Origin of the sequence: Xanthomarina sp. F1114, from assembly GCF_026410255.1 — a bacterium.
In the GTDB taxonomy this organism is placed as follows: domain Bacteria; phylum Bacteroidota; class Bacteroidia; order Flavobacteriales; family Flavobacteriaceae; genus Xanthomarina.
In genome coordinates this window covers 1-57,671 of record NZ_JAPMLL010000017.1, presented here as the reverse complement: position 1 = coordinate 57,671, position 57,671 = coordinate 1, and the positions used below count along the sequence as shown (strand labels likewise).

Annotated in this window: 57 protein-coding genes and 1 pseudogene (1 of these 58 running past the window's edge); 13 read left to right on the top strand and 45 right to left on the bottom strand. The window is 33.1% G+C overall.

All coding sequences use genetic code 11. The annotated features are described in order from the left end of the window. The 24 genes and pseudogenes from OS188_RS13450 to OS188_RS13335 all read right to left on the bottom strand — a co-directional run. Nucleotides 1-164 carry the 5' portion of a phosphoribosylpyrophosphate synthetase gene (locus tag OS188_RS13450; protein ID WP_267149369.1) on the bottom strand. 151 nt of this gene lie to the left of the window's left edge, so the window shows 164 of its 315 coding nt (coding positions 1-164); it begins with the start codon at nucleotides 162-164; the stop codon falls past the left edge of the window. Between the two features lie 76 nt (nucleotides 165-240). Further along, nucleotides 241-546 (bottom strand): HPF/RaiA family ribosome-associated protein, encoded by a 306-nt coding sequence (locus OS188_RS13445; protein WP_267149368.1) that lies wholly within the window; start codon nucleotides 544-546, stop codon nucleotides 241-243. A 171-nt stretch (nucleotides 547-717) separates the two neighbouring features. Further along, entirely contained in the window at nucleotides 718-1,191 is a 474-nt protein-coding gene (locus OS188_RS13440) for a Dps family protein (RefSeq protein ID WP_267149367.1), read from the bottom strand. A gap of 52 nt (nucleotides 1,192-1,243) precedes the next feature. Continuing rightward, entirely contained in the window at nucleotides 1,244-2,308 is a 1,065-nt protein-coding gene (locus OS188_RS13435; protein WP_267149366.1) for a 2,3-butanediol dehydrogenase, read from the bottom strand. 74 nt (nucleotides 2,309-2,382) lie between these two features. After that, nucleotides 2,383-3,285 carry a DUF5996 family protein gene (locus OS188_RS13430; protein ID WP_267149365.1) on the bottom strand — a complete coding sequence of 301 codons (903 nt, stop codon included), beginning with the start codon at nucleotides 3,283-3,285 and terminating at the stop codon, nucleotides 2,383-2,385. 40 nt (nucleotides 3,286-3,325) lie between these two features. Then, nucleotides 3,326-3,637, bottom strand: a complete 312-nt coding sequence (locus OS188_RS13425; RefSeq protein ID WP_267149374.1) for a GNAT family N-acetyltransferase — start codon at nucleotides 3,635-3,637, stop codon at nucleotides 3,326-3,328. A 287-nt stretch (nucleotides 3,638-3,924) separates the two neighbouring features. Further along, a complete protein-coding gene (locus OS188_RS14790; RefSeq protein ID WP_323370469.1) occupies nucleotides 3,925-4,008 on the bottom strand; it encodes a (4Fe-4S)-binding protein in 84 nt (27 codons plus the stop codon). Nucleotides 4,009-4,083: 75 nt separating this feature from the next. Beyond that, nucleotides 4,084-5,016 (bottom strand): DsbA family protein, encoded by a 933-nt coding sequence (locus tag OS188_RS13415; RefSeq protein WP_267149364.1) that lies wholly within the window; start codon nucleotides 5,014-5,016, stop codon nucleotides 4,084-4,086. A gap of 181 nt (nucleotides 5,017-5,197) precedes the next feature. Continuing rightward, nucleotides 5,198-5,581 carry a nuclear transport factor 2 family protein gene (locus OS188_RS13410; protein WP_267149363.1) on the bottom strand — a complete coding sequence of 128 codons (384 nt, stop codon included), beginning with the start codon at nucleotides 5,579-5,581 and terminating at the stop codon, nucleotides 5,198-5,200. A gap of 10 nt (nucleotides 5,582-5,591) precedes the next feature. Beyond that, nucleotides 5,592-6,161: a YceI family protein gene (locus OS188_RS13405; RefSeq protein WP_267149362.1), complete on the bottom strand. Its 570-nt coding sequence runs from the start codon at nucleotides 6,159-6,161 to the stop codon at nucleotides 5,592-5,594. Nucleotides 6,162-6,243: 82 nt separating this feature from the next. Next, the gene (locus tag OS188_RS13400; protein WP_267149361.1) at nucleotides 6,244-7,404 is read right to left on the bottom strand and encodes a baeRF7 domain-containing protein; all 1,161 of its coding nucleotides are present in this window, start codon (nucleotides 7,402-7,404) and stop codon (nucleotides 6,244-6,246) included. A 168-nt stretch (nucleotides 7,405-7,572) separates the two neighbouring features. Further along, a complete protein-coding gene (locus tag OS188_RS13395) occupies nucleotides 7,573-8,745 on the bottom strand; it encodes an MFS transporter (RefSeq protein ID WP_267149360.1) in 1,173 nt (390 codons plus the stop codon). Nucleotides 8,746-8,803: 58 nt separating this feature from the next. Next, nucleotides 8,804-9,535 (bottom strand): MgtC/SapB family protein, encoded by a 732-nt coding sequence (locus tag OS188_RS13390; protein WP_267149359.1) that lies wholly within the window; start codon nucleotides 9,533-9,535, stop codon nucleotides 8,804-8,806. A gap of 128 nt (nucleotides 9,536-9,663) precedes the next feature. Next, on the bottom strand, nucleotides 9,664-10,884 hold the full coding sequence (locus OS188_RS13385; protein ID WP_267149358.1) for an NADH:flavin oxidoreductase: 1,221 nt from the start codon (nucleotides 10,882-10,884) through the stop codon (nucleotides 9,664-9,666). Nucleotides 10,885-10,939: 55 nt separating this feature from the next. Beyond that, nucleotides 10,940-12,187, bottom strand: coding sequence for an amidohydrolase family protein (locus tag OS188_RS13380; RefSeq protein ID WP_267149357.1), 1,248 nt, complete (start codon nucleotides 12,185-12,187; stop codon nucleotides 10,940-10,942). Between the two features lie 239 nt (nucleotides 12,188-12,426). Then, a complete protein-coding gene (ilvA, locus tag OS188_RS13375) occupies nucleotides 12,427-13,671 on the bottom strand; it encodes a threonine ammonia-lyase IlvA (RefSeq protein ID WP_267149356.1) in 1,245 nt (414 codons plus the stop codon). 279 nt (nucleotides 13,672-13,950) lie between these two features. Next, entirely contained in the window at nucleotides 13,951-14,508 is a 558-nt protein-coding gene (locus OS188_RS13370; protein WP_267149355.1) for an NADPH-dependent FMN reductase, read from the bottom strand. A 244-nt stretch (nucleotides 14,509-14,752) separates the two neighbouring features. Then, nucleotides 14,753-15,220, bottom strand: coding sequence for a DIP1984 family protein (locus OS188_RS13365; RefSeq protein WP_267149354.1), 468 nt, complete (start codon nucleotides 15,218-15,220; stop codon nucleotides 14,753-14,755). Between the two features lie 25 nt (nucleotides 15,221-15,245). Then, entirely contained in the window at nucleotides 15,246-16,784 is a 1,539-nt protein-coding gene (locus OS188_RS13360; RefSeq protein ID WP_267149353.1) for a catalase, read from the bottom strand. 287 nt (nucleotides 16,785-17,071) lie between these two features. Then, the gene (locus OS188_RS13355) at nucleotides 17,072-17,590 is read right to left on the bottom strand and encodes a YceI family protein (protein ID WP_267149352.1); all 519 of its coding nucleotides are present in this window, start codon (nucleotides 17,588-17,590) and stop codon (nucleotides 17,072-17,074) included. A gap of 33 nt (nucleotides 17,591-17,623) precedes the next feature. After that, nucleotides 17,624-17,908, bottom strand: a complete 285-nt coding sequence (locus OS188_RS13350; RefSeq protein WP_267149351.1) for a GNAT family N-acetyltransferase — start codon at nucleotides 17,906-17,908, stop codon at nucleotides 17,624-17,626. A 20-nt stretch (nucleotides 17,909-17,928) separates the two neighbouring features. Further along, nucleotides 17,929-18,640 (bottom strand): annotated as a pseudogene (locus OS188_RS13345) (pirin family protein). Between the two features lie 274 nt (nucleotides 18,641-18,914). Continuing rightward, nucleotides 18,915-19,790, bottom strand: a complete 876-nt coding sequence (locus OS188_RS13340; RefSeq protein WP_267149350.1) for an AraC family transcriptional regulator — start codon at nucleotides 19,788-19,790, stop codon at nucleotides 18,915-18,917. Between the two features lie 34 nt (nucleotides 19,791-19,824). Beyond that, complete coding sequence (locus OS188_RS13335) at nucleotides 19,825-20,397, bottom strand: TMEM175 family protein (protein ID WP_267149349.1); 573 nt, start codon at nucleotides 20,395-20,397, stop codon at nucleotides 19,825-19,827. 287 nt (nucleotides 20,398-20,684) lie between these two features. On the opposite strand from OS188_RS13335, the gene OS188_RS13330 reads away from it, so the two are divergent. Further along, the gene (locus tag OS188_RS13330) at nucleotides 20,685-21,125 is read left to right on the top strand and encodes a DsrE family protein (RefSeq protein ID WP_267149348.1); all 441 of its coding nucleotides are present in this window, start codon (nucleotides 20,685-20,687) and stop codon (nucleotides 21,123-21,125) included. Nucleotides 21,126-21,189: 64 nt separating this feature from the next. On the opposite strand, the gene fabG is transcribed toward OS188_RS13330, so the two are convergent. Continuing rightward, nucleotides 21,190-21,933, bottom strand: a complete 744-nt coding sequence (fabG, locus tag OS188_RS13325) for a 3-oxoacyl-[acyl-carrier-protein] reductase (RefSeq protein WP_267149347.1) — start codon at nucleotides 21,931-21,933, stop codon at nucleotides 21,190-21,192. 148 nt (nucleotides 21,934-22,081) lie between these two features. Between fabG and OS188_RS13320 the strand changes: the two genes are divergently transcribed. The 10 genes from OS188_RS13320 to OS188_RS13275 all read left to right on the top strand — a co-directional run bounded on the left by OS188_RS13320 (nucleotide 22,082) and on the right by OS188_RS13275 (nucleotide 31,830). Next, nucleotides 22,082-23,575, top strand: coding sequence for a sodium:solute symporter family transporter (locus tag OS188_RS13320; protein ID WP_267149346.1), 1,494 nt, complete (start codon nucleotides 22,082-22,084; stop codon nucleotides 23,573-23,575). Beyond that, the gene (locus OS188_RS13315; protein ID WP_267149345.1) at nucleotides 23,565-24,563 is read left to right on the top strand and encodes a 3-oxoacyl-ACP synthase III family protein; all 999 of its coding nucleotides are present in this window, start codon (nucleotides 23,565-23,567) and stop codon (nucleotides 24,561-24,563) included. The genes OS188_RS13320 and OS188_RS13315 overlap by 11 nt, the downstream gene beginning before the upstream one ends. Before the next feature lie 5 nt (nucleotides 24,564-24,568). Then, nucleotides 24,569-26,083: an AMP-binding protein gene (locus tag OS188_RS13310; protein WP_267149344.1), complete on the top strand. Its 1,515-nt coding sequence runs from the start codon at nucleotides 24,569-24,571 to the stop codon at nucleotides 26,081-26,083. Nucleotides 26,084-26,102: 19 nt separating this feature from the next. Then, nucleotides 26,103-26,600, top strand: a complete 498-nt coding sequence (locus OS188_RS13305; RefSeq protein ID WP_267149343.1) for a hypothetical protein — start codon at nucleotides 26,103-26,105, stop codon at nucleotides 26,598-26,600. A gap of 101 nt (nucleotides 26,601-26,701) precedes the next feature. Beyond that, nucleotides 26,702-28,327 carry a hypothetical protein gene (locus OS188_RS13300; RefSeq protein ID WP_267149342.1) on the top strand — a complete coding sequence of 542 codons (1,626 nt, stop codon included), beginning with the start codon at nucleotides 26,702-26,704 and terminating at the stop codon, nucleotides 28,325-28,327. A 25-nt stretch (nucleotides 28,328-28,352) separates the two neighbouring features. Next, nucleotides 28,353-29,288, top strand: a complete 936-nt coding sequence (locus OS188_RS13295) for an alpha/beta fold hydrolase (protein WP_267149341.1) — start codon at nucleotides 28,353-28,355, stop codon at nucleotides 29,286-29,288. 106 nt (nucleotides 29,289-29,394) lie between these two features. Next, nucleotides 29,395-29,820: a helix-turn-helix domain-containing protein gene (locus OS188_RS13290; protein ID WP_267149340.1), complete on the top strand. Its 426-nt coding sequence runs from the start codon at nucleotides 29,395-29,397 to the stop codon at nucleotides 29,818-29,820. Nucleotides 29,821-30,102: 282 nt separating this feature from the next. After that, entirely contained in the window at nucleotides 30,103-30,468 is a 366-nt protein-coding gene (locus OS188_RS13285; protein ID WP_267149339.1) for an arsenate reductase family protein, read from the top strand. A 55-nt stretch (nucleotides 30,469-30,523) separates the two neighbouring features. Next, nucleotides 30,524-30,922, top strand: coding sequence for an STAS/SEC14 domain-containing protein (locus OS188_RS13280; RefSeq protein WP_267149338.1), 399 nt, complete (start codon nucleotides 30,524-30,526; stop codon nucleotides 30,920-30,922). 140 nt (nucleotides 30,923-31,062) lie between these two features. After that, the gene (locus OS188_RS13275) at nucleotides 31,063-31,830 is read left to right on the top strand and encodes a M90 family metallopeptidase (RefSeq protein WP_267149337.1); all 768 of its coding nucleotides are present in this window, start codon (nucleotides 31,063-31,065) and stop codon (nucleotides 31,828-31,830) included. Between the two features lie 181 nt (nucleotides 31,831-32,011). Here the strand turns inward: OS188_RS13275 and OS188_RS13270 are convergent, their stop codons facing one another. Both OS188_RS13270 and rlmF read right to left on the bottom strand, forming a co-directional pair. Continuing rightward, complete coding sequence (locus tag OS188_RS13270; RefSeq protein WP_267149336.1) at nucleotides 32,012-33,304, bottom strand: DUF2254 domain-containing protein; 1,293 nt, start codon at nucleotides 33,302-33,304, stop codon at nucleotides 32,012-32,014. A gap of 87 nt (nucleotides 33,305-33,391) precedes the next feature. After that, entirely contained in the window at nucleotides 33,392-34,342 is a 951-nt protein-coding gene (gene rlmF / locus OS188_RS13265; RefSeq protein WP_267149335.1) for a 23S rRNA (adenine(1618)-N(6))-methyltransferase RlmF, read from the bottom strand. A 346-nt stretch (nucleotides 34,343-34,688) separates the two neighbouring features. On the opposite strand from rlmF, the gene OS188_RS13260 reads away from it, so the two are divergent. Together OS188_RS13260 and OS188_RS13255 are read left to right on the top strand one after the other, a co-directional pair. Continuing rightward, the gene (locus tag OS188_RS13260) at nucleotides 34,689-36,962 is read left to right on the top strand and encodes a T9SS type A sorting domain-containing protein (protein ID WP_267149334.1); all 2,274 of its coding nucleotides are present in this window, start codon (nucleotides 34,689-34,691) and stop codon (nucleotides 36,960-36,962) included. 178 nt (nucleotides 36,963-37,140) lie between these two features. Then, nucleotides 37,141-38,949, top strand: a complete 1,809-nt coding sequence (locus tag OS188_RS13255) for a hypothetical protein (RefSeq protein ID WP_267149333.1) — start codon at nucleotides 37,141-37,143, stop codon at nucleotides 38,947-38,949. A gap of 16 nt (nucleotides 38,950-38,965) precedes the next feature. Here OS188_RS13255 and flxY read toward each other — a convergent pair whose 3' ends face one another. The 18 genes from flxY to OS188_RS13165 all read right to left on the bottom strand — a co-directional run. Then, a complete protein-coding gene (gene flxY / locus OS188_RS13250; RefSeq protein ID WP_267149332.1) occupies nucleotides 38,966-40,264 on the bottom strand; it encodes a flexirubin biosynthesis putative acyl-CoA ligase FlxY in 1,299 nt (432 codons plus the stop codon). Nucleotides 40,265-40,300: 36 nt separating this feature from the next. Continuing rightward, nucleotides 40,301-41,968, bottom strand: a complete 1,668-nt coding sequence (locus tag OS188_RS13245) for a C45 family autoproteolytic acyltransferase/hydrolase (RefSeq protein WP_267149331.1) — start codon at nucleotides 41,966-41,968, stop codon at nucleotides 40,301-40,303. Next, complete coding sequence (locus OS188_RS13240) at nucleotides 41,965-43,506, bottom strand: phytoene desaturase family protein (RefSeq protein WP_267149330.1); 1,542 nt, start codon at nucleotides 43,504-43,506, stop codon at nucleotides 41,965-41,967. The genes OS188_RS13245 and OS188_RS13240 overlap by 4 nt, the downstream gene beginning before the upstream one ends. Beyond that, nucleotides 43,503-47,195, bottom strand: a complete 3,693-nt coding sequence (locus OS188_RS13235) for an MMPL family transporter (RefSeq protein ID WP_267149329.1) — start codon at nucleotides 47,193-47,195, stop codon at nucleotides 43,503-43,505. The genes OS188_RS13240 and OS188_RS13235 overlap by 4 nt, the downstream gene beginning before the upstream one ends. Beyond that, nucleotides 47,188-48,384, bottom strand: coding sequence for a DUF2062 domain-containing protein (locus OS188_RS13230; protein WP_267149328.1), 1,197 nt, complete (start codon nucleotides 48,382-48,384; stop codon nucleotides 47,188-47,190). Before OS188_RS13230 ends, OS188_RS13235 begins: the two co-directional genes overlap by 8 nt. Nucleotides 48,385-48,467: 83 nt before the next feature. Beyond that, complete coding sequence (locus OS188_RS13225) at nucleotides 48,468-49,124, bottom strand: hypothetical protein (protein ID WP_267149327.1); 657 nt, start codon at nucleotides 49,122-49,124, stop codon at nucleotides 48,468-48,470. A gap of 13 nt (nucleotides 49,125-49,137) precedes the next feature. After that, nucleotides 49,138-49,635: a hypothetical protein gene (locus tag OS188_RS13220; RefSeq protein ID WP_267149326.1), complete on the bottom strand. Its 498-nt coding sequence runs from the start codon at nucleotides 49,633-49,635 to the stop codon at nucleotides 49,138-49,140. Between the two features lie 12 nt (nucleotides 49,636-49,647). Continuing rightward, nucleotides 49,648-50,013, bottom strand: coding sequence for an ApeI family dehydratase (locus OS188_RS13215; RefSeq protein ID WP_267149325.1), 366 nt, complete (start codon nucleotides 50,011-50,013; stop codon nucleotides 49,648-49,650). 2 nt (nucleotides 50,014-50,015) lie between these two features. Continuing rightward, the gene (locus OS188_RS13210) at nucleotides 50,016-50,624 is read right to left on the bottom strand and encodes an outer membrane beta-barrel protein (protein ID WP_267149324.1); all 609 of its coding nucleotides are present in this window, start codon (nucleotides 50,622-50,624) and stop codon (nucleotides 50,016-50,018) included. Between the two features lie 37 nt (nucleotides 50,625-50,661). Continuing rightward, the gene (locus tag OS188_RS13205; RefSeq protein ID WP_267149323.1) at nucleotides 50,662-51,273 is read right to left on the bottom strand and encodes a porin family protein; all 612 of its coding nucleotides are present in this window, start codon (nucleotides 51,271-51,273) and stop codon (nucleotides 50,662-50,664) included. Continuing rightward, nucleotides 51,270-51,881 carry a flexirubin biosynthesis protein LolB2 gene (gene lolB2 / locus OS188_RS13200; protein WP_267149322.1) on the bottom strand — a complete coding sequence of 204 codons (612 nt, stop codon included), beginning with the start codon at nucleotides 51,879-51,881 and terminating at the stop codon, nucleotides 51,270-51,272. The genes OS188_RS13205 and lolB2 overlap by 4 nt, the downstream gene beginning before the upstream one ends. Next, nucleotides 51,862-52,479 (bottom strand): flexirubin biosynthesis/transport protein LolA2, encoded by a 618-nt coding sequence (gene lolA2 / locus OS188_RS13195; RefSeq protein ID WP_267149321.1) that lies wholly within the window; start codon nucleotides 52,477-52,479, stop codon nucleotides 51,862-51,864. Before lolA2 ends, lolB2 begins: the two co-directional genes overlap by 20 nt. Next, nucleotides 52,472-53,248 carry a polysaccharide deacetylase family protein gene (locus OS188_RS13190; RefSeq protein WP_267149320.1) on the bottom strand — a complete coding sequence of 259 codons (777 nt, stop codon included), beginning with the start codon at nucleotides 53,246-53,248 and terminating at the stop codon, nucleotides 52,472-52,474. Before OS188_RS13190 ends, lolA2 begins: the two co-directional genes overlap by 8 nt. Next, a complete protein-coding gene (locus OS188_RS13185; RefSeq protein ID WP_267149319.1) occupies nucleotides 53,242-54,306 on the bottom strand; it encodes a beta-ketoacyl synthase N-terminal-like domain-containing protein in 1,065 nt (354 codons plus the stop codon). The genes OS188_RS13190 and OS188_RS13185 overlap by 7 nt, the downstream gene beginning before the upstream one ends. Before the next feature lie 36 nt (nucleotides 54,307-54,342). Continuing rightward, nucleotides 54,343-55,548 (bottom strand): beta-ketoacyl-[acyl-carrier-protein] synthase family protein, encoded by a 1,206-nt coding sequence (locus OS188_RS13180; RefSeq protein WP_267149318.1) that lies wholly within the window; start codon nucleotides 55,546-55,548, stop codon nucleotides 54,343-54,345. A 163-nt stretch (nucleotides 55,549-55,711) separates the two neighbouring features. Next, on the bottom strand, nucleotides 55,712-55,969 hold the full coding sequence (gene apeE, locus OS188_RS13175) for an ApeE family acyl carrier protein (protein WP_267149317.1): 258 nt from the start codon (nucleotides 55,967-55,969) through the stop codon (nucleotides 55,712-55,714). Between the two features lies 1 nt (nucleotide 55,970). Further along, on the bottom strand, nucleotides 55,971-56,588 hold the full coding sequence (locus OS188_RS13170) for a 3-oxoacyl-ACP synthase (protein WP_267149316.1): 618 nt from the start codon (nucleotides 56,586-56,588) through the stop codon (nucleotides 55,971-55,973). A 6-nt stretch (nucleotides 56,589-56,594) separates the two neighbouring features. Then, a partial coding sequence (locus OS188_RS13165; protein ID WP_323370465.1) for a methyltransferase occupies nucleotides 56,595-57,671 on the bottom strand: 1,077 nt, incomplete at its 5' end.

Genomic DNA, 57,671 nt, shown 5'->3' with positions numbered 1-57,671 from the left:
TCTTGAAAACGATATTTTTGGTCAATCTCGAATTCTTCTGGCTGCAGTTGTCTGCAATTTTCAGCACATTCTATAAAATCTTCTTTCATGTTGAAATTATAGATATAACCTTTTTTAGTCAGGTCATTAATGGCTTTAGATAAGCTGGTATATGTATTTTTCATTTTATATATTTTTGATTTCCTTTTAAAAATAACTAAATTTAGTTTAAAATTGTACTAAATTACGGGGCAATACTATTTATCGTTTTTCCAACTGCTTTCGCAATTTGTCTTCTACATTGGCTATTAAGATATGAAAATCATCGCCATATTCTGACGCAAAGGGATCATTGCCCGGAATACCCAAGCGGATACTGACCTGTTTCTGTTGGGTGCTTTTTTCTTTTTTATTCTCTAAATATATATCTGCCCATTCTATTCTGTCATAAGACAGACTAAGGCGTGAAACACTTTTCAGAATGGTTTCTTGTACATCATTATGTAAGTTGATATCTACTGCTTGAACATTAATTTTTATTCCTGTAATATTTTCTGTGTATTCCATAAATATATTTTTTCTGTTATAACAATTGTTTTGATGGAGCGATTATTTCTATTGTGAGGTATGATTTATAAATAAAAAAGTAAAAATCTTCATTCCTTCTTTTTGGACCAAAAGAAAAGAATGAAGATTTTAGTTTTTAATAAAATTTTATTTCTAAAAGCATAGTCTGTGTTACTTTAAATAGGCAGAATACATCCAGACTAACTTTTCCTGTTCGCGAATGTAATCACTCATTAGAGCATTTGTTCCTTCATCTTCGGCATCATCAGACAGATGTAGCAACTCTCTTTGGAGCGTGATAATGATTTTTAGTGAATCAAGGGTGTCTTTTACATCCTGTACACCGTCTGCCACCTCAGTACTTTCTTTAACGTCCGCATCTTTTAGATACTTAGAGAATTTATGGTGTGGAGTGTGGCCTAGTGTACGGATTCGTTCTGCTACTTCATCAATTTTCACAAATAAATCTTCGTATAGCTCCTGAAATTTATCGTGAAGCTCAAAGAATTTATCTCCTTTAATGTTCCAATGATATCCTCTTACATTTTGATAAAATACAGAGTAATCTGCCAAGAGTGCATTGAGTTTTTCCGCTAATACTTTGGATTTTTCTAGGTCTAAACCGATTGGATTTAATTTTGTCATTTTTCTTAATTTTTATGATTATTAATTTTGTTTTAATTTTTTTTGAGCTTGTCTATTCACGATTGATATCAACCAATATCTTTACTTCTGATGGATCTTTGATAAGAGCTTTAAAACCTTTTTCCACTATATCATCTAAGGGTATTGTGCTGGTAATCAATTTTTCCACTGGCAACCTTCCGCTATTGATCAATGCAATAACCTCTGGGAAAATATTGCGATAGCCAATAATTCCTTTTATAGTTAATTCACGCATTGCTTGGTCTAAGGCGTCGTGTTCAATTTTATTCATAAAGAGAGCGACCAAAACGGCTGTTCCTCCATTTCTTAGACTGCTAATACCTGTATCAAAAGAGGCTTGAACTCCGGCTGCATCAATAAAAACATCGACACCATGTCCGGTGATTTCCTTGATTTTATTAGCAATATCTTTGTCCCTAGCATCAAACGTGTGGGTTGCGCCAATTTCTTTTGCCTTTTTTAATCTGTTCTCAGAAAGGTCTGTAATAAAAATTTGAGATGCTCCAGAAGCTAGTGCTATTTGAGCGGTAAGTAACCCAATAGGTCCAGCACCACCAATTAATACAGTATCTCCCATTTTCATTCCACTTTGCTGTATGCCATAAGCCGCAACAGCTGCAGGTTCTACAATAGCTCCTTGTTCAAAAGTCATTGAGTCAGGCATTTTATGTACCATATAATCTTCAACTATGGTATATTTTGCAAAGCCTCCGTTGGATGTCAACCCAACAAACCCTAATGGTTCCGATAGATTGTATTCTCCAGATGAAATAAACGGACTTTCAGGGTTTCTAAAAATAGGTTCTACGGTTACACGATCACCTTTTTTGATGTTTTTTACATTTTTGCCTACCTCTTCAACCACACCCGAAAATTCGTGACCAAGGGTTGTAGTTCCTTGGTGCCCGTTGAGTACGTAGGGTTTGTCAACTGGAATTAGTTGTGGGCCATCCATATATTCATGTAAATCTGAGCCACAGATTCCTGTAAATTTTACCGCAATTTTTACTTGATTTTCATTTGGTGAAGGTATTGAAGTTTCCTCTACCCTAATATCTTTCGCTGCATGCCAGCGAGCTGCTTTCATTGTCTTCATAATCTACATTTTAAAAGTTTAAAATTTTTGTTCTAAATGTTAATCTACGACCTTACCTCATAAATCGTTTGATTCTAGGTCGTCTTAGCTGCTATATCCCAACCAGCCAATTTTGCACCAGCTTGATAGCTACTTTCCAAGAAGTCTAAAATCTGCTGTTTAGGATGGTCACTTTTAATTAAATCGTTGTAAAGTAATAAAGCCATTGGACTGCCATTGGAATCCTGCCATTTGGCGGTATTAGGTTGCAGCGGTTCTTGATCTATACCTTCTGGAGATGGATATGTATAAGAATAGAAGGCCGGTTCTTTAATGGTATCATCTCCAAACCAGAATCCAAAACTTATCATTTCATGTGAATAGGCTTCCAATTCTACTTGAGATGTGGTGTCCATTTTTGGACCTCTTTTGCCTGAAAATCGTGAAACCACCAAATCAAAGTGATGCCAATAAATATGTACAGGACAGGTTTTGCTATAAGACCTACCGCTAAATTCCTGAAAAATCATATCAATATTTAGCAAAATTTTCCAAGCTTTATGAACGGCTTCTTTATCGTATGTGTGATGCTCTATGCATATATCGAAAGGAATTTTATCAGAGAGGTCAAATGGTATTTCCAATATATCAAATGCGATATTGAGCTCCTTCAGAATAGCTTCTAACTTTTTATAGAATTCAGCTACTGAAAGTCCGTCTCGTAATTCAAACGAACGCTGTTCTCCCTTGCTTGTAAAAACATTCAAAGTATGGTTGATAAAATCAAACTGGATTTCAAACGAAATATCATTAAAAGGGATGGCGCGCGTGGTGACACCTCTCGTTGTGGAGTAAAGAGTCATATGCCACCAATGATTCTTTTTCGGATTCAAAGACAGCCGCAATTTGCCTACAATCTGAAAATAGCGATGTAATGTTTCCTTGGTGTCTAGCCATTCTGCTAATGGAAATGCTGGAAATATGGTTTGATTACTCATAGTTTTTGTTTTCTAAGTTTGATTTATTTGTGTGATAAGCTTAAAGCTCGTCATAGCCTTTAAAATCTGGACTTATGATACGTTTCCATTCCGGATGTTTTTTTATATATGCAAACACATAAGGACAAAAGGGGAGCAATGTAATATTGTTGTCATCAAGATAATGTAGTGTTTTTTCCACCACAGCGCTTGCTGCACCTTTTCCTGCTAGCTCCGGATCGGTTTCGGTATGTATCAACGCAATTTTATTGCGAGATTCTTTATAATCGATGAATGCATAGTGACCATCAACTTCAATTTCAAAGCGTTTTTTTTCTTCGTTTCTAACTAATGGGATGGTATTATATTCGATTTACATATTTTTAATTTTATCTTATTTAGATATAAAACCTGTTTTCATACGAGCAATTGATGACAACAATTCCTTCATCTAAGTTATGCTAGATTTTATTAGATCAATCGCATCAGCGACTTGGCCATCCAGCATCATTTTTCTCACTGGTGTGGCGAAGACTTCTAATTGGTTGAATTCAACTATTGAAGGCCTGGGAAAAGCATCAGAATCTGTAGAAATATGTGTAAGCCTCCCTCTTATTAAATACTCAATGCGCCTGAAGTACACTTTGAAATTTGGTTAAATCACGCTACAGTGGTTGCATTGTTAGGTTTTATCCAAGGTCTGCCTTTAGAGTTATAAACCTCTGGTAATGTTTTTACACATATTCCCGAATGAATTCATTTTTCAGATTTCCATAAAATGGTTGACTTTCCAGTTGAATATTCGTGTGTTTTCACAATTTAATGGTTATTCATTTTATTGACAAGGGTCCAAATAGCCCCATTTTTAGTTGAGAGTTTCTCCAAACTTCCTGTATTAGCAAGTTCATTTAATACCACCTCACTTTCCGACCTAGGTGTTCCAGAAAGTTCAGAATATTCTTTTGCCGTGAGTGAAGGGTAAATGGAGAAGAGTGATTCCCAATTTTTACTGTATTCGCTTTTTGTTGCATTCGGATTCAGCTTTAGAATTGCCATTTCATAAAAGGCATAAGGTCTGGTGCCATATACGGTTTCTTGATTGCCTGCATTATCAATGAAAAATATTGTTGGAAAGCCTCTTACTCCTAATTCTCTTCCTAATTTTAAATCGTCTTCAAACATTGCTTTTGCTTTGCCTTCAAAATCGCTTTTCAATTGCGTCACGTCTAAACCTACGTTTTCAGCTGCAATAGCCAAATTTTCCCATTTAGCCATGTTTTTCTTTTTCAAAAACATCATTTCTCTCATTTCGCGCATATATAAAACGGCCTTCTCACGATCTTGAAGTTGGGCAGCTTTAAATGCAATAGATGATGGGTAAGAAGAATCCATTGGGTCTTCTAGCCAAAGGTCTCCATCTATTGGCATATCATAATGTACACTAACTTCATCCCAATGACTTGCAACGTCTGCAGGACCACTTATACCACCACTATTATAATTCCAATCTGGTAATAAACCTCCCATTCTATAGTCGATTTCTATAGCCTTACCATATTCCAATTTCAACTTACGCAGTTGTGGTTCAATTCCCCAACAGGATGAACAAATAGGATCTGTATAATAAATGAGCTTGACAGATTTCTCTGTGGACTGCTGATTAGTTTTAGAAGCTGTGTTTGAGTTTTCATCTGTAGTTTCGCACATTCCTGTTTCTATATCGCATAAAAGCGGATTGTTCTTGTTTTCCATCGTCTTTATATTTAATAAGTGGATACTTCCACAGTTTATATCTTACGCTTAAGATACAAAATATTACCCCTAAACACATAGAAATTGTATCGATTAAATCGATTTACAAATGTGATAAAGCTATAGGCTAAAACCTTAGTTTTTGTAAGCTTTACAATTTTAAATTTGGTTGTAATATGGTTTATTTTTTAACTTCTTCAGAAGAAGCAAATTCTTCCATTTTTGCAATTAAACCATTTTCTACCGTATAGATCTGCACCCAGTCTTGTTTTAGCTCTCGTCCAGAACGTTTTACTTTTTGATGTTCTCTACCTATTACCACAACCATATTATCTTCAACAATATATTGTAGTGGCTCGAAGTTGATAATTTCGGTTCTTTCCATAATATTATTATAAAAAGCACGTACACCTTCCTTTTTTTCAAAACGTCCTTTAGGGATTATTTGAGTGCCGTGATAAATCCAAACCGTATCGTCTGAAACTGTTGCTACAAATTTATCTGCATCCCCACTGCTAAAAGCTGAAAACATTTTTTCTACTACTTTTTTTGCTGCGTTTTTCATATTGTTTTTATTATTGTTTAGCAAATTGCAAGTGAACTACAATGTTAATCTCTTTTCCTATACCAGCCGCAGTTGGATCATAGTCTATATTATAATCAAATCTATTGATAGTTGTTTCTGCTTTCATACCTAATTTTTCGCCTTGTTGACTTTTTGCTTTACCACCATAACTTACATCAAAAACCACCTCCTTTGTTACATCTTTAATGGTTAATTGCCCATGCAGTTTGTATTGATTTGGATTTTCGGTAGATGAAATATTTGTGCTTTTGAAGGTCATTTCCGGATATTTCTTTGCATCAAAAAAATCGGCACTTCGTAAATGATTGTCTCTATCTTCTACATTGGTATTAATACTTTCTATTTTAACGATAAAATCGAAATTGGCGTTATTGAGAGCCTCTCCATTTGTAGTTAAGCTACCAGAATAATCCAAAAATTTACCGTTAACCATACTAATTCCCGAATGGGATATGTTGAAATTTAAGGACGAGTGATAAGGATCGACCTTCCATTGGGTTTGTGAAAAAGTGCTTACTGAAAGAAACACTATTGGAATTAATGTGATTATTTTTTTCATTGTATTTATATTTTAAGTTTAATTTATAATTTGTTCTCATGCATAAACTGAATACATGTCTTGGTAAGATAGCCTTCAGAATTTAAAATCGAAACAATGCGTTTGCTCTTGAATTCTTATTTGGCATGTCTTCTTTATCTATTAAATATACATCGCCACCATTTAAAAATGTTTTTATAACAGCAACATTCAATAATGAAATGGTATTATTATTTTCTTCACTTTGGGTTACCGTAATAACACTGTTTTCTTTTGTGAAATCTCCAAAGATATCAGCTTTGTTCTCGCAGAATAAGGTGTCTATTTTTCCATTTATAGCTGCTGGTATTATTTTATCTATCCCGATAGCTGTTTTACCTGTGCCTTGTTCTGAAAGGAATTGCGCAATTTTATCTTTTCTTTTTTGATCGAATAATGGAGCTATTTTCTCCCAAGCTAACTCATGAATTTCAAAAATATCTGTATTGCTAAAATCGGTTGTAATGTTACCTTCCTTAAGACTGGCATAGGTGTTTACCTCTTTATAGATGTCAAATATAGGGTCTTGTGCTGCAACTAACATAGGCTTACTTTCATCTCTAAGAAGAGGTGCAATCCCATCGTTAATAGCTCTTAAATATTTTTTTATTTCGTTTTTTCTTGCTCCTGTAGCAGCCTCCTGACCATGATACATAGCCTGACCTGCTTGACCAGTACCACCTGATCTAAATTGCAAATTCTTTTCTTCAAAATCAAAACCTACGCGATCTCGCTTACTTTCTGGTATTAAATCATCAATAACTATTTCGGTGAAACTGTGTTGTGTACAATCGTAAAGTTTTACGTTTCGTCTTTCAAGTGATAGAAGATAAAAGTCTCCATCGCCAACAAACATTGGCATTAAAGGTTTTAAGTAAAATGAATTTGACACATAATTAAATTCCATGAAATATACAGGGATTGTATAAACTTTTAGATAACCATCTGCTAAGAAGATAGCAAGACCATCTGATTGCTCGCGCCAAAAAGAAGAATCATCAATTAAATCCTGTACAGGTTTTGTCAATTTATTAATTGCATCGCCATTAAGCCCTTTTTTATCTAACTTTAGTTTTACATCTTTCAATTGGTTTTTTAATGATAGTGTATCCTCTTCTTGTATGACTTTTTTTCCTCCTCTATGTGTTGGGATAAAAATTGAAATGCAATTATCCTGATTTATCTCGTGCAATTCTGCTATTTCTTTTTTAGTTATTAAGGGCATAGTTTTATGTTTTTTATGGTTATATAAATTATTATTTGTAATATAAAGCCACTTTAAAAGGTAGCTATTTTAATCCTAACTGGTTAATTCTAAAGATAATAAACGACTAACAATTAACCTACTACTTTAAGTAATATTTAGGCTTTTAACTACCGAAACACAAGTACTTTAACCTAAAGTCTTTTTCGAGAAAAGGGCAATGATCATCCCTGGAATGGACAACGCAATAGCAAAATAAACCAAACTCATAGGCGAATACATTCCAAGTAACATACCTGCCACCGAAGATGCAATCATTATGGATAAGTTAAATACCGAAGACTGAACAGATGTGGCCACATCTTTTGCAGTTTCTACCTGTCTGCTCACAGCAGCTTGCAGTAAGGTCACCAATGGACCAAATGAAACTCCCCATAAAAAGAAGGCTAAATGCCCAATCCCTTTTGTGCCACCATAAAGTAGAAAAATACCCATAGAAATAATGAGCAAGACAAACATCAATATTGTCAGCACTCTCAAATATTTATCTGTAAATTTTATGGCTAATAACACTGAAATTAAAGAACCTATTCCAAAAAACAATAAGGCACTTTCGACACCTCCAGCCAACTGAATTTCATCTACAAGACTTGTTATATATACATATACACCATAATGCGCAATTACGCCAAGTAATGTTAGCAGAAGGACAATTAAAACTGCCGGTATTTTTAACAGTGCAAATGGAGATGAGCTTTTTGTCAATTTTTCTCCCGGTGTGGATGGTAATGCAAAGAAACTGACTATACCTATTAGAATAATAAATCCTCCAAGCCCAATGAATTCTGTTCTCCAGCCGTAATCATTTCCAATAGAAGTCATTATTGGCATACCAATACTAATACCTAAAGTTGTCCCTGCCATAATTACAGCTATGGCTTTTCCGTGATCCTTTTCATCTACTAATCGCATGCCATAAGCTGCAATCATTGGCCACATGACACCAGCACAAATGCCACCAATTATTCTTAAAACAATAATAATCGTATAATCGTGTACAAGACCAGCAATAATATTTGAAATAGCGAAGCCACCAAGCAAGATAAGCAACAGATATTTCCGGTTATATTGCAGCGTCATTGAAATAAGCGGGATTGCAAAAATAGCTGAAGCTATGGCGTAGTAACCTACTAAATTTCCTGTTTGTACTTCGCTAATACTTAAATCTTCCATCATTAATGGTAGCACACCCGAAGGCATTAGCTCCGACAATATTCCAACAAAAGTCACGGACGACATTAAAATCATTATAAGCCATGGAAAAGCACTTTTGGTTTGACGCTTTAAATTTATTGTGCTCATAATTTTAATTTTTTGTGTGTTACACTCAATCATTTGATAATCTTACTAAAGCGAACATCTAAAACTCAGTCTCTTGACCTACCAACTTCCAACCTGCATGACTTACTTCCTGTTTTATTATCAGGTTAGTAACCAAGTTTTCTAACAAATCTTCCTGCTCACCTATGGTTGCAACTTCTACCTTAATTTCTACGTCTTTTAAATTTGATTCAAAAACGTTTCTAGTAATGGAACGTACTAATAGTTGATTGTTGGCATCAATGTGATTTAATAACCAAAGTCGAACATTAGATTCTATGTTTAAAGGGCATTTGATAGAAACCTGGTAAAAAGTTTCTTTAACTTCCTTTTTACTATATAATGATAGTTTTGATAATCTAATACTTACTGGTCTTAGAATTAAATGTGATATAACAACTGCTGTAGTAGTAATCAAAGCTTCAAGAAAAAAGCCCATACCCACTAAAGCACCAACTGCTGCAGAACACCAAATGGTCGCCGCTGTATTTAGTCCTCTGACTGCAAATCCGTCTTTCATTATAACTCCAGCACCAATAAAACCGATACCTGTAACTATTTGTGCCGTAATTCTACCTGGATCTCCACCAGAAATATTATAGAGGTCTATTGAAAGTAGTACAAATGATGCTGCACCAATTGCAACTAGAGTATTGGTTCGCAATCCGGCATCTTTTTGTCGCCACTGTCTCTCAAATCCAATTATGCCACCCAACAAAACGGCAGTGCCAATACGTAGAGCATATTCGGTAATATGTACAAATCCATCCATAGTATTTTTACTTATTATTAATAATTATTATCAAAAAGTATTAATAAAAGCTTCAGAGGAACATCATAGCCTTTTATTTTTTTGAATAACAATTAGTGAGACCTCGGCAACAATCTTCCATTTAGTTTTTATATCACAGATTTAGAGGAAGTTGCATATTCTTTTGTAAACACACAATTGGTGGTTGTGTAAACGGTAAACATGCATTTATTACAATGAATACATCTTCCCTCAATTTGTGATTTATCTTTTAGTTTATTTACTAAATCCGGCTCGCGTAAGAGTGCTCTTCCCAATGCCACAAAAGAAAAGTCATGTTCCATGGCTATTTGCAGATGTGAATAGTCATTAATCCCACCGAGTAAAATTATTTGTGCATTTTTCACAATCGGTTGAAATTGTCTGGCTGACTCTAACATGTATAAATCTTCGTAGGGATACTCACCCAGCATTTTTTTTCCGAATAGTTTTACGCCTAACTTGAATATACCTTTTTGCGTTGCTGCCATACCATCAATATCCGTATCTCCGCGGAAAAGGTACATTTGTTTATATACGGATGATCCCATGGTTAACTCAAAAGCATCAACAGCTTTTGTCTCATCAAGAATTTTTACAGTTTCTGTTGCTTCATCAAGCCAGATAGAACCCCTAATACCATCATCCATTGAGATTTTAACAATAATTGCAACTCGATCTTTAATGCGTTCTTTTACAGCAAGTAGGATTTCTTTTGCAAATCGGGTTCGGTTTTCAATAGATCCTCCATATTCATCTTTTCGTTTGTTAATCCATGGACTAAAAAATGCAGAGACAATATATAAGTGACCAAAGTGAAGTTCTATGGCATCAAATCCAGCATCGGCGGCCACCTCTGCAGCATCAGCAAATTGCGTAATAAGTTTCGAGATTTCTTCTTTAGTAACTTCCCGACAAAGTTGAAAACTTGTCGGATTTCTAAACCGGGAAGGTGCTATGGGCTGTACGCCGGTAATACTTTTGTGTGCAACCGGCCCCGCGTGACCAAGTTGTGCAGAAACCATACCACCTGCATCATGCATTGCCTGGGTAAATTTCTGAAGACCGGGAATGTTTTCACGAATCATTAAAATTTCTCCAGGCGCTGCAAAACCTTCAGAAGATATGGCACAATACGCTAAAGTAGTCATGCCAGTTCCACCTTCGATGAAACCACGGTGAAAATCAATGAGAGCTTGTGTTACTTTTCCTTCGGGGCTTCTACCTTCACTTGTTGCTGCTTTTATAATACCATTTGGTAATGTTATAGGTCCAAGCTTTGTGGGTTTAAAAATATCTAGGACTTTGTTTGATTCTGATAAGTTATTCATATAAAATTTTTAAATTAATTTCTGAGCATTGATAATCTTTTAGAAATAAAACACTTTAAAGACTCAATGCAACATCAAAAGTTTCTTCTTTTTTACGGAATAAAAACTCACCATTACGCACAGATGCCAATACATCTACTCTTTTACGAATAGCTTCGTAAACTGTACTTTCATTTAAAACAATAAAGTTTGCGGCTTTACCAACATCTAAACCGTAAGTATCTTGAATATTTAAACAACGTGCACCATTATAAGTGATTAGGTCGAAGTTTGTTTTTACATCATCTGCCGACATAATTTGAGCTAAATGAATTCCGTTATCTAAAATATTCATCATATTACCATTACCCATTGGATACCAAGGATCGTTAATAGAGTCTTGTGCAAATGCTACATTAATACCGTACTCGATAAACTCTTTCACCCTTGTTAAACCTCTACGTTTAGGGTATGTATCTTGGCGCCCTTGTAAATATGCGTTTTCTGTAGGACAGGCAATAAAGTTCATTTTAGTTTTTTGGAAAATGTCTAACATTCTAAACGCATAAGAATCGTCTGCCGAACCAAACGAACAAGTATGACTTGCCGTTGTTCTACTTCCATAATCTTGCATATACACTTCTGCATTTAACAATTCTACAAAACGAGAGTGTGGGTCATCGGTTTCATCACAATGTACGTCAATCATCTTGTCGTATTTTAACGCGAGTCTAACAATATCGTGTACAGATTTTTCCCCATATTCTCTTGCTGGCTCGTAATGCGGTATGCCACCTACTACGTCTGCACCCATTTTAAGGGCTTCTTCTACTAACTCTACACCACCTTTATACATATACATACCTTCTTGTGGGAATGCCACAATTTGTATATCAACCGTATCTTTTAGATCTTGTTTCATTTCCAGCATTGCTTTTAAAGCCGTAAAATTTGGATCTGTAACATCTACGTGCGTTCTAATGTGTTGTACACCTTGGGAAACTTCGTCTTTAATCCCTTTCATTGCTAATCTTTTTACACTTTCTACTGTTAGTGTTTTTTTAAATTGTGGCCATAACTCAATAGCTTCAAACAAGGTACCAGAACCAGCACCTTCCTGCCCTAGTTCAGACAAAGTATATACATAGTCTAAATGTAAATGTGGATCTACATAAGGTGCCATTATAAGCTTTCCGTTTAAGTCAATTTCGTCATCACACTTTGGTAAATTTTTACCAATGTGTGTAATTTTACCATTTTCAACAATCAATTCAGTTGCATCTTCGTTGCGATAAATTTTCGCGTTAAAAAACTTTTTTTTCATTTTGGTGTTATTTAGATGATTATTAAAATAGAATAAAATGAACTGCAAAATACTTTACCTCTGATGTTGGTTAACTGTGATTCCTAATCATTATGAAATTATACTTCTAACAATATTTATCTGTGGCAATTGAGCCTTTTAGATAAACCCTCATGCGAATATTATTCTCATTTATATCTATTTTTTAGTCAAAATATTTTTATTGAATTATTAGCATTTTTTTAAGCAAATAATTTAATTTATGAAGTTGGGATAACAAAGAAATCCGTACTATCGTTCAAATATTGATAAATGAATTTTCTTAGGGTTAGTTGCTGCTCAATTCTTAACAGATCTTTTGGATCCTTCAACTCAATCCCCACTATGGCTGGACCACTTTCTCGATTGTTTTTTTTAGTATATTGAAAATATACAATGTCATCATTTGGTCCTAAAATATCATTTACAAAATCTTTTATTGCCCCGGGACGTTGAGGGAATTGCACCAAAAAGTAATGTTTAAAACCTTCGTAGAGTAAGGATCTCTCCTTTATTTCTTGCATCCGGGTAATGTCGTTGTTGCTTCCGCTTACAACGCAGACCACATTTTTACCCTTAATTTGATCCTTGTAAAAATCAAGTGCAGAAATCGTTAAAGCCCCAGCTGGTTCCACAACAATAGCCTCTTCATTATACATTCGCAATATCGTGGTACATACTTTTCCCTCAGGAACAACAATAATATCTTCCAAACCGTTTTTACAAATTTCAAAAGTGTGTTCTCCCACACGGGCAACGGCAGCACCATCTACAAAGTTATCAATCTCCTCCAACGTAGTATTTTCTCCTTTTTCCAAAGAAGTTTTCATGGATGCCGCTCCAGCTGGTTCCACTCCGATAATTTTGGTCTCTGGACTCAATTTATTAAATACAGTAATTATTCCTGCTGCCACCCCTCCTCCTCCGATAGGTACAAATACATAGTCAATAGGAATAGAGCTGTCTTCTAAAAGTTCTAATCCTATGGTTCCTTGTCCGGCAATTACTTTTTCATCATCAAAAGGATGAATAAAAATAGCTCCAACTTCTTTGCAAAACTGATGAGCTTTTGCAGATGCTTCATCAAAGGTGTCACCTTTTAAAACAACCTCTACTTTATCCTTTCCAAAAAGATTTACTTGCTTTATTTTTTGTGTAGGAGTTGTAACAGGCATAAATATTGTCCCCTTGATGTTTAGTTTATTACAAGCGTATGCAACTCCTTGGGCATGATTACCTGCACTTGCACATACTATACCTTTTGATTTTTCTTTCTCTGAAAGTAATACTATTTTATTATAAGCTCCCCTTAATTTGTAGGAGCGAACAGGTTGTAAATCTTCGCGTTTCAAATAAATTTGAGCAGTAAATTCTTCGCTTAAGTTTTCATTTATCTTTAATGGAGTATGTACAGCAATGTTTTTTATCCGCTCACTGGCTTGGTATATTTTATCTAGTAATTTCATAATTTATTAATTTTAAATTTACAAATTCCCAATGTCGTTTTCAATTGCCGTTTAAATTTATCTAAGCTACAAAAATTAGTTTTTCAAAGTATATCTAAGGTTTTAGGTTATTTTATTTTACAATTAACTCAATTTTATATCCCTTACCTTCTTCCTAATTATTAGTTGCCAAAAGAGTTAATCATCTGCAACCCATTAAAGGCGATAAACTTTAGTTTTAAAAAACTTTTTTCACAGCTGATTAATTTAACCTTATTATATATTTTAACCCTACTTTCTCTATTTCTGTGCGTTAGTATCAACCCATTTTTCAAATGATTGCATAAAGCTCTTTAAGAAATCTTTAGTAGAATTATTAATTAGATTTCCATTGTCATCAAATAGATCAGCAGCACCTCCAATATATGCTTCCGGTTGCGCCATAGTAGGGACGTTAATAAAAGTTAAGGATTGTCTTAAATGGTGGTTAGCTCCAAAGCCGCTAATAGCTCCAATGGAAACACTTACAATTGCAGCAGGTTTTCCGTCCCATGAATTATCTCCATAAGGACGAGAAGCAACATCTATAGCATTTTTTAAAACTGCTGGTACGGAACGGTTGTATTCTGGTGTAAAGAATAAAAGTCCATCGACTGCACTAATTTTTTCTTTTAATGATACCCATTCTTTTGGTGGATTGGCTTCTAAGTCCTCATTGAACATTGGAAGACCTGAAATATCCAATAATTCCATTGATAATGATTCTGGTGCCATTGCCATCATGGCTTTGGCTGTTTTTAAGTTGAAAGATTCTTTACGAAGACTTCCTACGATGACTGCTATTTTATATTTTTTCATAATGATTTGTATTTAAGTTATTAAAATCAAATTCCAATTAATCAGTTTTAGATAAAAGAATGATTGGTCAGTATCTGGTAGTAAATTTTACACAGTACACTTGTAATCTGTAAGTGGTAATGGGTCCTATACAGTACAATTTTGCCGCAACCCAAGCAGCCTGCAGTTGGTAGTGTTTTCAGTTTACCCAGAAAACTACCAGGAAAAAGGGCTGATACTCGCTCCAATCATTCCGCCTTTCGGCTTAATCTTTTAACTCTGTAAGCCAATTGAGTTCTTGAATTTTACTATCAAGCTCTCTAAAAGCTCTTCCCGTTTGATCCATTTCTATTTGCAATTTTTTAATATCAATGGTTGTTTTAAGATTGGCATCGCCACTATTATTTATTTGAGCAGCATACCTAATATTTCTTAATTTTTCAGAAAGCATTTTTAATGAATCTCTTTTAGCCAAAGCTTCCATCAAAGAACCTTCGCCCTTAATTTGAGTTTCATTATTGGTTTTATTGATTCTAATAACCAAGGTTTCTAAATCTTGAATAGTAGTTCTCATTTGAGCCAATAACTTTGCTGGATCTTCTTGTGGTTTTTTATTGTCTGATACTATAAGAACAGGTCTAATTCTATTTTGTAAGTGTTCTATTTTCTTCATTAAATCAGCTCTTAATAAAAGCGCTTCGGCAAGTTTCATTTTTTTATTTTCATCTTCCATTTATGCGATTATATTTTTTTTAAAATTAATGTCTCGGACATTTAGATATTGGATTATTATCTGGTTTTGGTGCCCATTTATTATAAGGTGTCAAATCGAAATTATTTACTTCTTCCATAGTTAACCCCAAAGCTTTTGCAACACCTTGTCCATATTCGGGATCGGCTTTAAAGCAGTTTCTTATATGACGAATTTGAATAAATTTCTCTGCACCACCTACTTGTGCTGCTGTATTATCAAACAACAACTGCTCTTTGCCATCGGCTTTGATTATGCGGAACAAATCGCCTGGTTGTGTGAAATAATCTTCATCATCATCTCTAAAATTGTGTGCATAGGCATCTCCATTTAATTCTAAAGGCGGATCTTTAAAATCGGGTTGTTCTTGCCATTCGCCGTAACTGTTTGGCTCGTAATGCAATGTTCCTCCGTGGTTACCATCCACACGCATCGTTCCATCTCTATGATTGGAATGGTAAGGACAAGTTGGTTTGTTTACCGGAATTTGATAATGGTTTACTCCCAATCGATAACGTTGCGCATCACCATAAGAAAACAATCGACCTTGTAACATCTTGTCTGGCGAAAAGCCAATACCAGGAACAACATTCAACGGATTAAAAGCAGCTTGCTCTACATCTTGAAAATAGTTTTCTGGGTTTCTGTTTAACTCAAATTCGCCCACAGGAATTAACGGAAAATCTTTTTTAGACCATACTTTAGTTAAGTCGAAAGGGTGGAAGCGGTATGTTTTTGCTTCTTCTTCCGTCATGACCTGTACATACATCTTCCATTTTGGAAAATCCTTTTTGTCAATAGCATCAAATAAATCTCTTTGTGACGACTCTCTGTCCATCCCAACTATTTTCATAGCCTCTTCGTCAGATAAGTTTTCAATGCCTTGCTGACTCACAAAATGAAACTTTACCCAATGCCTAACATTGTCTTTATTGATAAAACTAAAGGTATGGCTTCCAAAACCGTGCATGTGCCTGTAACCTTTTGGAATACCTCGATCACTCATGGTTATGGTTACTTGGTGTAAAGATTCTGGTAATAAAGTCCAGAAGTCCCAATTGTTATTAGCACTTCTTAAATTGGTTTTGGGGTCGCGTTTAACCGCACGATTTAGATCTGGAAATTTCATTGGATCACGAAAGAAAAATACAGGTGTATTATTTCCAACTAAATCCCAAATGCCTTCATCTGTATAAAATTTAAGAGCAAAGCCTCTAATATCTCTTTCGGCATCTGCAGCTCCTCGTTCGCCTGCAACTGTAGAAAATCTGCTGAACATTTCTGTCTTTTTACCAACTTCGCTAAAAATATCAGCTTTGGTATATTTTGTAATGTCATGCGTTACTGTAAATGTTCCAAAAGCTCCAGAGCCTTTGGCGTGCATGCGTCTTTCGGGAATGACCTCACGATCAAAGTTTGCCATTTTTTCGAGAAACCAAGCATCTTGCATTAGCATTGGTCCTCGTGGACCTGCGGTTTGTACATTTTGGTTGTCTCCAACGGGAGCTCCAGTTTGCCTGGTGAGTTTAGGTTTTTTGTCTTTCATTTTAGGAGGGTTTAAAAAGATTTCTAAATGATTGAAAAATATATATATTATATGAAAAGTTCATAGGTAATTATCTTTCCCTATAAATATATAGGTTTTAATTCTGCAAAACTAAATGGATAGCACTTTTATTAATTACAATTTAAATTCGTAGTGATAATTTTCGGTTTTCCTTTTTTCACTCAAATAAGAATGGTACCCAATAGTATTAATGAACCATCGAAAATTTACTAGATTGTAAATTATTTGGCTAGTAATTTAGATTTTTTAATAGTGATATTTATTACTTACGATTGCTTCGTAAATTGCACGTCAATAACTAATTTAACTTTGTCTGAAACCACAATGCTTCCTGCCTCTGTAACAGCATTCCATGTTAAGTTAAAGTCTTTTCTGTTTACTTCTCCAGATATTTCAAAACCAGCTTTTGTTTGCCCATAAGGATCAACAGCCACACCGTTAAGTTCGGCATCTAAAGTAATTTCTTTTGTTACGTCTCTAATAGTTAAATCTCCAACTAATTTACTGCCAATAAAAGATTTTGAAACAAATTTCATTTCTGGATATTTCTCAGAATTAAAAAAGTCGTCCGATTTTAAATGTGCATCTCTATCGTCGTTTTTGGTATTTATGGATGCCGTTTTTGCACTAAATTCTAGGCTAGCATTGTTGAAATCATCGCCATTTGATTTTGCAGTTGCCTGAAAATCTTCGAAATGACCAGTCACGGTCGAAATCATCATGTGCTTTACTTTAAAAGCAATTTCAGAATGTGTGTTGTCGATTAACCAATTTGTGTTTTTCATTTGTATAATTTTTACTTGTTAATATTTAATTTATTATTTTCTTAATACATCTTGAATGTCTGTTAGCTTTTTAAATTGTGCATTTGCATACGGACATATAGGGGTAATTTTGATGTTTTTTTCTCTTGCCATTTCTACAATTTTGTAAAGCAATTGTTTTCCAATATTTCTACCTTTAAAGGCAGGGTCGACTTCTGTGTGATCTATAATAATATGATCTTTTCCAGCAATGGAATAAGTCATTAATCCAGCTCTTTTATTATCTTCTCTAGCTATTGCAAAACCTTTATTTTCTTGTTCTTTTATAGTGATTTCCATATTAAATTTTATAAAATAGGTTATATGGACATTGGTACTTCCATTAAAAGTATACGTGTATTTTCAGTAGCATTAACATGTATAGAATCGGTATCCCAAACTCCCATTCCGTCTCTTTCAGATAGTATTTCATTATTTATCTCTACTTCACCTTCTAAAATGAAAGCATAAACGCCATTGCCTTCTTTTTAGTTTATATGTATCCGAATTTCCTTTTTCAAATTTGCCTATATGGAACCAAGCCTCTTGATTAATCCATACGCCTTGATCGTCTTTATTTGGAGAAAGCACCTGATAAAACTCATTGTTTTTTGCAATATCTCTAATAGAAATTTGATCATAACGTGGTGTGACATTTTTTTCTTTTGGAAATATCCAAATCTGAAGAAATTTCACTTCTTTATTTTTGTTTTTGTTGTATTCGGAATGTGTTATTCCTGTCCCAGCACTTAATACTTGTAGGTCTCCTTCTTTAATTACCGCAACATTGCCCATGCTATCTTTATGCTCTAAATCTCCTTCTAATGGAATGGATACAATTTCCATATTATCGTGAGGATGTGTTCCAAAACCCATTCCGGCTGCTACGGTATCATCGTTTAATACACGTAGTAAGCCAAAATTCATTCGTTCAGGGTTGTAATAATTAGCAAAGCTAAATGTGTGATGTGATTTTAACCAACCGTGATTTGCGTTTCCTCTTGTTTCTGCTTTATGAATTACTGAATGCATAGTATTTTTTTATTAGGTATGCCTGTCTGTTCTTTAGGCACGAGATTAAATCCTGTTTGTTGCATGAATGTATTGTGAGTAAATATTGTGGGTTTATTGTCTGTAGCTTTTAGTATTTGTGAAGCAATACTGCCTACAATGCTTATTAAAAATACATTTTAAATAAACTTTATACGATTCATGTTCTTTGCTTTAAAAGGATACTACAAATATATAATTGATTAAAGGACTGTGGAATATGAAAAAAAGGGGTAAACGTATGAAAATCCGACATTTAAGACTGAAACTCAGTTTTTTTAAATAAAGAAGGAGATAATTTCGTGTGTTTTTTGAAGAATGCACTAAAGTTTGCAGGTTCATTAAAGCCTAAATCATAGGCAATTTCTTTATTGGTGATATCTGTAAAATAGAGTAGTCTTTTTGCTTCGGTTATTATTCTTGCCTGAATATAGTCTTTGGCCGTTTTCCCTATTTTGGATTTTACTGTTCGGTTTAAATGGTCAGGCGTAATATGAAGTTTATTTGCATAGAAGGTAGTGGAGTGTTCTTTTTTATAATATTTATCTACCTCCTTTTTAAACGCTCTTATCAAATTATCTCCAGTGGTATCGACATTAGATTCGATGGGATTGATGGAGCAAACATTGTTGCACTCTATAAGTAAAAGCTTTAAAAAAGATCCAATCGATAAGCTCTTCATCTGGGAATTGCTATGAAAGAGTTTGAAAATATTTTTGGTAAAACCTTCTATGGTCTCAAATTGTTCTTTATTGGGCGATAATGGAGGGCTTTGTCCATAATTTTGAAAGAGATTTAAACTTTCAATAAAGGAAAGTGGAATAGAGTTTTCTATTAAAAACTGGTTAGAAAAGGTCATTGCAAACCCAAAAGATTTATCGGTTTCTATAACTTGATGAACTTGACCTGGAGCAACAAAGAAAATTTGCCGATTTGATAAATCGTATGCATTAAAGTCTATTTTGTGCTTTCCTTGTGCTTTTTTAATAACTAATACAGTATAGTAGCTGTGTCTATGTGGTTCGTCCACCTGCCCGTTTCGTTTGGTAAATATATCTTCCATTCTAGAGATTCCAAAATTTATAGAATCCATTTCTGAATTTACTTTTTGATATGTTTTGACGAGACTCATTTTTAGCTATATCTTGTTAAACTATATTAATAATTTATGAAATATTATCCTCAATCTGTTTGTCTGGAATAAGCCACATAATGGCTACAATGGCATAGCAAATTATAGATAACCAGGTGTTTAAAAAAGAAAGTCCAATGCCAAGGGTGTAAAGGCCAATGGATATTTTACCTTTTCTATCAGAACCGACAACTTTCCTTAATGGGAACTCACTGTCGTGAGATTTAATGATTACCCATTGTAAAATAAAATAGGCAATTGCGCAAAACAATAATACAACTCCATAAGCAATTACTGGTAAATGTGCCTTGTAATTTTCGCCTATCCAGGCAGTTGTAAAGGGTATTAGTGATAGCCAAAATAGCAAGTGTAGGTTTGCCCATAGTATCTTTCCATTTACCTGTTGCGTAATTTGAAATAAATGGTGGTGATTATTCCAATAAATACCAACATAGATAAAGCTAAAAACATAGCTTATAAAAACTGGAGTTTTATCAAGAAGAGCATTTAAATCTGTTGAAAGTGGAGCCGAAAGAGCTAAAACCATTATCGTAATTATTATGGCTAAAACACCATCACTAAAAGCTTCTAATCTGCTTGTTTTCATTTTTTTATTGTTTCTAAACAAATAACTCAGGTGTTAAGGAAGCTATTTGTTCTTAAAGTGAGATATTCAAAAATATGAATTAATTTTTTACATGTTTAAAGCTTTTTACAAAAGAATATAGAATTTAACGTTATTAGAAGTAGAGGTGAATCTTGTAACAAAATGCATAATTTTATTGTTTTTTAATTCTAATGGGTAACAAAGGTTACAAACAGATAATTTTTATGCCTTACCTTTGTTTAAATAGGTTTTGAACCTAAATCTAAATAATAAAATTTTATAAAAATATGAGAAATCATCATCTATGGGTCCTTTTACTCTTTGTGGGATCTATATTCTATAGTCCTGTTGCAGCACAACAAAAAAGTATTTCAGCTGTTGAAAATTCTATAAAAAGGGATGGAAAATATGCCATTCTTGTTTCAAATGCTCGTTACTTTCAAGCGGCTATAAATACGGGTAAAAATCTTAGAACTGAAAACCCTAAAATCGTTTTTGAAGTTGTCTTAATTGGTCCTGTAGTTAAAGATTTAGCATCCAACAAAGATTTAGAATCTACTATTGAGTTAGGTGAAAAAGTTGGTATTCGCATAGTGGTTTGTAAAGCAGCTATGAAACATTTTGGTTTATCAGAAAAAGATTATCATAAATCTATTGCGTTTACACCAGACGGTTTTGTTTACCTTCTTGGTTTGCAAGAAAACAACTATAAAACCATTACTTTATAAAATAATTACAGAAAATAAAACACAAAAGCCGATTTAATCGTCTTTTTGTGTTTAAAGCTAAAAATTAGAGGGTAATTCCGCCATCTACGCTAATAGTGGTACCAGAAATATACCGTGCTTGATCCGAAGAAAGAAACGCATAAATATTAGCAATATCTTCTGGTGTTCCAAGTTCTTGCAACGGTACTTTTTTGGCCATTTTATCTAAGACTTCTTCTGGCATGGCTTTAACCATATCGGTTAAAATAAAACCAGGAGCTACTGCATTTACGCGAATACCTTTTCGTCCTAATTCTCTTGCCCACGTCTGCGTCATAGCAATAACACCTGCTTTGGTAGCTGCATAGTTTGTTTGTCCAAAATTACCATATAAACCTACGACTGATGAAGCATTTAAAATAACACCAAAGCCATTCTCTACCATGACCGGAGCTATATGTCTTGTACAATTATAGACGCCTGTTAAATTAACATCAATAACTTGCTGCCATTGTTCTTGAGTCATTTTTAATAATGTAGCATCACGTGTTATTCCTGCATTATTTATTAATATATCTATTCTTGTATGGGCTTCTAGTGTTTTTTGTGTGGCTTTCTCTACAGCTTCAGAACTAGAGGTATTCACTTCCATGAAATATACATTGTGTCCTTCTTTTTGGAGCTCTTTTTCTAGTTTTTCACCTTTCTCCTTAATAATATCCCAAATAATTACTTTGGCGCCTTCTGCTATGAACTTAAGTACGGTTGCTTTTCCTATTCCATTGGAACCACCCGTAATTACTGCTATTTTGTTGTTTAATAAACCCATAATCTACTTAATTTATTTAAATATTTGTCTGGTAAAAGTAGGGTTTTAATGAATATTCATTTATCTATATTTGTAATATTGATATAGATATAGTTGTTCATGTTATTCTTTTTGTTTTAAATTAGTCGATAAGAAAATACAATTCTAAATGAGTATATCTCTAGTCACTTCTATCCTGCTTGTTTTATACATGGCGCTAATCTTATTCTTTGTAATAAGAGGAGCTCTTCGTACAAAATCTTTAGAAGATTATGCTGTAGGAACAGGTTCGTCTCCTATTGTGGTAGGACTTTCATTAGCAGCAAGCGTGACTAGCGCAGCTACTTTTATTATCAATCCGGGATTTGTAGCAATGTATGGTTGGAGTGCGTTTTTTGCGTTGTCTGTAGTTATGCCTGTTGGATTATTTCTTTCATTAATTATTATGACCAAAAGTTTTCAGAAAATAGGTCATACTACCAAAGCTTTAACACTTGCACAGTGGATTGGCAATAGGTTTAATAATAAGTTACACAGTCGCATTATAGCATTTCTGTCCTTGCTTTTAATCACATTTATTGTATTAATCTGTGTGGGAATAGTAAAAGTACTTACAAGTGCTCTTGGAATATCAGAATTATATGTTCTCCTAGGATTGGTTTTATTTGTTTTTGGTTATACCATGTTTGGTGGAGCTAACTCCATGATTAAAAATAATGCGATACAAGCTGTAATGATATCTATAGTGGCTGTTATTCTTTTGTTTTCAGGCTATCAGTATTTTGATGTGGGTTTGTCAGGGTTTTGGGAAAAAATAAATGCCATCGATCCAATGTTAACTCAAAAATACAATCCGGAAAGTCCTCTGTTTAGAGACTTTTTTGAAGTGGTTGTCTGTAATTTTATTATTGGAATTGCTATCGTTTGTCAGCCACATATTATTACTCGTTCGCTTATGTTAAGAAGTGAGAAAGACACAAATAAATACCTTATTACTTCTATTCTAGTGCTTATTTTATTCTTTTCAGTCTTAATTGTTGGGCTTTATGCGCGTTTACAAATGCCAGACTTAATGCAGGATGGCGTGGCTGTGCCTTTAGACTCTATTGTTAGTGTTTATGTAGTAAATAGATTCACCCCATATTTAGGCGTTATTGTAATTTTTGGATTACTTGCTGCCGGACTTTCTACCCTAGAAGGACTAGTACAGTCCCTGAGTACTACAATTACTAATGATATTATTCTTCCACTTACTAAAAAGGATTATTCTGAAAATAAAAAGAAAAAAATTAATCGTTGGGTTATTGTTGCTCTTGCAATTGTTACAATTTTAATGAGTTACGACCAATTAGTAGACCCAAATTTAAGTGTTGGAATATTTGCCCAAAATGGTGTTTACATGTTTTTTTCAGCTGCTTTTGTTCCAGTTTTATTTGGCATATTTTTAAAACATGTTCCTAGTCAAGCACCATTATTTGCTACTCTCACCTCGATAGTTGTTTATGTAGCGGTTTATTATGGCGGACTTACAGAATACACTTCCGGGCCAGTTAGAAACCCTGCAGTAGCCGGAGCATTAGCTATTCTTGCATCTTTATTTGTGGGAGGTATTAGTTATTTATTATTAAAAAAGAAAATAAAATTAAGTGAAAATGTTGCATAAAAGAAACGCAAAAATTATTTCATCGGGGATGGCTGTCCCTAAAAAAGTAGTCCCTAATCAATATTTTAATGAATTATTAGGAGAGGATGTGGATACTTGGCTTCAAAACAATGTTCAAATCTATAATCGTAGATGGGCTGAAGAAGGTGACGCAATTTCAGATTTAATAGTTGATGCGTGTCAGGAAGCATTAAATCATGCAAGATTAAAACCGGAAGCCATTGATTTATTAATTATAGCAACAGATACTCCGGAATTTGTTTCGCCATCTACAGCTTCTGTTGTACAAGATAAAATGCAATTAATTAATGCAGGAACCTTCGATATAAACACAGCTTGTGCCGGATTTGTTACAGCTTTAGATACTGCTAGTAAATTTATTCAAGCCGATGCTCAATACAAGCACGTTCTTGTGGTAGGTGCTTATATGATGAGTAAATATCTAAATCTTGAAGATAAAAAAACAGTGACCCTTTTTGCCGATGGAGCTGGTGCAGTGGTATTAAAAGCAACTGAGGATGGATCTGGAATGCTTCAAAGTCTGTTAAAAACCAGAGGCGAATTCAATTCCTGGATGGGAATTTATGCTGGAGGAAGCAAAACACCGCTTTCACAGAAAGTCCTAGACGAAAAACAAGAGAAGCTCCAGTTTGTTCAGAAAATTCCAACGGAAATAAACCCAGAAATATGGACTTCAATGATAAATGAATTGTGTAAAAAAGAAGGCGTATCCGTATCAGAAGTGGATCATTTCTTTTTTACACAAATAAATATTAACACCATTTTTCAAACCTTAAATAAGCTTGGGGTAGATAGAGAAAAGGCCATTACTATTATGCACGAATACGGATATACCGGTTCTGCATGTATTCCAATGGCTTATTCGGTGGCAGACAATGAAGAGAAACGTATTAAAGATGGCGATTTAATAATGTTTATGGGCTCTGGCGGAGGTTTGGCTTTTGCTTGTAATTTATTTAGAAAATAGTTTAAATGGAAGAAATCAATCAACAAGATTGGATAGGAAAATGGGCAGTTTATAGCCCTAATAAAATTGCCGTAAAAGAGCATGAGACTCGGCGATCGTTTACGTATGCCCAATTAAATAATGCAGGGGGTAATTTGGCAAGTTATTTAACTACTGAGCTAAATCTTTCAAAAGGAGATAGAGTAGCTGTTCTGGCAGAACACTGTTTAGAATATGTTAGTTTGTTCTCTGCAGCACAAAAATCTGGAATTGTTATTGTCCCGTTAAATTACAGATTGTCTTCTGTGGAACTTGAGTATATAATAAAAGACGCAGATCCATCAGTTATTTTTTACGAAAATCAATTTGCAGAACTCATTCCTGAGAAATCAGAAGGATTTACTTTGGCTATTGAAAAGTTGACAGAAAATTGGAATAAAAATGAAGTTTCTCATTTTGAAAACCTTCCACTTTTTGATGATGATTGTATTTTTCTATTATACACTTCTGGAACAACAGGGTTTCCAAAAGGTGTAAAGTATACCCACAAAATGCTGTTTTGGAATAGTATAAATACTTCTATTTCTTTAATAATAAATACGGAAACCAATACGGTAAATGTTATGCCTCCTTTTCATACTGGTGGTTGGAATGTATTGGTAAACCCTGTCTTGCACCATGGAGGTTATGTGTGTTTATGCAGAAAATTCGATGCAAAAACTGTAAACAATTTAATTTTAAGCGAAAAAGTTTCTGTTTTTATGGGAGTTCCTACTATGCTTCATATGATGTCTCATGAGAAAAATTTCGGAATACAAAACTTTGAAAGTCTCAAGTATATTATAGTTGGTGGCGAGGCTATGCCTATTCCTTTAATTGAAACTTATGCCAATATTGATGTTGCCATTCGTCAAGGATATGGAATGACGGAGGTTGGACCCAACTTAACGTCTCTTCATCAGGATGATGCCATTAGCTATAAAGGCTCTATTGGTAGAAGCAACTTCTATATTCACACTAAAATTATGACTGAAAATAATGAAGAAGCAGAGCCTAATGAACCGGGAGAATTATGGATAAAAGCACCCGTTGTAACGCCGGGATATTGGAAGAATGATGAGGAAACCGAAAAAGCTTTCGATAAGACTGGAAAATGGTTTAAAACTGGAGATGTTGTAATTAAGAACGAAGAAAACTATCTGTATGTTGTAGATAGAATTAAGAATATGTTTATCAGTGGCGGAGAGAATATTTACCCTTCTGAAATTGAGAAGGTAATTTTACTTTTAGAAGATGTAGAAATGTGTGTGGTTGTTGCGGTTCCAGACAAAAAATGGGGCGAAGTGGGTAAGGCGTACATTCAATTAAATCAAGATGCTGCTGCCGTTACAGAAGAAGATATTATGGAATTTTGTAAAAGCCGATTAGCAAAATTTAAATGGCCAAAATATATTGAATTTATAAAAGAATTCCCGAAGAACGATGCGGGTAAAATAGATCGTAAAAAACTGAGTACTAATATTAATAGTTTAATTAAATAAATCTTTAAAACCAATGATTATGAAAACAAGAAAATATGTAGCAATGGCTGCCATTGCAGCGTTATTTGCATTTGGATGCAGCAGTGATGATGACAATAATACACCAGATCCAGAACCACCAGCAAATTATGATGTGATTGTAGGAAAATGGAGAGCTCCAGTTCCTGCACCTATTTTAGCAAGTTTTGTAGATTCTCTTCACGTAGAATTTAAAAACAACCAAACTTATTTGGTAAAAACATATAAGGATGGAGCAGAATCAGAATTAGCGGGAACCTATGCCACATCAAATGGAGCAGGTGATATCCGAAATATAGTTTTGGAACAATCGTCCCCAACTACATTAACTTCAGAAGGAATTTACAAGGTTAATGGTGCGGAGCTTACTTATGAGGTAGCACAAACTCAACCAGCACAATCAGGAGTAACAGCTCCAACTGCAGAAGCTGGTTTTGGAAGCACTTCAGATGGAGCTTTTGGAATGATGAATGTTCAAGATTATGTAAAAATGAACTAATTTTTTAATGATTAAGCCGAATTCAATTTCGGCTTAATCTTTTTTATCCTCTTGCCGTATTATATATAATATTTGATTTTAACACCTTAACTACACAAAAGATGAAAAGACATAACATGTTTTTTGTTTTAGGAGTTTTAATTCCATTCTTGGGGTTCGCTCAAGATTGGAATAAAAAACAAACCGATAGCTTATTTACAACCCAAAATGAAATTCACAAATCTTCCTTTATTAACGACACTCCTTTTGATAAGGTTATACCAGCAAGAGCTAATAAACAGCTTCAAGTATTTGTGTTTTCTTATACACAAGCAATGGTTCAAAACTTCGCACCTGAAAATGAGTTTTTAAAAGGACAAATTGTAGGTCGATTGTTTGGAGCCAATACAACTAAAACTTTTAGCAACCAAACAGCAAACTTTTACGAACAACGATTTCTACCTTTCTTTGTCTATTCTCCAGCTATTTTTGATGGAAAAGTAACATTGAGGTCTTCGTTTAAAATTGATTTTACATGGGGAGATTCTGCTTACGGAGTAGGCTCACACTCTGGAGGTGCACTTTCTGGAGGCCAAGTAAATTTAGAAACACAGAATATAGAAGTAGAATATAGACCAGCGCCAACATGGGCCATAAATATTGGTTTACAGAGATTATTCGACACCCCTCACGATACCTATCGTACAACCTTAGACAAAATGATAAATACGGGCTACCGTTTAAATTACTGGGGAAGTAATGGTGCAGGTATTTCGGTAAGGAAAGATGCCGATTTTTATAAAGTAAAAGGAGGTTTTTATAAACTTTATGAAAACAATGCCGAACTTGTTGACGATGTGTCACTTTATGAATTGAATGGTCAAATGCAAGTTGCTAAAAATTGGAATGTTGGAGCCTCTGCATATTATTTAAAAGACCGTTCTAACGGTAAAGGTGGAGTAAGTATTCTTGGACAAGGACCAAGAAGTTTATTAACAGAATATAACGGAGCCTATAAATTCCCTTTAGGTGCAGATCCATATAAAATGGATGTTGTTTGGCTTGGAGGGTATTTTAGCAGGAATGAAGATATGATGAACGATCGTTATTTCTTGTCTGGATATGTAAATTCTAATATAGGAAGTATTCGTCAGGATGCAGGCGAAGGTTATAATACAACCGTGGATATTGTAGGGGTAGCGGCCAATTTAAGAGCAGGATATAGGTACGGACAAACAATTAACGACTTTATTACAGTAGATGCTGTTTATACGTCTGCAAATAAAAATGGTATTTCAGATGGAAAATACACAGGTGTTATTACCGGTAATACCTGGGGAAGTCCGGTAGGTTTAATGATAGGTAAAGGAAGTTATATTCTTTTCCCTCATGGAAATGTAGTTAATCGCTATGTTGCTGCCGTAGCAGATTTATCCAATATGGGGTATGGAATGACGGGAGGTACTGTAAACGTAGGATATGATATTGTTCCTAATAAATTCCATTCAAAAATTGGAGGGGCATTTGCCATGTCAAATCAAGAACCAACTGGTGGAGGTGGCTTTATAGGTTGGGAAGTAAACGGAAAATTAGTTTACGACCTAGGTGCCTTCTTATCTATTGAAGCTTACGGAGCTTATATGGGCTTAGGAGATTTTTACAATTCTAAACTTGTAAACGGAAACCTAGATTCGAAACCTGTCGATCCTTGGACTACAGCTATTGGACTAAAATGGTTGATTTTTTAATTGAACTAAAGAAAAACTTATACAGATGAAAAATATAATAATTGTTTTTATGTCACTTATTTTATCTTCCTGCGCTTCCACTCAAATTGCTGGTTTGCAAACTATGGATGATTTGGAATACAATCTTCCTGTTGAAAAAATAGAGTTATCTAACAATACTACTTTGGCGTATGTGGAGCAAGGAACAGGAGATCAAACCCTTATTTTTATTCATGGATTAGGAAGCTATATTCCAGCTTGGAATAAGAATATGTCGGTACTTTCACACCATTATCGTTGTATTGCTATCGATCTTCCAGGGTATGGAAAGTCTTCTAAAGGAAATTACGAATTTTCTATGACCTATTATGCACAAGTAATAAAGGAGTTTGCAGAAAAGAAAGAAATTAAAAATGTAGTTCTAGTCGGACATTCTATGGGCGGGCAAATTGCACTTACAACTGCTTTACAATACCCAGATTTGGTAGAAAAACTTGTTTTAGTAGCTCCAGCTGGTTTTGAAACTTTTAATAAAGGTCAACGAAGCTGGCTTGCTAACGTAATGACTCCTGATGCCGTAAGATTGACACCGGTAGACCAAATTCAAACAAATTTAGCATACAATTTTTATAATATGCCAGATGATGCTGAATTTATGTATACAGATCGGGTTGCAATGCGAACTGCCGAAGGGTTTGATGAATATGTTTATGCTGTGTCACAATCTGTGAAAGGGATGGTAGAACAACCTATTTACCAATTTTTACCACAAATAAAACAACCTACTTTGGCAATTTTTGGAGCTCAAGATAACCTCATTCCAAATAGATACTTAAACCCAGGAAAAACTCAAAAAATAGCAGAAGATGGAATCTCTAAGATGCCAAATGGAAGTTTAATTATGCTTGAAAAAACTGGTCATTTCGCACAATTTGAAAACTCTGAAGCGGTTAATAGCCACATATTAGAATTTTTAAAGTAATTTAAACCTAAACAAATAAAATGCACCCTTGATTCTATTTGATTTAAGGGTGTTTTTATTTTCGTCCTCGTCATTCATGTATATTTGTAAAGATTAAAACTTGTTTATGGAAATAGCTATTTGTCCAAAATGCAACGACCAAGAAGGCATTGTAAAAAGTGGAATTGTCAATAATAAGCAACGTTACCTCTGTAAAAGATGCGCTTATCATTTTACAGTTAGGAAGGTTGGAAAAAAAATTGATAACTACTATATCGTTAAAGCCATTCAATTATATTTGGAAGGATTAAGTCTGCGTGAAATAGAACGAGTTTTAGGTGTTTCTCATTCAACCATAAGTAATTGGATAAAGAAATATAATATTCGAAAACCAGATCTTAATGTTTATGATCCAACCTATAAAATTGTGACTTTCGAAGAAATGCAAGCTTTTCTTTCAAACAGAGATGTATATACAGATAAAGGTGTAATAATTACAGAATTAGGCTCAAAATTTCTTGTAATTAGATGGAATAAGGCCGGTGGGAATTAGCATAATTCTTCCGGGCTTATATAAAAGAATGACGTTTTTTGTGGATTTATATCTAGTTATAATTCATCAATAATAGTATCAAAATTCAAATTTAAGAAATGGGCATTTAATGCAATACCTATAGAGTTGTTCAACACGCAAACTATTCTTATTGTTTTATAAAGTGTTTTTAGAAGTAATAAAATTACTTTAACTTTAAAGTTGAAATCTATATCTACCTACTGTCTTACTTGGGATTTAAGGTGTTATTTTGAAGTAACATTTTAATAAAACGTCATATATATGCCAGAATTAGCAAGTTCAGAAAGAGAAATTATACTTTATTATAATCTAGATAGACCTAACGCGTCGAAAACTTTGGGCTATGCAAAAGGCGAAGGCTTTGCACTAAGAAATATAAACATATTAACAAATAAGTTTACTGGTACCCATTTGGAAGAATTAGCGAGTAAATTAAAAGTTAGCATTGAAGGGTTAGTAAATAAGGAACATTCAGATTTTAATGAAGGTTTGTATAACTCTAATTTTTCTGATGAGGATTGGATTAAGGTTCTTCAAAATAACCCAAAATTCCTGAAAGAGCCTATAGCAATAAGAGGTCATAAGGCTATATTTGTAAAGACACCTAGCAATCTTTCCAGGTTGTAGTTAGCAAAAAATCACTTTATGTTTATTCAATGATTTTAATTTTAAAACCGTAAAAATGATAGAACAAATCAAAACATTTGACTCCAACACACTTGCATTTGAAGTGATTGATGGTTTTACAGAAACCGACGAGAAATTAGCACAAAAATTATTTAATAAAAAACTGGAAGAAGGATTTAATACAGTAAATGTGCTTGTAAAATTTGATGAATACAAAGTGACAAAAACTGAATTTAAAGCGTTTTTTGAAGATTTAGTTTTTATAAACAGGAAGTTTGACGAATTAGGACGTTTAGCTTATGTGGGAAACTCAAAATTAATGGAAGCACTTGTACCCGTTGATAATCTGTTTTTTAAAAATAAGAAAAAAGGTCGTGAAGAACGTTATTTTGACATTTCTGAAATGGAAAAAGCATTACAATTTGTAAGTGAAGAACCAAGAGGTAAAGAATAATTTATAGAAAGGAATTAGGTTTTTCTGAGGAATATAAATCTTCATAAACTTTTATGTTATCTCCTACTTTTTTTTGTGTACAAAAGCTCTGTTCAATTAATTTAATTTTGTTTTTCTCTATAACAACCTATCCGTTTATAATGTTATTTACTCTTATTGCTTTTTCTCTTCTTGTTATTTTTGCTGTCTACGCTTTTGTTTCTACCCGAAAAAAGAAAGTAAAATCCTTTCCATCAAAATGGCATAAATTATTGATGCAGCATGTTCATTTTTATAGGGATTTACCCACTGAGGAACAACAACGTTTTCAATATAGGATGATGGTGTTTTTAAGTGAAGTGTATTTGGATAGTGTAGGTGTAAAATTGAACGATCTTGATACAGTATTAATTGCTTCTAGTGCAGTAATACCTGTGTTTAACTTTCCAGAATGGCATTACAAAAACTTGAGTACGGTTCTGGTATATCCAGATCACTTTAATGAGGATCTAAGGTTTTCAAAAACCGATAAGAAAAGACAGATTGGAGGAATGGTTGGTACCGGGCAATTTGAACATCAAATGATTCTTTCGCGAAAAGCTTTGCATGAAGGGTTTAAACAAAAACCAGATGGCTATAACACCGGAATTCATGAGTTTGTTCATTTAATAGACAAACAAGATGGAATTACAGATGGAGTACCAGAAACTCTTTTACAACGGCCGTATGTTATTCCTTGGTTAAAAATTATCCATAAAGAAATGGAAGCCATTAATGATAATAAATCTGATATTAGAAATTATGGAGGCACAAATGAAGCTGAATTTTTTGCAGTAGCTTCAGAGTACTTTTTTGAAAAACCAGAACTAATGAAAAAGAATCACCCTGATTTATACCAAATGCTTAAAGCTTGTTTTTCCATAAAATAATTCAGAAATATAGAAGATTTTACCTCATTAATTTATAATAACATCAAGGCTTTAGGTTGTTATTTGTGGCGTTATTTTGGATGTAAATCTCCAATAAATAACATGTCTAAATCTTTAATAATCTAATGTTTATAATTATAGTGAATTTCAATTTACCTGTATAAGAATAATTCAAAAAAAACTAATTATAATCTGGTAGACCTTGATATAATTTTTCAATACGTCTTAAATCTGTTGGGTTTTGAATAGATTTCTGTGTGTCTTGGTATAATAATTTGGCTTCGGCCATTAAGGCGTCGTGATATTCTGGTAAATGAGCCTCTTGTAATAATAAATATCTAAACATGATAAATAACTTTTGGATACAGCTTAAATCTTGTTTGCAATAGGTTCTGTAAGAAACCATAACTTGATATAATAACTCTTTGAAATTTGTAGAAGCAACTGCAATTAAGGCTTTGTCGTTGGAAGTTATAATAGTCTTATCATTCTTTTTTAGTCGTAAAGAAAACAACTCTGTCAAATAATCTATGGTAGTAATAGCTGTTCCTGGGTCGTTTATTCCTGGAGACATGGCTTTCATGCCTATTTCTGTAATTTGTTTAAAAGCAAGAGCATAATTGTCTTCAACAAACTCTCCTTTTGCAAAGTTGAAATTAGATAGAATATCTTTTACAGTATCGTCTTCAATTTTCTTACTAACTTGAATAATGGGAATCCCTTCTAAAACAAAAATCCCTTGAATAACTAAAATTTTTATTTGAATGTCTTCCTCTTCACAAATATTGATGAGGTTTGAAATGGCTATATTCTGAAAATAACCTGTTTCAGAACTGTAATAGGTTTTCCAATTGGAGGTTTCTGGAAATGAAGCCACTTCCTCTGCTTCTTTTTCCAATAAATATTCCAAGCGCTTTTTAGCTTTTTTGTGAATACTATCTAAAATATTATTGACCTGAATGGATTGAGAGATGGAATGAATAAAATATAGAAAAGCCCCCAAGCAAATAACGGTAAGGATAATACCAATAAGAACAGAAAAGCCAGGCAGTTGGTATTTATCATTTTCTTGCGGATTAATACCTACCAAGGTAAAAGTGTTGTATAAAATTGTTGCTAAATAAATGCCTAAAACAAACTGGTGATTTCTATTTGAAATTAAACCAGGTAAAACACGTGGAGAGAAATTGCTTGATGCTTGATTAAGCAAAACCATAACCATAGAAAAACTAAAAACCATAATAGAAATAATACCCCCTGTTAAAAAACTAAGAAGTGTTTTAGCTGTGTCTGCATTGTTTATAACTAGTTGCGGAGCGTGCTCGATAACAAATGCTGAGATGCCAATTTTTTCCAAATACAGCATTAGCATGGCAAAACTAAAACCCACAATGCTAAATAGAGTAGGGAAAAAGGCAATCTTCCCACGAATGGTATTTATAAAGCTTATAAATCTATTGTAGAGCGATTTCATAAAAAGAGTTGAATCTACAAGTTAGCAAAATTTATATTTTCTAGATAAAATTTTAATCACATAATGTAAGAAATTTTATAAGTGTGCTTACCATCGAGTTTCTCTCCATTCTGTTTGCTCGGTTTTAGATAAGAATGTCCAGGCTACAATTCTGCTGAGTTTATTGGCTGTTCCCATAGGTATATTCCGTACTTCGCTAGCTTCAGAATTTTTTAATAATTGAAGAATTCCTTTTAGATTAGATTGCTTTGATACTAATGTTGTAAACCAATAACAGTCTTTAGAAAACAATTTACTTTCATTTATCATGTTCTCAATAAATTTATACTCTCCTCCATCATATACAAGCTCTTTGCTTATTCCTGAAAAATTGAGTTCAGGTGTTTTTACTTTTTTCCCAGATAGATTTTTTACTTTTCTTCTAGAACCTTTTTTAGCATCTTCAATAGATGAATGAAAAGGAGGGTTGCACAAGGTTATATCGATTTTGTCTTCTTTGTTAATAATGCCGTGAAAAATATGTTTTGGATCCTTTTGTAAACGGCATATAACCTTGCTTTTAAGCGAAGGATTAGAATCAACAATATGTTGTGCCGTATTAATCGATACTGCGTTAATATCAGATCCTATAAACCGCCAGTCGTATTCTGTAACTCCAAGGATAGGATATATACAACTAGCTCCCATCCCAATATCTAGGCATGTAACTCCATGGCCAATAGGAATAGCACCAAAATTATTTTCACCCAATAAATCAGCTATATAATGAATATAATCTGCTCTTCCTGGAATTGGAGGACATAGATTTTTATCGGGAAACTCCCAACTTTTTATTCCGTAATAATAATGAAGGATGGCCTTATTTAAAAGCTTAACAGCAGTTGGATTAAAAAAATCGATCGATTCTACCCCGTGTTTGTTAATTTGTATATAGTTTTTTAATTCGGGAGTACTTACTTTTAGAGCATTTAAATCATATCTCTTTCGGTTTTTGTTTCGAGAATGAAGCTCGAATTTCTCTTGTTTTTTTATAGACATGATTTATTTTAAATTTATAACTGTTTATTATTCTAATAATTGATTTCAAACAAAGAATACCCTTACAAATTTAACAGAATTATTATAGAAAACGCAACGTATTGTTCAGTTTGAATGTCTGCTTTTCTCTAATTTATGTCTTCTTTTTAATAATTGCTAGCACTATTATTGCTTATTTAAGACTCTTAAAATGAGTTGCTTATAATTAAATGAGTGCTTTTTTAGTAATGTTTTTTCTGTAATGAGTGGTTATAAATGGGGGTATTTTTTTTCTACATTAAGATGTTGCTTTATTTTTAATTTTTCAAACAAAACCTTAGTTATTAACTAAAATAAAAATAGAATTATGAAAAAAACTACCTTATGGATTTTTACCATTTGTCTTTTTGCCTTTTCTTGGCAAAGTCAAGCGCAATATGGTTGTGATACAGCTGTAACACTTACAGATGGATTTACTGAAACTGGAATTATTACAGATGGAACACAAGATTGGAACAATAACCCTCCAAATAGCTGTGTATACGGTGTGTATTTTAATGATGATGTATATATGTTCCAATACACTTCAGCGGGCTTCGAGGAAATTGCAATAACTTTTGTAAATAGAGCATCTAATAATGCAGCAGGAATATATGCTACTTGTTCAGGAATGGATTTTGATGACTGTTTAGCTGGTTCTGACTTATCTACAACGGCGCCTACAACAATTTCGGCTGTTTTATCTCCTGGTCAAACAGTTTATATTGCTGTTGGTGCTTATGCAGGAACTTTAGATTTTGACGTTACAGACTTTTCTGTAAGTGCAATAACCTGTCCTGCACCTTCAAATTTAGGAGTTTCAACAACTACAACTACAACAGCAACCCTTACATGGGATGTAGCAGCTTCTGAAACAGCTTGGGAATATGTTGTACAAGCTCCTGACACGGGAATGCCTTCAGGTGCTGGATTAGCAGCAGATTCTAATTCTTTTGTAGTTTCAGATTTAACAGCAGCAACAGCATACGAATATTATGTTAGAGCTAATTGTGGAGCCGACGATTTTAGTGATTGGGTTGGACCGTATAACTTCGCTACTAGTTGTGATGTTGTAACTGAATTTTTTGAAGATTTTGAAACTACCGAAGGAAATACACTTCCTATTTGTTTAAGTCAAGTTGGAACAACTGGAGTAGTAAAAACAGTTAATAATGGTTCAGTTTCATCAAATGGAAGTAGAGCTTTACATATTCAAAGTACTTCTGCAGCAGATAGAGGTATGGTTGCTTTGCAAACAGTTAGTAATGCCGGGGCTGGAACACATCAATTCAAATTAAATTATAAAGCCACGGTTGCTTCTCAAATTGGTCAAACCTTAGAATTTGGTTACTTAACCGATGCAACGGATGCTTCTACTTTTGTTTTAATTTCATCAATTGTTACGGAAAGTACAACTCCAAGTGAGTTTATGTCAACACCATCAGGATTGCCTTCTGGAGATCTTACATTTGCTTTAAGAACTGGAGAAGAAAATAAAAACTTACTTGTAGATGACCTTTCTTGGAGTCTTGCTCCAACTTGTCCTTATCCATCTAATTTAAATGTGGAGGACATTACTTCAAATTCTGTTAATCTTTCTTGGGAAGAAAATGGAACTGCTACAACTTGGGATATTGAATATGGTGAATCTGGATTTACACCAACAGAAACTCCTACAGTTGACAATACTACAGATAATCCATATATGCTAGCAGGTTTAGATGCTGCAACAGGATATGAGTTTTATGTACGTTCAGACTGTGGTGCTGGAGATACAAGTGATTGGATTGGACCTTTCGCATTTACAACAGCTTGCGACGTTTATTCATTACCTTATTTAGAAGACTTTACTGAGTTTTTACCAGCATGTTGGAGCGAAGGAGATAATACGGATGTAGCTACTGGTCCTAATGGAGCTAATGGAGGATGGTCTCAAGATGGCTTTTTAAATGATGGATATTCAGGTTCGGCTAGATTTAATTTTTACTTAGGTGGAGATCAAGATTGGTTAGTATCGCCAACTTTAGATTTATCTAGTGGAGATAATGGAATTTCTGTTAATGTTGGAGTTACAGCATTTTCTGGTACAGATGCTGAAACTATGGAAGCAAATGATGAGGTACAATTAGTAATTAGTGAAGATAATGGAGCTACATGGAGTGTTGTTTATACTTGGAATGAAGCAAATTCGCCTTCTAATACAGGAGATAACGTAATTATCGACCTATCAGCATATAACTCAGCAACTGCTAAATTAGCTTTTTGGGCAAATGAAGGTAATGACGGAACTAAAGACTACAATTTTTATGTAGATGATTTTTACTTAGATACTTACGCAACATTATCAGTTGAAAATGTTGAAATTCAAGAAATAAGTGGTCTTTCTTATTTCCCTAATCCAGTATCAGATGTGTTTACTATTAAGGCAAAGAAAAACATCGACAATATTACAGTTTATAACCTTTTAGGTCAGGAAATGTTAAGAGTTTCTCCTAATAGTAATAGCAGCCAATTAGATATGTCTCAATTTAAAGTTGGAATGTATATGGTTCAAGTAACTATGGAAGGAGTTTCAGAAAATATTAGAGTAATTAGAAAATAGTAAGCTATTGATTAATTGTTTTTTATGGAAAGGGTCTGCTTTTATAGCAGGCTCTTTTTTTTATATAATTATGAAGGGAAATTTTAAAAAAGACTAAAAGGTATGATATATATCATCTTTTATCTAAAATGAAATCTGCATTTTTGGGGCTTATTTAATTTTCATAAAAAATTAAAAGATGACTTTAGCTAAATCACTTCATAGTTTTCATATTCCAGTCATGGGATTAGCTTATACAATAGATAGTCCTATTCGCGTGGCTCAATTTGGTATTTCTTCCGTAATATCGATAATAGACGACGATCTCATGGAAAAAATGAACGCCTTTTATAGTAAGAAATTCGATATTCCTTATCAGGAAATATCACAAAAAGCACAAGATTATCGTGCGGAAAGAATTACTTCTTATTTAAATTTAGTTGACAGTATTGTCAAAGATAAATTCTCAAAATTTAAAACCGAATTATCAGAAAGTAAATTAGCTTTAGATAATTTCATGGCTACCTTGCCAAATAAATCTACAATTAAAGAAGGACTTTCTAATTTAATCGATGAAGGTTCAGCACTTAAAGAGAATATAAAAAACTACTTAGAAACACATTTGTTAGCCGGAGACATCGATGTAAACATCATGACTAAAGTGGATAAGGATAATTTTATTAAAGGCGAACAGTTACCAGTAGAGTTTAACGATGCGCATGCCTCGCTTCGTGGTTTTGCTAAGAGTAATCTAAATTCTTCAGTGGTGCTTTCTGCAGGAATGAATCCAAGATTATACAGCTATTTTGAAAATTTCACCGATTTTTTTCCCGATGAAGAAGGAAAATTGAAAAAGAAAATTATCCTGAAAGTTAGCGATTATCGTTCAGCAATTATTCAAGGAAAATTTCTTGCTAAAAAAGGACTTTGGGTTTCAGAATACAGAATTGAATCTGGTTTAAACTGTGGCGGACATGCCTTTGCTACGGAAGGGTTTTTATTAGGACCCATTTTAGAAGAATTTAAAAATAAAAGAGCTGAATTAATTCAAGACACTCACGATGTTTATGTAAAAGGACTAATTGCAAAGGGCTTAGTAGTTCCAAAACAAGCATTGGATTTAAAATTAACCGTACAAGGTGGCGTTGGAACAGCAGATGAACATGAGTTTCTACTTGAAAATTATCAGGTAGATTCTGTAGGTTGGGGAAGCCCATTTTTGTTAGTTCCGGAAGCCACATCTGTAGATAAAGAAACCAGAGATTTATTAGCAAATGCTCAAGAAAAAGATTTGTATTTAAGTGGAATTTCGCCCCTAGGAGTTCCTTTTAACACCATAAAAGGAACTACTAACGAGTTTTTTAAACAAAAACGAATTGACGAGAATAAAGCAGGAAGTTCTTGTCCGAAAAAATATCTGGCTTTAAGTAAAGAATTTGGGCCTGAAGGAATTTGTACAGCCTCAAAAAAATATCAAGATGTAAAACTCAAAGAATTAGAAGCTAAAAAATGTGAAGTCTCTTCAAGTATGTATGAAAATGCTAAAGCCAAAATAACCGAAAAAGCTTGTCTTTGTGTCGGGTTGGCCAATGCTTCTTATCTAGAAAACGATATAAAAATAAAAGGTCAGGCGCAAGGGGTTGTTATTTGTCCTGGACCAAATATGGCTTATTTTGATAAAGAAGTGTCACTTTCTAAAATGATGCAGCATATTTATGGAAATGCATCAGTACTTTCACAGAAAAACCGTCCAAACATGTTTGTAAAAGAATTGAAAATGTATGTGGACTATCTAAAAAATGAAATAAATACTATTTCTGAAGAACTGACAACCAAACAAATAAAAAAATGGAAAGCTTTTAAAAGCAATTTATTTGAAGGTATTAATTATTATGAGAATTTATTTTTAACCTCAATTTCTTCTGACAATACAAAGATTCAAAAGGATCTTCAGTTATACAAAGAAGAGTTAATAGCGGTTACTATTCCAGAATTGGAAATGGTTTAAATATTTAATTCTTGATTTAAGTGCCGTTATGGCGGTTATCAATAACCATCACAGGTTTTCTACTCATAATTGGAAATTGCAGTTTTTGAATGTCCTTTTTATCATGAATTTCTATTCGTGGAGACACACGTAATTTGGCTCTAAAATGATCTTTAATTCTTGTTAATAGAGTATCGGTTGATGAATTGGTTGCTATTTTAATACAGATTTCATCGGTTCCAATGCTGTTGCTTGAAATTTCTATGATGTAGCAGTCCACTTCGCTAAAATCGTTTAAAATATTGTCCATGGCTGGCGGATATAAAGTGGTGCCTTTATATTTTATCATTTGCTTTTTTCTGCCAACCACAGGACCTAGACGTAAAGTATTTCTGCCACAATCACAGGCTTTTGTATGGGCTTGAACCATGTCGCCAGTTTTAAAACGAAGCAAAGGCATGCCTTCAACTCCTAAAGTGGTAATGGTAAGTTCGCCAACTTCATGTGCTGAAACTGGTTGATTGTTTTCATCTAAAATTTCAACAATAATTAATTCCGGATGATGATGGCCGCCTTGTTGCTTTTCACATTCGTTGAAAGCCGTATTCATTTCCGTAGAAGCATAAGTTGAATACAAGTCTATTTGCCAATGAGAGGTTATTTTTTCAGCTAAGGTATTCAGCGAAAAATCCTGATTTCTTAAAGGTTCTCCAATACAAATAGCTCCTTTTACTCCAGATGCATTTAAATCGATATCATGCTGCTTGGCATGTTCAATTAGTTTTAATAAAAAAGATGGCACAGCAATTAAATAAGTGGGTTTAAATTTTAAAATAGAATCCCATTGTAATTCTGGAATTCCTGCTCCCACACGAATAATTCCAGCTCCTAATTTTCTGGCTCCTAAAAAGTACGCCAAACCAGCCATAAAACGTCTGTCTATGGTGGTCATTAGCTGCATAACATCATTTTCAGTAACTCCGGAGCAAGCAAAAGATAAGGCTTCGTTATAGGCCAAACGGTCTAAATCGTTGTCTGTTAATGCAAAAGTTACAGGATCTCCTAAAGTACCAGACGTAGTAACATAATCGATGATTTTGTTTTTAGGCACACATAGAAAATCGTTGTTATATTGTTGTAATTGATCTTTTGTGGTAGTTGGAATCTGTATTAAATCTTCAAGTGTGTGGATAGAAGTAATATCGATGTTTTGTTCTTTAAACACACGCCTGTAATATGGCGAATGTGTATTTAAATACCTCAGTAAATCCTTCAATTTTTCTTCTTGAAAGGCTTTTATGTCTTGTGCTGATGCTTGTTCTATTTCGGGAATCATTCGTTTCCTTTTTTTACTTTTATTTGAAGCTTTTATCTATTTTAATTTCCTTTTTATCTTTTTAAGATACAAATCTATCTGTTCTTGGTCAGGAACAGTTGTAATTTCTTTAGTTTTTGCTATTTCAAAAGCATTTAGTGCTGCTGTGTAATACTCTTTTTCGTAATGATACTTTCCTATTAAGTAATAGGTTTTCCAATACTCTGGATTACTATTTTGTAATTTGGTTAACATGTTTGGAACAATGTGCTCATCATTACTAATTGCTTTTTCCACTTGTCTGCTTAAAACACGATAGGTTTCGTAATCTAAATAAGCCTGAGTATATTGAAACGGATCTTTTTCAATAGTTAACTCTTTATTATTTAAAGGTAAAGCCTGATTATTTTCTGGACCTTCATTAAAAACCGTATTCAAATTATAGGCAACAAACTCGCCTAACTGATAGGGATTGGCTGATACCCAAACTAAAGCATCTTCAGGTTTAAAAACAACCCCATGATGTGCCAACAACTGATTTAACGCTTTTTCGTTACCATATCCAATATCTTTATTTTGTAAACCTTCTTTGTTTCGTAAAATATCGACAGCAATTTCTGGAGTGAGTTTTGGAGTTGCGTCTAAAAGCTCTTCCATACGTTTGTAACGGTATTGCGAATGACTTTCAGCTTTGTGTTTCATGTTTTTTTCATCATGGGCATAAGCTTCACTTTGAAAGTGATTGGAGCAAATTAACTGATTGGAATTTTCAACCTCGTAAACCCCAAAATTATTAGGAGATACTTCAATAGTAATGGCTTTATTGTCTTTGGCGCTTCCTACTAAAATAGATTCTGAAACAAAAACCTGGCGTTTTTTAGCTATTTCTATGGCTTCTTCTATATTAGAAGCATATTGTAAAATCTCACGAGTAAGAATAGAGATTGGGGTTTTGGCCACCCACGGAATATCAGATTTTCCAGCGTTTATTGTTACAGTTAACCCTTGATTGTTCATTCCAGAAACCACACCAATCATGCCTGCCCAAGTTACAGACATAAAACTGTAGCCATTGGTAGGTTTTACAAAAGCAATTATTTTGTCTTTGGCAAAATCGTCTCCAGCATAAAAGTCAAAATTTCTGCCTATAAGTAATTTGCCATCTTCCGTTTTATCTCCCCAAGCAGCAAAGGACGAGCAGCCAACTAACATAAGGTCTTGAAGCGCGTGACCAATATCGTGAGCACTATGAAAATACAACATTCTTAAATAGCTATCTGCTACATATTCATATTCATCTCCTGCATATTTTGAAAGTCCTAAAATTTCAGATTTGTACTCTTCGGGAACATTTAAATACATTTTCCGGTTGTACCAAGCCAGCATTTTTCGTAATAGAGATTGTTTGAATTTTGATGGTACTAATTCGTCTACTTTGCTTAAAAAAGCATGCTCTTGTTTTTCAAAAAGTTCTTGGGTTAAACTCCCTGTATTTAATCCAATTTGATAGGGATCTCCGGCAACAAATAATTCCCATTGACCAAATTTATTTTTTGTTAGAAAGCCATTTTCAGTGGTAAAAGAGCTGTCTGATATTGTTGCTCGTTCTGGAATATGCTGTTTGTAACTACTAACATCTGGTATATCTTTTACAGATTTAGAAACACCACAAGAAGCAAGGCTAATTATTAAAAGCAATAAAAGTATCTTGGAAGTCACCTTCATTTTTCTTTAGTTTTTGGTTTATTTGCTTCAATAATTTTATTTAATAAATAGTCCTGTCCTAAAATTTCCGAACAGCTTACAACAGCTCCAATGGTTACTCCCAAAATGCCATGCATGTTTAAACATTGTCCGGTAAAAAGAAGGTTGTCAATTTTTGTTTTAGGTGAAATAAAAGACTGCATGGATTTGTTTACATTTTTAGAATAACCATACATAGAACCGCGATTTGTAGCAATATAATCTCTGTAAGATAAAGGAGAAGACGTATAAGTTTCCAATATACATTCTCGAATATTAGGGAATTTTTTCTCTAATTCTATGATAATTTTTTCGGCTTTTTCTTGCTTAAATTCGTTGTAAGTTTGACCTCTATTATTTTTATCGGTTACGGTATTAAATGTGTTTTCCCAAGGCTCCACTTCTTCATAACGCATATAGGTCATTATGGTAATATTATCGCCATATTCGTCGTTATTTTTCTTGACTCCCATAGAAAACATATAATTTTCTGGCCAGGATTCCTGGGTATAATGTTGTGCATTCCAAACGGCATCAACCGATTTAAAATGGTAGTAATTCTTATTTATATATTTAAAACAATCAGGTTTTAAAACAATATATAAGCTAAAAGCTGCAATGGTACTTTCTATATTTTTTATTCTATTAACATAGGATTTTCGCAATTTCCCATCTCCTATTAAATCGATAGTAAGCTTAGGGTCTATATTTGAAATAAATTGATTTCCATGAATTTCATGACCATTTTTACATATAACAGAACTTATTTTTTCATCTACAAACTCAAATTTTACAACTTCGTGGTATTTATAAACTTCGCCACCAGCTTCTTTAAGTCTTCTAATTAATAATTTGGTAATTTGACTGCCACCATTTAAACAGCGATACGCACTTTGAATATACGAGTTTACCGATAAAGAATGTACATAAAATGGCGTTTTATAACCATCTCCAGCATATAAAAAATTGGTTCCAGCTAAAACGGCTTGTAAACGTTTATTTTTTGTAATGGACTCTAAAAACTCTCTAATTTGGAGCTTAAAAACACCATCGGCATAAGGTCTGCCTGGTTTTAACCTATATAATGGAAATTTATCGCAGGTTTCTCTTATTTTATTGCAATAAGCCTCTATAGCTTCTGTTTCATCAGGGAAATCTTTAGCTAAATTTTCAATAAATTTTTCATAACCTTGAGCGTAGTTATATTCCTTTTCATCATCGTCAAAAGTAATGGTATCAAAGCTGTCTTCATCCATTTTTTTTAATGCCAACTCCTCCATAATACCTAAATAATTAAAGTATTTATAGAGATTTTGCCCCTTGCTTAAGCTTCCTATATAGTGAACACCTGTATCGAAAATAGACTTGTCTCTAACAAAGGTTTGAAGATTGCCACCGTACTGCTGATTTTTCTCTAAAACGCAAACGCTGTAGCCTTCTTTTGCAAGAATAACTGCTGAGACCAGACCTCCTAAGCCGCTACCAACTATAACAATATCGTATTTAGATTTTGGTTTCAAAGCTCCTCTGTTTTAGTTAAAATTGAAATTTGATCCGCTTTATGAACTAACTTAAAAGAATGATGTTTAAGTATTTCTGGAGCAGATTTTAGGTTTGAAGAAAGCAAAATAATGTTACTTACTCCATTTAAAATGGCTGTTTTCAACTGCTCATTAGATATATGTATATTATCCAAAATAAGCACATTTGCTCTATGGGTTAAAACTTCTTTAGGTGTATCTAATACCGAAATTTTATAATGATTATTACTTAAATAACTATTTTTAATGATGTCGCTTATAGGTTTATCTTCAAAATATGTAAAGATTCTTCTATCTGGTCTATCCAAAGCTAATAAGAAGTCTAATTGTCCACAGCTTTTAGAAAAATGTAGAATACTATCTTTTTCTCCCACCAGATCCATGATGGATTTATAGATTTTTTTATTAGTTTTTAAATCTAATTTTACTTGCTTGTAAAGTGCATTACCTTTATACCTAAACTCTTCCAAAACAATCTGATGGAAATAACTTTCATTTTCAGCGATTTCTCTAAATGCATTAAATTCATTTTTAAAATAAGCGCTTATCTTTTTGGTAGTTTCTCTGGAGGTTCCGTTAAAAAACTCACTTTCAAATGGAATTCTATCTAATATTTTAACCGAAATGACACCACTTTTTATAACAAAATTTCCTTTTGGAAGTACTTCAGAGTTTCCATGAATAATGACAGGTACAATATCTAATTTAAATTTATCAGCTAAAAAGAAAGCTCCTTTATGGAAACGTTTTGCTTTATTGGTGTATGAGCGAGTGCCCTCAGGAAAAGCCATTAAACTATAACCTTGATTGACTTTTTCTTGAAGGTGGTCCACACCTTTTTCAATACCGCTTGATACCGGATAAAAACCAGCGAGTTTTACTGCTTTCCCAAAGAAAGGCGAATTATAAACCCAATCGTTGACCAAGAAAATTAATTTTGGATGCAACATTCCAATGGCTAAAATATCTAGAAAAGAGGTGTGATTGGCAATAATCATGGCCTGTTTTCTAAAATCTTCATTAGATTTATTAATTACTTTAATTTTATAGAAAGGGTAGGAGTATAAAACCGATTTCATAAACTTAGACATAACTCTATGGAACCAATTCATTTTAATTTTCATGCTTAATGGCACAACTTTCATAACAGTAATTCCGAATAAGGATAAAAATAAACCTCCTAATCCGTAATAAGTAAATGAAATAGAAGAGTTAATAAACATCAATATTGGCGACGGCTTACTCTGTTTGCTACCAATAAAAAACATGAATAAAAGTGGTTGTATTGCAAACGAAATTAACATGGCAGATAAAATACCAATTAAAGAAACCAAAGAAATACTATGAAGTGCTGGATGTTTAGCAAAAATTAAAACTCCAACTCCCAAAATAGTAGTAATAACGGAAAGTAGGATCGAGGTTTTATGTGTTGGAAGCGAGCTTTCTCCTGTTCTTAGTTCATGTAGTAGACCATTGGTAATAAAAATACTGTAGTCAATTCCTAATCCAAAAATAAAAGTGGTAATTATAATATTGAAAATATTGAATTCTACTCCAAATAAGCCCATAATTCCTATGGTTAACAACCACGTTAAGGCAATAGGGAGCAGAGTTACTAAGGTTAAAGAAAAGCTTCTGTAAAAAAGCAATAAAAGCAGTAAAACGACAAAAAACGAATAGCCAACCAAACTATTGAAGTCGGTTTTAAGGTTGCCTAAAAAGGTTTCGTTCATTTGTTTTCTGTCGATAACAAGTGTTTGCGAGCTGTCTTTAAATTTATTAAACAAGTTTTCGGCTTGGTTGTCTTTTAATTTAACTAAGGTAGTAATGGTTGTAAAATCGTTTTTGGTTGCAATATAATCGTCAACAGAAATGGTATTAAAGTTTTTAAAGCCTTCAACACTTAAAACATCAAAATCTGAATTTAAATGTGCGTAAAATTCATGAAAACTACTAGGTTTAAAACCTAATCTAACACCACTTTCAATAAGGTTATTTTGTAGACTTTGCTTTGTTTCTTCTGTCCAGAAATTATTCCAAGTGGCAAGCTGCTGCTCTTGGATTTTAGAGGATTTAATTAATGTGCTAATCGAGCTAAATCCAATAATACTGTCTTTTTCTTTCAGACTTTTTAGGATTGAAAAAATGCTGTCGTTTGCAATTAAAACATCTTGTTCTTTATTGCCGTAAGCTGCAATATAAACGGATTTAGAATTTATATTGGTTAAGGCATCTAATCTATCCTGGGCTTCGCGGAGTTCAGTTGGTTCAAAGTTTAAGTTAGCTAAATCGTTGTTGAAAGTTACTTTTGTATAAGTAAAGTAACTCATAAAAAACAGCAAAACTAAACCTATTAAAACCCATTTGTTTTTATGAAGCGGATACCTTGCTACTTTATCTAAAACAGTGGATTTTTTAGAGCTTTTACTTTTGTCTTTATAAACTAAAGGAATAAAAATTAAAGCAAAAGAAGAAGCTCCAAGCACACTAATAGCTGCAAACAGGCCTAAATCTTGAAGCGCTTGAGAATCTAAAAAGAGTAAACATAAAAACGCAAGAGCGGTAGTTAAACTGCTCATTAAAATAGGTTTGGTAATTTCTTGATACAGTGCTTTTACATTATTGTTACTTCTTATATGCGTTAAAATATGCAAGGCATAATCGAGAGTTATTCCAAGTAATACCGAGCCAATTCCTAAGGAAACAGCCGAAATTTTTGTTCTAATTAAAAAGAGTAAAGCTACTGCTAATAAAGCACCAAAAGCAGTTGGTACAAAAAGAATAAGAGGCACACTTAGCTTTCTATAAAAAAGAATTAAGATTAGTAATAAGACTGTAACAGCAATTCCAACGGTTAATTGAATATCTTTTTTTATCTGTTTGGCATTGGCAACTGCTACCAAAGCTCCACCAAAATATTCGCTACTAATTTTGCCTTTAAACTCCTTATTTAATTTAGAATTTAAACTATAAAGCTGTTCTGCAAAATGAGCGTTTTCAGATGTTTCGCTAGATGGATATGTAGGAGAAATAAATAAAAGAATGTGTTTTTTATCTTTACTCAGTAAAAAGCCATTTTGCATTGTAAACTCATTGCCAAAACTTAGAAGTTGTAATTTTTTTAAGGCTAAAAAAGAAAGACTTAACGGATCTCTTAAAATGGTTTCTTTAGCTACCATTCCAGACGGCGAAATCAAGGTTTTGTAATTGGCTGTAGTAATGGCTTTAATGCTATCCTTTTGAAGCTTGTTTTCTATAAGTTTATAATCTGAAGATTCTAGAAAATGAGGTAAGTTATTGTAGACAAAATCTAAAGTGTTGAGGATTTCTTCATCTTCAACTTTTCCTTGAATTTTGGTAAAATATTTATTTGAATTAGAGTTTATACTATCAATAAACTGGGTGGCATATTGCGTTAAGTCGTTAATAGAACCAGAAGGTTCTCTTTTGATATTGACAATGATTTTATCTGCGAAATTAACCGATTTTAAAACTTTTTGGAGATCGGCGTTTTCTTCGTTAATAGGAATAAGCTTGGTAATATCTTCTTCAAAAGTAATGTTTGAAGCTAGAAACCCTAAGCCTAAAACAAGAAGTCCTAAAGCAAAAAAGCCTACAATTTTTCTTGTGACTAAAAATGTATGTATATTATAAAAAAAGTTAGTCATTTTTTAAAGCCAAATTCTTTTTATCTACAAAGCTGAAGAAAATATATCCAATTAAACCAAAAACAATAGCTCCAATAATGGCTAAGGTAAAACTTCCAACAATATACGTTTTTAGATGCTCAATTGCTTCAAAATTGTCCATCATTTCTTCAATAGAATAAGAGATTTTTTCACCTAAAACCCATTGGCCTAATTCCAAACTTGCATAAATAATAAACGGAATAAAAGGAGGTAAACTCACATTGGAAAAGGCAAAAGATATGGCTTTATTTAATTTTAGAAAAATGGCGAGTGTAAGAACTAAAAAGGTATGAAATCCCCAAAGTGGCGAAAAGCCTATAAAGGTTCCTAAGGCAATAGATAGAGCCTTTTTTTTTGGCGAGTCGTTGTGACCTAATAAATCTTCTACAAAAAATTGTTTAAGTCCTTTTTTTTTAATATTTCTAATAACCCGTCTAGGTAAATAATAGATAAAAGTTAGAAATACAAGCCAAGTATTTAAGATACTAATTCTGGTAAAATCTTTAAAAGGTCTAAAGTGCGAAACACGTTCAGACTCATCATAAAGCACTTGAATAGGCATGTTTTTAACTTCTACATCTTTCCATGCCGATTTTACAATAACTTCAATTTCAAATTCAAATTTATTGGTGTAAAACTTTAAATCCTTAATAATATTTAAAGGGTATAACCTAAATCCAGATTGGGTGTCTTTAAGTTTGATACCTGTTTCTAACCAAAACCAAAAGTTAGAAAACTTATTTCCAAAGCTACTTTTTCCAGGAACACCTTCTTGCTCCATATTCCGGGAGCCAATAATTAGAACGTTTTTGTTTTGACTTTGTTCTAATTCATTAATAAAATTTGGTATATCGTTTGGAAAATGCTGTCCATCAGAATCTATGGTTATTGCGTATTTGTAACCTAGCGAAATGGCATGCTTAAACCCTTCTCTTAAAGCAAGACCTTTTCCTTTATTTTCTGTAAAATGTATTTGCTCAAGTTGCTGGTAATCTTTTAAAATAGTTGAAGTCTCATCTGTAGACCCGTCGTTAACAATAATAATATTGTTGGTTAATTCTAAAACTCCATTTAATACTCGTTTTAGGGTACGATGATTGTTGTATGTTGGAATTATAACGCATACATGCAGCTTAGAGATTTTTTTAGAAGTTAGTTCGGGCTTCAATTAATAATAGAGTCTTTACGGGTTTCCGACTCGAAATTACTGATTTTTCCTCTTATATAAAGGGATCGTCTAAATAATTAGGACTAAAATTTTTGACCAGGCTTTTTATTTTTGTTTTTAAGAAGATAGTTATAATGTTTTAATGCATTCATAATAGATTCAGCTTTATCATGACCTTCTACACTTATAACTAACTTTTGTCGATCCCATTTATCTTTCTTCTCATTTGTTAAAACAGGTACATGTATATTTAAATAAGCAAGATCTCCACCTCTTACATCAGGGCGTTTAAAAGAATAAACACCTTTAAAATCGTATAAATAGCTACTTATTTCCTTAGTCTTTTTTTTATTATACATGGTCAATCTTAAATAGTCTCCTTCAAATTTTGCTTTATAACTGTTTCTTAAATAGCCATTATGGTCATAACAGTATTTGCCAATGTACTCCGCTAAAAAAGCTTCGGTTTCTTCCATAGACACCTGGCTGTCGTCTTCTTCTTCCATTTTGGTATCAAAAACTTCTTCATTTCCGTTTTCGAAAACAATTTTTGATACTTCAGATTTTTTTATGTGATAGGAAGGTCCGGATAGGTTATCAGTCTTTTTGTAGGAAATTGTTTCAATATGAATTTCCTCTACTTTAGCCGATATTTCGTCATCGTTTGTAGTTATAATAAGATCTTGAGCAGAAACTGAACAAGTAAAGATAAACAATAGTAGGAAAGTAATTTTTTGCATGGGTTGTAAGTAATTATTGGTTGGTAATAGTTAATTTTTCTTCGTCTGTAAAGACTTTAGATTGTAAAATATAATCTCTAATATGGTTTTTTAAATTCTCTGAAGAGATGTGTTGATACTGTTTTAGTAGAAAGAGTTTATCTTGGTCAATATTATCTTTATACTTTAAAATTTTAGGAGTGTTTTCCTGAATTCCTAATCTTATAAATCGCGGTTCTATAGCGTTTGGTTCTTTTTCAATAGCAAATTCTATATATGAAACACCGTCGATAAAACCGTCTTTTTTTTCTTTTAGGGTTACGGCATATTTAGCTTTTAACGCAATAGCAGCTCCTTTATAAGCTACTAAATTAACATTGTTTTCTTTATTGACATCTTTTAGCATATTGTAAAAGAGTAACATATTTTCTTTGTCTTGTGTAGCTTCTTTATAGGCCAAACGAATTTCACTCAGATTTTGAGTCAGCGAAAAAAAACTTATAATAGATATAAATATGGCTAAAATTTTCACAATAAAAATGTTTTAGATGACTTTATAATTATTAGTCAATTTTAATGCCACAGTATCATCAAATGTCGTGCTGTTTTTTACTCTGTAGCCTGAATCTGTTTCAATAATGTTTAATTCTAATACTAAATCTGGTGTTTTTTCAGGATTAATAATTGCCATAAACTTAACATTACTAGACGATTCCATAAATAGTTTTTTATCTAGAATTTGCTCTGTGAGTTCCTTTATAATTTGCATCATGCAAACTCCAGGAGTTACTGGATTTCCAGGAAAGTGACCTTTAAAAACTTTGTGATTTTTATTAATAGTAATTTTAGCAGTAGCTAAATTTTCAGTCACAGTTAGAGTGTTTATTTTATAAAAGTCTTTTAGCAACATGATTAATTATTTTTACTTGTGTTAAGTTTATAAGCTAAACCAATTTGAAAAACAGAATTAAATTGATTTTGGTTTTTTAATAACTCGGATTCAAAATTATGAAATGAACCTGAATAAACATCAATTAATCCTTGTTTATAACGCGCTTCGATAGATAGTCCATTTTTAAACTCTAGACCAAATCCAAAAGACATAGTGAAGTCTATAAATGTGGCTTGATTGCCACTTCCTTCACCTCTGTTTATTAATCCAATTGGGGTATCGTCTATATCAAAATCAAAACCAGGAGTTGCTAACAAATATATGCCGAAATCTGGAGCTACAAATAGTTTATTTGTTACTCCAAGTGTAATATATTCTACATAAATTAAATCGTCATTCCTAGTTTTACCACCTTGGTTGGAATAACCCAATTCAGGTTGAATGGCGTAGAAGTCTGAAATTCTATTTTGATAAAACATACCAAAATAAACATTGGTTTTATGGTCTAAATGGGCATTAGTTAATTTAGAAATATTAGCACCTGCTCTAAATCCAATTCCTTTTTTTGATTGAGAATAGGAAATGCTCACAACAAAAATAAAACAGATGGATAAGAGTAAGTTTTTCATATTTTAAAGATAAGTTAAAGATCTTCTTTGAGACAAATTACATGTCGAATTTATAATAGACATTAAACTGGAACACAGAATTTAATTTGTTGTTTTCATAGTAGTTTCCGTCATTAAAATTATAAAAGCTATCTCTAACGTCTATGACTCCTTGTTTGTATCTAGCTTCAATACCAAGCCCTATAGGGAATTCGTAGCCAATACCACCAAATAAAGAAATGTCAATAGGTGTTATATCGTAATATGAATTATCTGAAATATTAAACTCCAAACTTGGACCAATTATAAAGTGCAAGCCTAAATCTGGAAAAAAATAAAATTTATTTGCAACAGAAAGCCCTAAATAATGAAGGCTAGCATTGTCTTGATTAACACGAATAATATCTCCAGAATACGGATCTAAATAGGTATAACTATCTCCTTTAAAACCTTGATTGGAGTAGGTCATCTCTGGTTGTAACTCATAAAAACGTGCAAAATGAAAATTGACAAACATGGCTCCGTTAAAACCAATAACTCTATCAGAATTGTATTGATTTGTAATATTAGAAGCATTTAAACCCATACGTAATCCTGGGTTAATTTTTACTTGAGAGAATGTAGGTAGGCTAATTGCAATAAATACAATTGCCATAAGTAGGTTTTTCATTGAGTAATAGATTTTAGGTTGATGGTTAGTTTAATATTACTATGTTTAATTTCGATTTGGTTTGCAAGATGATTATTTATTTTTAAAAATAAAAACTGAACATTTTCTTTTCCGTTTTTAGCGTTGATTATCTTTGTTAGCTTGTAGTTCTCGAAGAAATAATAATGCTTTTTATTATAGATAGCGGCTTCATAGATATCGATCTCATTATGAGAATAGCTGTTAGAAATTATTGGGTTTTCTGTAATTAGGACTTTAAAATCTTTTTTAAGAATATTGATGAGCATTTTCTTGTTTAGTTCATCTAAAATGAAATTCACCCGAAAATCATTTTCATTAAAGGTGAAATCGAACATTTTATTACCCATTTCTGTAGTAAAAGCTACCCGATGTTCCTTATCTGCTATTTTTTTGATGATTAAAAGTCCGCTAAAATTTCTATCATAAACATCGATAGATGCTTTATAAACATAGTCTATTCTGGAATCTGACAAGTAAGGGTTTTCAATCTCTTTTGAAGTCGAATTCTCTGCTTGAAAATTTTTCTTTTTAGGATAACTTCCACAGGATACTAAGAAAAAACAAAAACTAATTAATAAAAATCGCATCCGCAAGAGGTATATTTATTTCTTTATTGGTAAAAATAATTTTAGTGAAATCTCCTGAAGGTTCTATCATTTTCACTTCTAAAACATCCCCTTTTTTGTTGAATGTTATTTGAAAATCGGAAATATATTTTGTAGATTTTTTATCTTTAGGACTAAAGTGTACCTGACTGTTTTTGTCTTTTTTATAATAAGTAATTTCAAAGGCATCATCATCAAACATATCACCTTTTATGCTGTTTATTATCAAACCATTTAATTCCTTAAACAATTTATTAGAACCTATATCTACTTGATTTTTCTTACCTTCATCGTTAATAAACAGGGTTTCATTTTTAAAAATCACGGCATAATTGTATGGTTCGGTATATACCCATTTAACAAGATCTGGTGTTTTAAAAGCGAGTTTTCCTTTACTAACAATATCGTTAGATAAAAAGTCTAAATGTTTGTATTGAGTAAAATTACTAGAAATAGTTTTTGTAGTTAAAGCTTGTTGTTTAACTAGAGTCTTTAAAGCTTCGGCCTCTGGTGCAGACATTTTTGTTTGCGCTTGAACTGCAACAGATATAAAAAATACAATAAAAACGAAATTACGCATAAGGTTCTATATTAAATAAGCTATCAACGGTTACAGCTTGTAATTTTTGCTTTTGTAAAATTAACAATAACTGTTCCAAAACCCATAAAGTTTTTTCGCTGGTATCATGTAGCAAGATAACATCGCCTTTTTTTAAATTTTTAGAAGCGCGTTTTAATATACGTTCTTTACTTAAATTGGTTGTGTCTAGAGAGCGTTTATTCCATCCAATAGCCTGCAGTTTGGTAGCCGTTATGGCTTTTTTAATTCTTGGATTAGTCACCCCAAAAGCGGGTCTGTATAAATTTAGCGCTAAACCAGTTTTTTTAAAAACCATTTTATTTGTTTGTTCTAATTCTTCTATGACCTGTTTAGTACTAAAAAATCCAAACATTTTATTATGAGAATAGGTGTGATTGCCAATTGTATGTCCTTCATTTATAATTTTTTTGAGGAGCTTTGGGTAGTTTTCTATGTTTAATCCAATACAGAAAAATGTAGCTTTGACATCATGTTTTTTTAAGAGTTCTAAAACTTGAGGTGTGAATTCCGGATTTGGACCATCGTCGAAAGTAATAGCTACCTGATTTTTACTAATAGACGGGTTCGAGTTAAGAGCTTTTAGATGGTAATTCCACCCAATTAATCCAGACCCCAAAGCAGTTAGTAAGAACCATATTAAACCTGATAAAATAAACCACCAAAATGAGATGTCAATTAAAAAGTAAGCGACTATTAAACCTATTAAAATAATAAGTGCCAAGCTGTTTACATTTTTAAAGTTTAGCATGATTTAAGTAAGGTGAAACTATGGTTTTCTCCACGATACATATTATAAAGTAGTATATACTTAAAAGAAGAAGTTTTTATATTATTCTTCTTTATAACTTCTGGAAGCGTTTGTGTTTTTAATATTTTTGAAGCTATCCAAAGACCAAAAGGAGAGGCTGTATTGAATTCTCCAATAAGGTGTTTGTAGCAGACTTGTTGTGTATTACTAAAAATACCTGAGGTAAGTAGGTTGTAATAACCATCAAATTCTATATCTCCGTTATTTCCTAAAACAACAGCATCTATATCCTCAGCCTTGAGGCTGTTTTCTTTTAAAAAATGCAATGCTGTTTCGCTAAGCTCGTTTTGCGCTAAGGTATTATACATTTTTACTGAAATAATTTCAGCATAAGAGGAGGCTTGTTTTTTATTAGATAGGACAAAAAAGCTTGCCCCTTCACCAAAAACAGCTCCTTTAGTTTTAGAGCTTAAAACATCTAAAGATGAAATATTTTCTTCCTTAACATGATGAATAATTTGATTTAATTTGGTTGTATGATCTCCTAATTCGTCCACACCTCCAACTAAAATGTTTTGGGCTTCATCTAGTTCTAACTGAAGTTTAGCGTCTAATAAACCAGATTCAAAAGAATTACTTCCATGAACATAGGTAAAATTATAACCTTTACATTGCAGCTCTAAAGCAATTTGACCACCAACTGTATTGTGGGTAGATTGAATAAAAGATGTTGGTGTTAAATACTGCTCGTTGTTATTTATTATGGCGCCTAAAAATTTTTCTGAATCTCGTAAGCATCCCATTCCAGTTCCGGTGATAACGGCATCCACTTGTTCTAAACCAGCTTCTTGTAAAGATAATTTTGAAGCTACAACTCCCATTTTAATTCCTTTTGCCATACGTCTGGCAGCTGCAGGAGGAATGTAGTCTTTATATTTTGGTTCTACAGCAAAAATAACTTGATTTTCATGTATAATAACTTCGTCTAAAAACTCTGAATTATCAAAGGTTTTTTGAGGTGTAATACTCGAGATGCTATTGATGTAGACTTTTTTCATGTTCACTTCCTATGAAAACAGGAATCTATTTTTTAATTATGGTTCTTTAGAAAAAATTACTGTTGAACAATTTCCTCCAAAACCGAAGGAATTAGACATAACTGTTTTTAATTCTTTTTCTTTTAGTTTTAATTCTGGGGTGATATTAAATTCTTTCATTTGAGTTTTAAAATTCAAATTCGGAAAAATCACATTGTTTTGTAATGCTAAAATGGAATATACAGCTTCAATAGCTCCAGCAGCAGCTAGGGTATGACCTATATAGGCTTTTGTAGAACTAAATTCAGGTACATTTTCTTCTCCAAAAACACGAATTATAGCTCGTCCTTCAGATAAATCGTTATTTCCAGTAGCTGTTCCATGAGCGTTAATATAATCAATATCTTTAGCAGTATAACCAGCAACTTTAAGTGCCTTTTCCATAGCAAGAGTGGCACCATCTCCATGATCTGAAGATGCTGTTTGATGGAAAGCATCGTTAGCATTTCCATAACCCTTTACATAACCTAGAACATTTTTGTTTTCTGCTTTTACAACAGCATCAGACTCTAAAACTAAGAAAGCAGCAGCTTCTCCTAAATTTAGACCTTTTCGGTTTTCGTCGAAAGGCGTGCTGTAAGTGTCTGAAAGAATCATCAAGGTTTTAAAACCATTAATGGTAAATTTAGACATGCAATCCGATCCTCCCACAATAACACGATCCAATTGTCCAGATTTAATAAGTCTGGCTCCAAGCATAATAGCATTTGCAGCCGACGAGCAAGCTGTACTAATTGTAGTTACTAAACTTTTAGCTATACCTAGTTGTTCAGCAATTTTTTGAGTGGAATCTCCTGCATGGTGACTAGCAATATATCTCCTATTTGTATCGGTTTCAAGATAATTATAGTAATACTGCTCGGTCATATCCATACCACCAACACTAGTGGCAGAAATTAAGCCAGTTTTGTATTTATTGATATTTGTAATTCCCGAATTAGCAATAGCTTCTTTAGCGGCAATTGCACCAATTAAACCTGTTCTAGAGTAATTATTACCAGGTGATAAACCTAGAATTTCTTCTAACTCTGAATTAGTATAGGCAATTTCGCCCACCATAATGTCATCTTTATGGATAGTGTCTATTTTAGAAATTTTAGAAATTCCTTTTTTAGATTCCACAAGCGACTGAAAATTCTCTGCAACATTGTTTCCAATGGCAGATATAGCGCCCATTCCGGTAATTGCTACTCCTTTACTCATATATTTCCTGTGTAGGCAGGAACCTTTTATTAATTTACAATACTATGAAAATCTATTTGCTCACAAGTTTGTGGCGAATCTTATATTCAAAATGGATAAATAGATTCACTCCATTGAGAGACTCCTAATTTCGTCTGTCTGCCAATTGGCAGGTAGAAATTGGTTACTTAGATCTATGCTCGGTAATATAAGCAGCCATAGTGTTGATGGTTTCAAAAATAGCACGCCCTTCTTTTGGGTCTGTTAATTTAATGCCATAGTTTTTATCTAGCATCACAATTAATTCTAAAGCATCAATTGAATCTAAGGCCAAACCATCTCCAAACAGCAAATCATCATTTGCAATGTCTTCTACAGACATATCTTCCAAATTTAATTGCTCGATAATATTCTCTTTTAACTCTTGTTTTAAAGCTTCCATATTATGTATTATATAATGTTATTATGTTTTGTTTATTATGTTTTATTTCGCCTTCATTTGAAACTAAATATAAAAAGGCTTCGTAATTTTCACCTTCTAATTCCACCCAACCACATAGCACAGATTTTGCTTTATTTGTCTCTAACAGACTGTTGGTGTAACTCATTAAATGTTCGGCATTAAAACGTTCAAAGATAAAAAAACTATTCTCAGAATATAGCTTATATTTAATACTTATCTCCCCCAAACAAATATTTGGTAGCGTGTAAACAAAAACGGCTGGACTGGGAAAATAATTATCTTTATCTTGAATGGCTTTTTGATGGATAATATCTGTATCTAAACTAGATGCTTTATTAGAGAATACTAAAGCAATATTATTCTCCTTTTCTATATCTAACTGCTCTTTTTTAAGTAAAATATCTGCAGCTAAGAACGCCAACTTACTCAAATTATCCATTTTGAAAAACTTTGGATATTTCGTGTTCTGAGTTTTATAAGCTGCTTTTATAAAGTCTGAAAAATTAGGATGTTCTTCGTTAAATATAACAGAGCCATTTAAAGAAACTCGATTGTTCTTTATATGGCAAAAAGAGGATATGTTATATTTAGAATTCATACTTAATTACTTTTTTTTACACACTAAAATAGTGTGGTACTCTCCAACAGCTATATCTTCTTTTACTTCTAAACCTGCTTGGTCTATTAATTTAAAAAACACTTTTGCAGGATACATTTTAGAGTTTCCATTAGCCATTACTGTAAAGTAAAGTGAGGTTGCCTCCAGAATAAATTTTGCATTGTCGAAACGCTGTCTGTCTGTAAATGTTTCCATGATTAAAATTTCGCCATCATCATTTACGGCATCTGCACAAGCCTTTAATATGGTTAAAATTTCGTCTTCAGAAAAACAATCTAAAAATTGACTCATCCAAATAGTGTCTGCACCTTTTGGTAATTTCGGGTTTTCCGACAACCAATCTATTTCATGATGAGTTACTCTATCTGCAAAACCAGCTTGGGCTACATTTTCAAGAGCAATTTTTAATTGTCCAGGTAAGTCCACCATTTTTATAGAAACAGAATCGTTGTATTTACTTCCACTTATGGTAAACTTTCCTGTGTTTGCACCCACATCATAAATGGTTTTCGGGTTGTTTCTAAATACAGTTTCTAAGGCTTCTTGAAACACATCGTCTGAATAATGGTGGTCGAATTCAAACCAAGACTTCTGTACTTCAGGGGTTAGCTTAGACAAACCTTCGTAAATAGTATTCCAATCTCCTAGCTCTTTTAAGCCAGCAGGTTTTTTAGTTTTAATGGCTTCCTCTAAATGAAACAAGCCTTTATAACAAACCTCTTGAGTAAAGTTAATGTTAACATCTACTGTTTTATGGGAGTTTAAATAGTAACCTATAGTTGTTACTTCGTAGCAGTTGTTCTCGTCTTTAGAAACAATATCAGAGCTTTCAGCTATTTCTAATAAAACACCTACGCCATAAGCACTTAGGGATAATTCTTTTGCAATATCTTCTACAGAGATACCTCCTTTTTTTCTTCTATCGAAAATAAGATCAAAAATTCCAAGATTTCTTAAAGAAACTACAGCTTGAAATACAAAAGGAGCAAAAGCTATTTTTTGCGCTTCCTGAATGGCATCTATAGCTTTAATTGGGTTTTTAGACATGATTATTTTTTTTTT

Bases quoted from the DNA above. Each gene is read 5' to 3' on its own strand.
- OS188_RS13445 (WP_267149368.1), bottom strand. From the start codon at position 546: ATGGAATACACAGAAAATATTACAGGAATAAAAATTAATGTTCAAGCA.
- OS188_RS13440 (WP_267149367.1), bottom strand. From the start codon at position 1,191: ATGACAAAATTAAATCCAATCGGTTTAGACCTAGAAAAATCCAAAGTA.
- OS188_RS13435 (WP_267149366.1), bottom strand. From the start codon at position 2,308: ATGAAGACAATGAAAGCAGCTCGCTGGCATGCAGCGAAAGATATTAGG.
- OS188_RS13430 (WP_267149365.1), bottom strand. From the start codon at position 3,285: ATGAGTAATCAAACCATATTTCCAGCATTTCCATTAGCAGAATGGCTA.
- OS188_RS13415 (WP_267149364.1), bottom strand. From the start codon at position 5,016: ATGGAAAACAAGAACAATCCGCTTTTATGCGATATAGAAACAGGAATG.
- OS188_RS13410 (WP_267149363.1), bottom strand. From the start codon at position 5,581: ATGAAAAACGCAGCAAAAAAAGTAGTAGAAAAAATGTTTTCAGCTTTT.
- OS188_RS13405 (WP_267149362.1), bottom strand. From the start codon at position 6,161: ATGAAAAAAATAATCACATTAATTCCAATAGTGTTTCTTTCAGTAAGC.
- OS188_RS13400 (WP_267149361.1), bottom strand. From the start codon at position 7,404: ATGCCCTTAATAACTAAAAAAGAAATAGCAGAATTGCACGAGATAAAT.
- OS188_RS13395 (WP_267149360.1), bottom strand. From the start codon at position 8,745: ATGAGCACAATAAATTTAAAGCGTCAAACCAAAAGTGCTTTTCCATGG.
- OS188_RS13390 (WP_267149359.1), bottom strand. From the start codon at position 9,535: ATGGATGGATTTGTACATATTACCGAATATGCTCTACGTATTGGCACT.
- OS188_RS13385 (WP_267149358.1), bottom strand. From the start codon at position 10,884: ATGAATAACTTATCAGAATCAAACAAAGTCCTAGATATTTTTAAACCC.
- OS188_RS13380 (WP_267149357.1), bottom strand. From the start codon at position 12,187: ATGAAAAAAAAGTTTTTTAACGCGAAAATTTATCGCAACGAAGATGCA.
- ilvA (WP_267149356.1), bottom strand. From the start codon at position 13,671: ATGAAATTACTAGATAAAATATACCAAGCCAGTGAGCGGATAAAAAAC.
- OS188_RS13370 (WP_267149355.1), bottom strand. From the start codon at position 14,508: ATGAAAAAATATAAAATAGCAGTCATCGTAGGAAGTCTTCGTAAAGAA.
- OS188_RS13365 (WP_267149354.1), bottom strand. From the start codon at position 15,220: ATGGAAGATGAAAATAAAAAAATGAAACTTGCCGAAGCGCTTTTATTA.
- OS188_RS13360 (WP_267149353.1), bottom strand. From the start codon at position 16,784: ATGAAAGACAAAAAACCTAAACTCACCAGGCAAACTGGAGCTCCCGTT.
- OS188_RS13355 (WP_267149352.1), bottom strand. From the start codon at position 17,590: ATGAAAAACACAAATTGGTTAATCGACAACACACATTCTGAAATTGCT.
- OS188_RS13350 (WP_267149351.1), bottom strand. From the start codon at position 17,908: ATGGAAATCACTATAAAAGAACAAGAAAATAAAGGTTTTGCAATAGCT.
- OS188_RS13340 (WP_267149350.1), bottom strand. From the start codon at position 19,790: ATGAGTCTCGTCAAAACATATCAAAAAGTAAATTCAGAAATGGATTCT.
- OS188_RS13335 (WP_267149349.1), bottom strand. From the start codon at position 20,397: ATGAAAACAAGCAGATTAGAAGCTTTTAGTGATGGTGTTTTAGCCATA.
- OS188_RS13330 (WP_267149348.1), top strand. From the start codon at position 20,685: ATGAGAAATCATCATCTATGGGTCCTTTTACTCTTTGTGGGATCTATA.
- fabG (WP_267149347.1), bottom strand. From the start codon at position 21,933: ATGGGTTTATTAAACAACAAAATAGCAGTAATTACGGGTGGTTCCAAT.
- OS188_RS13320 (WP_267149346.1), top strand. From the start codon at position 22,082: ATGAGTATATCTCTAGTCACTTCTATCCTGCTTGTTTTATACATGGCG.
- OS188_RS13315 (WP_267149345.1), top strand. From the start codon at position 23,565: ATGTTGCATAAAAGAAACGCAAAAATTATTTCATCGGGGATGGCTGTC.
- OS188_RS13310 (WP_267149344.1), top strand. From the start codon at position 24,569: ATGGAAGAAATCAATCAACAAGATTGGATAGGAAAATGGGCAGTTTAT.
- OS188_RS13305 (WP_267149343.1), top strand. From the start codon at position 26,103: ATGAAAACAAGAAAATATGTAGCAATGGCTGCCATTGCAGCGTTATTT.
- OS188_RS13300 (WP_267149342.1), top strand. From the start codon at position 26,702: ATGAAAAGACATAACATGTTTTTTGTTTTAGGAGTTTTAATTCCATTC.
- OS188_RS13295 (WP_267149341.1), top strand. From the start codon at position 28,353: ATGAAAAATATAATAATTGTTTTTATGTCACTTATTTTATCTTCCTGC.
- OS188_RS13290 (WP_267149340.1), top strand. From the start codon at position 29,395: ATGGAAATAGCTATTTGTCCAAAATGCAACGACCAAGAAGGCATTGTA.
- OS188_RS13285 (WP_267149339.1), top strand. From the start codon at position 30,103: ATGCCAGAATTAGCAAGTTCAGAAAGAGAAATTATACTTTATTATAAT.
- OS188_RS13280 (WP_267149338.1), top strand. From the start codon at position 30,524: ATGATAGAACAAATCAAAACATTTGACTCCAACACACTTGCATTTGAA.
- OS188_RS13275 (WP_267149337.1), top strand. From the start codon at position 31,063: ATGTTATTTACTCTTATTGCTTTTTCTCTTCTTGTTATTTTTGCTGTC.
- OS188_RS13270 (WP_267149336.1), bottom strand. From the start codon at position 33,304: ATGAAATCGCTCTACAATAGATTTATAAGCTTTATAAATACCATTCGT.
- rlmF (WP_267149335.1), bottom strand. From the start codon at position 34,342: ATGTCTATAAAAAAACAAGAGAAATTCGAGCTTCATTCTCGAAACAAA.
- OS188_RS13260 (WP_267149334.1), top strand. From the start codon at position 34,689: ATGAAAAAAACTACCTTATGGATTTTTACCATTTGTCTTTTTGCCTTT.
- OS188_RS13255 (WP_267149333.1), top strand. From the start codon at position 37,141: ATGACTTTAGCTAAATCACTTCATAGTTTTCATATTCCAGTCATGGGA.
- flxY (WP_267149332.1), bottom strand. From the start codon at position 40,264: ATGATTCCCGAAATAGAACAAGCATCAGCACAAGACATAAAAGCCTTT.
- OS188_RS13245 (WP_267149331.1), bottom strand. From the start codon at position 41,968: ATGAAGGTGACTTCCAAGATACTTTTATTGCTTTTAATAATTAGCCTT.
- OS188_RS13235 (WP_267149329.1), bottom strand. From the start codon at position 47,195: ATGACTAACTTTTTTTATAATATACATACATTTTTAGTCACAAGAAAA.
- OS188_RS13225 (WP_267149327.1), bottom strand. From the start codon at position 49,124: ATGCAAAAAATTACTTTCCTACTATTGTTTATCTTTACTTGTTCAGTT.
- OS188_RS13215 (WP_267149325.1), bottom strand. From the start codon at position 50,013: ATGTTGCTAAAAGACTTTTATAAAATAAACACTCTAACTGTGACTGAA.
- OS188_RS13210 (WP_267149324.1), bottom strand. From the start codon at position 50,624: ATGAAAAACTTACTCTTATCCATCTGTTTTATTTTTGTTGTGAGCATT.
- OS188_RS13205 (WP_267149323.1), bottom strand. From the start codon at position 51,273: ATGAAAAACCTACTTATGGCAATTGTATTTATTGCAATTAGCCTACCT.
- lolB2 (WP_267149322.1), bottom strand. From the start codon at position 51,881: ATGCGATTTTTATTAATTAGTTTTTGTTTTTTCTTAGTATCCTGTGGA.
- lolA2 (WP_267149321.1), bottom strand. From the start codon at position 52,479: ATGCGTAATTTCGTTTTTATTGTATTTTTTATATCTGTTGCAGTTCAA.
- OS188_RS13190 (WP_267149320.1), bottom strand. From the start codon at position 53,248: ATGCTAAACTTTAAAAATGTAAACAGCTTGGCACTTATTATTTTAATA.
- OS188_RS13185 (WP_267149319.1), bottom strand. From the start codon at position 54,306: ATGAAAAAAGTCTACATCAATAGCATCTCGAGTATTACACCTCAAAAA.
- OS188_RS13180 (WP_267149318.1), bottom strand. From the start codon at position 55,548: ATGAGTAAAGGAGTAGCAATTACCGGAATGGGCGCTATATCTGCCATT.
- apeE (WP_267149317.1), bottom strand. From the start codon at position 55,969: ATGGAAGCTTTAAAACAAGAGTTAAAAGAGAATATTATCGAGCAATTA.
- OS188_RS13170 (WP_267149316.1), bottom strand. From the start codon at position 56,588: ATGAATTCTAAATATAACATATCCTCTTTTTGCCATATAAAGAACAAT.